Origin of the sequence: Sphingopyxis sp. Root154 (assembly GCF_001427105.1) — a bacterium.
GTDB lineage: Bacteria > Pseudomonadota > Alphaproteobacteria > Sphingomonadales > Sphingomonadaceae > Sphingopyxis.
The window spans coordinates 913405-968651 of sequence record NZ_LMGI01000001.1 but is presented as its reverse complement, the minus strand read 5'-3'; the positions used below and the strand labels follow the sequence as shown (position 1 = coordinate 968651).

Below are 55247 nucleotides of genomic sequence, written 5' to 3'. Positions count from 1 at the left end.
GTACAAGCATGCGAGCACGACCACCGGCACCGACATGACCTTCGCGGTGTTCGTCCCCAACCATGAACCGGGCGCGAAGCTGCCGGTGCTCTGGTATCTTTCGGGGCTGACCTGCACCCATGCCAATGTGATGGAAAAGGGCGAATATCGCGCCGCATGCGCCGAACATGGCGTGATCTTCATCGCCCCCGACACCAGCCCGCGCGGCGAGGGGGTGCCCGACGATCCCGATGCGGCATGGGATTTCGGGCTGGGCGCCGGTTTCTATGTCGATGCGACCGAGGAGCCGTGGGCGAAGAACTACCGCATGCGCTCGTACATCGAGGATGAGCTGCCCTCGCTGGTGCTGCGCAATTTCGCTTCGGCCGACCTGACGCGGCAGGCGATCACAGGCCATTCGATGGGCGGGCATGGCGCATTGACCATTGGCCTCCGCAATCAGGATCGCTTTCGCTCGGTCTCGGCCTTCTCGCCGATCGTCGCGCCGCTGCAGTGCCCGTGGGGTGAAAAGGCGCTCGGCAATTATCTCGGCAACAACCGCGAAGACTGGCACGCCTATGACGCGTGCGCATTGCTCGATCAGGGGCTGCGCGTGCCCGACCTGCTCGTCGATCAGGGTGACGCCGATAATTTCCTGACTGAACAGCTGAAGACCGAATTGCTGGTCGCTGCGTGCGAACGCGCCGGGCAGAAGGCCGAAATCCGGATGCAGCCGGGTTACGACCACAGCTATTATTTCATCTCGACCTTTTTGGCCGAGCATGTCGCGTGGCATGCGGAGCGGTTGAAGGCGTAAGTGATTCCCTTCCCTGAAAGGGAGGGGCGTGGAGACTTGGCAGCTTGCTGCCTAGTCGTAGCGGGGTGGGTTTGCGGCCAAGCAAGAACGCCTGCGGCTACCCACCCCCGACCCCTCCCTATGAGGGAGGGGAGTCAGGAATGCTCCGGAATCAACAGCGTCGACCCCGTCGTGCGCCCGGCCTGCAAATCGGCGTGCGCGCGCGCGGCGTCCTGCAACCCATAGCGCTGGCCGACGGTGATCTGCACCGCGCCGCTTTCGATCATCTCGAACACACGCGCGGCGCCCGCGGCGCGCTCGCCGGGCAGGTGATAATAATCGAATAGCGTCGGGCGCGTGACGAACTGCGATCCGTGCTGTGCGAGGACGCCGAGATTGACGCCGGTCACCGGACCACCGGCATTGCCATAGCTGACGATCAACCCGCGCCGCGCCGTGGCCTTCAAGGACACCTCCCACGTCGCCAAGCCGATGCCGTCGAAGGTCACGGGGACGCCCTGACCGTCGGTGATCTCGCGAACATGCGCGGCGACATCGTCGCTCTTGTACATCAGCACATGGTCGGCGCCGGCTTCGCGCGCGGTGTGCGCTTTGGCTTCGGTGCTGACGGTGCCGATCACGGTCGCGCCGATCGCCTTCAGCCACTGGACGAGGATCAGCCCGACGCCGCCCGCGGCGGCGTGGACGAGCACGGTCGATCCCGCCTCGACCTTCGCGCAGCGCTCGACGAGCATCTCGACCGTACACGCCTTCAGCAGCGCGGCGGCGGCGGTTTCATCGTCGATGTCGGCGGGGAGCTTGAACAGCGACGCCGCGCCGACGATCCGCGCGCTGGCATAGGCGGTGCGTTCAGGGCCGAAGGTCGCGACGCGGTCGCCGGGCTGGAGGCCGTGGACGTCGGCGCCGACGGCAATGACTTCACCGGCGGATTCGACGCCGAGCCCGCTCGGCAGCGGAACGGGATAAGTGCCGTCGCGATGATAGGTGTCGAGATAGTTGAGCCCGACCGCGGTCTGGCGGAGCAGCACCTGGCCGGGGCCGGGGTCGCCGAGCGTCACCTCGCGCCAGTCGATGACCTCGGGTCCGCCCTGGCTTTCGATAAAGGCTTCGATCGCTTGCATGCGCCGCTCTCCTGCTGTCCGGCCCATCTGGTGGACCGGACGGGAGAGCGCAAGGGCGGTGCGACAAAAGCCCCTCCCCGTCGGGGGAGGGGTTTAGGGCTTATTTCGACGGGCGGCGCGGGCTGCGCTGGCCGAAGGGCTTGGGCTTGTAGCGTTCGGTGTTGCCGCCCGGGCCACGCGGCCCACGCGGACCGGCACGGTCGCCGAATCCACGATCGCCGCCCGGCGCGCGGCCGAGCGTGCTGCGCGGGGCGCCGTCGCGCGGGCCACCATGGCCGCCCTTGTCGCGGCGCGGCGGATAGGTCGGGCCGTCGGGCGCGGGGGTGATCGACACGCCGCTGTCGTCCTCGCCATCGGCGTTGGCGCTGCGCACCACCGCTTCGGCAAAGCGATCGGCGATCGCGCGCGGGATGTTGAACATCGTTTCCTTGGGACCGATGCGGATCGCGCCGATCTCGTTCTTGCTCACATGGCCGCGGCGGCAAAGCAGGGGCAAGATCCAGCGCGGATCGGCATTCTGGTGGCGGCCGATGTTGAGGCGGAACCAGACGCTGTCCTCGAAGCCTTCGCGCTGATCGCCACCGGGGCCGCGCTCGGGGCGCTCGAAGCGTTCGCCGCGCTCGGGACGGCCTGCACCGTCGCGCCCGCGCGCGCTGTTGTCGATGAGGTCTTCGGGCGGCGGCATCAGCGCGCGGTGCGCCTGAACGAGCGATGCCGCGATATCCTCGGGGGTGCGCTCGGCCATCAGGCGCTGCGCGAGTTCGAGATCCTCGGGCTCATGCTCGACCGGGGTGAGCAATTTCTCCATCAACCGTTCCTGATCGCGCTTGCGCACGTCGGCGGCGGTCGGCGCGTCCATCCATTCGGCGTTGATGCGGGCGCCGCGGAGCATGCCGTCGACGCGGCGGCGGCGCGGATAGGGGACGATGATGACCGCAGTGCCCTTCTTGCCCGCGCGGCCGGTGCGGCCCGAACGGTGCTGGAGCGCCTCGGCGTCGCGCGGGATTTCGACGTGGATGACGAGGCTGAGCGTCGGCAGATCGATACCGCGCGCGGCGACGTCGGTCGCGACGCAGACCTTGGCGCGGCGATCGCGGAGAGCCTGCAGCGCGGCGTTGCGCTCATTTTGGCTATGCTCGCCCGACAGAGCGACCGCGGCGAAACCGCGCTCGACAAGGCTGGCGTGCAGGCGGCGGACATTGTCGCGCGTCGCGCAGAACAGCATCGCGGTTTCGGCGTCGTGCAGGCGGAGCAGATTGACGACCGCGCCCTCGATGTCGGCGGGGGCGACGGTGACGGCCTGATAGGCAATGTCGCCATGGCCGCGATCCTGGCCGACGGTCGAGATGCGCAGCGCATCCTTCTGGTAGCGCTTGGCGAGCTGAACGATCGGGTTTGGGATCGTCGCCGAGAAGAGCAAGGTGCGGCGCGTCGCGGGGGTGCCGTCGAGGATTTCCTCAAGGTCATCGCGAAAGCCCATGTCGAGCATTTCGTCGGCTTCGTCGAGCACCGCGACGCGTAGCGCGGACAGGTCGAGCGCACCGCGCTCGAGATGATCGCGCAGACGTCCGGGGGTGCCGACGACGATCTGCACGCCCTGGCCCAATGCGCGGCGTTCCTTGCTGGCGTCCATGCCGCCGACGCAGGTTGCGATGCGCGCGCCGGCCTTGGCGTAGAGCCAGCTCAGTTCGCGGCTGACCTGCAGCGCGAGTTCGCGCGTCGGCGCGACGATCAGCGCGAGCGGCGAGGTCGCGTAGGGCATACGACCGTCTTCGAGCAGTTCGTCACCCATTGCGAGGCCGAACGCGACGGTCTTGCCCGAGCCGGTCTGCGCGGAGACGAGCAGATCGCGGCCCTTGGCCTGATCCTCGCTGACCTGCGTCTGGACGGGAGTGAGCGCTTCATAGCCGCGCGCGACAAGGGCGTCCGAAAGGACGGGAGAAAGATTTTCGAAAGGCATTTTTATCTCAATAATATGGGCGGTCACCGGTGCGGTGACGGGCCGACGGAAAAGGGGCTCAATGGGCTTAAATCACCTGTCCGGCAGCGTGTCCGCTGGCCCAGGCCCATTGAAAATTATAGCCGCCTAACCACCCTGTGACATCTACGGCTTCGCCGACCGCATAGAGGTTCGGGACGGTTTTGGCCATCATTGTTTGTGAGGATAGGTTTGCAGTCGAGATTCCGCCGACGGTGACCTCGGCTTTGGCGAAGCCTTCGGTGCCGTTCGGGCGGAAAATCCAGCCCGCGAGCTGCGCCTCTGCATCGGCGAGTTTGCGGTCGGTCTGGGCGCCGAGTTCGCCGGGGAGCGCGAGGCGTTCGGCGAGGGTTTCGGCGAGTCGGTCGGGGAGCAGCGCTCCCAGGGCGGCGCGCAGGGTGGTGCGCGGACGGGTGCGTTTGACTTCGAGCAGCCAGCCTTGCGGGGCATCGGGCAGGAGGTCGATTGTTACGGGTTCGCCGTGGCGCCAATAGCTGCTGACCTGCAGGATCGCCGGACCCGAGAGACCGCGGTGGGTGAACAGTGCGGCTTCGCGGAACGCCGCCTTGCCCGCGCGCGCCTCGACCGGTGCGGCGATTCCCGACAGCTCGCGGAACAGTACATCGCCGCCGCCGAGCGTCAGTGGGACGAGCGCAGGGCGCGGCTCGACCACTTTCAATCCGAACTGACGCGCAAGGTAATAAGCGAAGCCCGTCGCACCCATCTTGGGGATCGACGGGCCGCCGGTCGCGATGACCAGCGCCGGGGCGGTGAAATATTGGTCGCCGAAGCGGACGGTGAATTTGCCGTCGGCGTGCGTCACGTCGCTCACCGGTTGGCCGGTGCGAACATCGACGCCGGCTTTCGCGGCCTCTTCGAGCAGCATCGCGACGATCTGTTTCGCCGAGCCGTCGCAGAAGAGCTGGCCAAGCGTTTTCTCATGATAGGCGATGCCGTGGCGCTCGACGAGCGCGATGAAATCGGCGGGGGTGTAGCGCGCGAGCGCCGACTTGGCGAAATGCGGGTTCGTCGAGATAAAGCGGTCGGGCACGGTGTTCACATTGGTGAAGTTGCAGCGCCCGCCTCCCGAGATCAGGATCTTTTTGCCGGCCGCATCGGCATGGTCGAGCAGCAGCACGCGGCGGCCGCGCGCGCCCGCGACCGCGGCGCACATCAGTCCGGCCGCGCCGGCACCCAGCACGATGGCGTCAAATTCGATTGCGGACATGGTGGCTCAGTGCAACTTTGCGATCGGCAGGCTGTCGGCCTTGGCGCGTGCTTTCACCGATTCCTCGCTGCGCGTCAGCGCCTTGGCGATCGACTTCAGCGGCATGCCTTTTTTGGCGAGCGTATGAAGCTTGTCGATTTCGGCCGGGGTCCACGGCTGTTTGTGGCGTTCGAACTTGTCTTTCATGCCTGGGTCTCCGGGTCGGTCTCGACAGCGAGGATCGCGATCGCATCCTCGCGGTCCTGATATTCGACGCTCTCGCCCGCCTCGGCGCCCATCAGCGCGCGGGCGAGCGGGGCGGAAAAGGCGATGTGGCCACGCGCCGGATCGGCCTCGTCACCGCCGACGATCGTGATCGTCTTTTCGGCCTTGTTCAGCCGGTACGTCACGCGGCTGCCGAACCCCACGCTGCCATCCGCAGGCGGTGCCTGAACATCGGCGGTCGATTGCCGTGTGTGGAAATAGCGCAGGCGGCGTTGCAATTTCTTGCGTGCGTCTTCGTCGGTGGTTTCCGCGATCTCGCCCTCAAGCCGCACGACCTCTTCGCCGAGCAGGCGCAGTCCGCGCGGAGTCACGAGATTCGGGCCGACCGCGATGGGCAGCTCGAATTCGGGTTCCTTATGCTCGTCGTCGCTCTCGCGGCGAAAGGCTACGCTCATGGTCGGGCTTTCGGTTTCGGGGAGAAATTGCCCTCTGAACGCCGAAGGTGGCGACAAGATGGCAGACGGCTGGACAGCGATGATGATCGTGTGTTATGTAAACAATACACAGAGGAGATTGATGATGCGGAACTGGATGATGGCGATTTTGCCGCTGGTGCTTGTGACCGGCTGCAACGGCGCGGCGCCGGGCAATGACAAACAGGCCGACCGCGGCGGCCCGCCGGCCAGCGTCGGGCCGATCACGACCCAAAGCTATGATCTGACCGGCTTTACCGGGGTCGAGGTTGCGGGTCCCGACGACGTCACCATCCGTCAGGGCGACAGTTTTTCGATCAGCGCGCGCGGCCGCAAGGAAGCGCTCGACCGGCTCGAGATCAAGCTCGACGGGACGCAGCTGAAGATCGGCCGCAAGCGCGAGGGTTTTAGCTTTTCGAACAATGACGAGGATGATGTCGATATCGCAATCACGCTGCCGAAGCTGAACGCGGTGCGCCTTACGGGATCGGGAACGATCGACGCCGACAATATCGACGGCGATGCGGTCGAGGCGGTGGTCACCGGTTCGGGCGACCTCAAGGTTGCGAAGCTGACCGGAAAGCGCGCCGAAATCACCGTGTCGGGATCGGGCGATATCGAGATTGCCGGCGGCACGATCGGGTCGGGCGAGCTCAGCGTCACCGGATCGGGCGATATCGATGCCGACGGGCTCGTCGCGACGACGCTCGAGGTGTCGGTTACCGGATCGGGCAATGTCGACGCGCAGGCGACCGGCAAGGCCGATATCCGCATCCTCGGATCGGGCGATGTAACGCTGGCGGGCGGGGCGACCTGTTCGACGCGGCAGATGGGTTCGGGCACCGCAACCTGCAAATGATGCCGTGCTGGTGCCGCCTGCCCGAACGGGGTAAGGCGGCACCATGACGCTTGCCACACGATGCGCCGCGATGGCGGCCGCCGCCCTGCTCACCGCCGGCCCCGCGTGGGGCGCCGAAAAGCGGTATGGCCTCACCAGCTTCGAGACGATCGACGTCAGCGCCGATGTGACGGTCGAGGTCGTGACGCGGGCGCCGGTCAGCGCCGTGGCGACCGGGCCGCAGGACGCGCTCGACCGGCTGAGCGTCGAAGCGCGCGACGGCAAGCTGGTGATCAGCGAACGCCAGTTCGCGGGCGACGAAAAGCGCCGCGGGCCGCGCGGTCCCGTGACGGTTCGCATCAACGCCGCCAACCTGCGCGCGGCGACGCTTTCGGGCGCGGGGTCGCTGCAGATCGACAAGCTGAAGGGACAGCGCGCGATGGTCGGCCTGCGCGGACCCGGACGGCTGACCGTTGGCCAGATCAGTACGGACCGGTTGCAGGTCGCGATGATCGGAACCGGCACGATGACCCTCGGCGGCGCGGCAAAGAATGCGCAGATGACGCTGTCGGGTGCGGGCGCGGTCGACGCGGGCGCGCTGTCGGTCGACGAACTGATCAGCGACAGCGAGGGTGCGGGCGATCACGTCCTGCGCGCGGTCAAGAGCGCCGCGATCACCTCGCGCGGGATTGGCAAGACCGTCGTGCTCGGCAAGCCGGTCTGTACGGTACGCAATGTCGGCAGCGGCTCGGTGACCTGCGGGCCGGGGAAATAGTCTAGTGCGTCGACGCGGCGCCCAGCCCGTCGATCTTCTTCGACTGGCGCACGATCAGCCCCGGGAACCAGCGTGCGAGGCGCGACAGGCGCTTCGCCATCTTGCCGACCGTGGTGTGGACGCGCGTTCCGTGCACCGCTTCCCACGCCGCTTCCGCAACGCGTTCGACGGGGACGATTTCGAAGCCGCTGTCAGACAGGCGGGTGCGCGCGGGTTCGTTGCTGTCGGCGCTGACCTGGTCGAGCAGGGGCGTGTCGATGAAGCCCGGCATCAGCGAGCGGACCTTGATGCCATGTTTGGCGAATTCGATTTCGAGCGCCTCGGTGAGCCCGCGCACCGCGAACTTGGTCGCCGAATAGATGGCAAGGCCCGCCACGCCGTAGAATCCCGACGCCGATCCGGTGTTGAGGATCGTCGATCCGGGTGTCGCGCGCAGAAGCGGCAGCGCCATATAGATGCCGTTGACGACACCGCCGAAATTGATCGCGATCAACCGGTCGGCCTCGGCTGGCGGCATATCGGCGAACTGCCCGCCGGTGCCGATGCCAGCGTTGTTGAAGAGGACGTCGAGGCGGCCGCCGCTGTCTTTCGCAAATTCGTCGAGCGCGGCTTTCCACTGGTCGCGATCGCGGACGTCCATCATGTGGCGCGACGACGCCCCTTCGGGCAGCAACGCGGCGGTTTCATCGATCCCGGCGCGGTTGACGTCGGCGATGCCGACGAACCAGCCCTGCCCGGCGAAATGGCGCGCGACCGCACGGCCGATCCCCGATCCGCCGCCGGTGATGAAAATCGCCTTTCGAGCCATGGACCCCTCCTTACATTGATGTCAGCGCGACAAGATGCGAAGTTGACGTTTCCGTCAAGCGGCAATCGCGGCTTGGCAAGGCGAAGCGCGGCTCGCTAAGAGGGCGCTGATGATGACCCGCGGCCTTCGTTCCATTCTCCTGTCGTTTCTGATGCTGTGCGCGGGCCTCACCGCCCCGGCGCACGCCGAGGTCGTCGTGAGTTTCTACAGCCATGATTTCGGCGACCGTTTCCCGCACGCCTTCATCGTGATGAAGGGAAAGCTCGACGCGACGGGCGAGGTCGTGGATGCCAATTATGGTTTCACGGCCGTCTCGGTCAGCCCGGCGATCCTTTTGGGATCGGTGAAGGGCAAGGTGGAGTCGTCCAAGCCCGATTATATCGCCAAGAGCGACCGCCAGTTCGATGTGACGGTCGATGACGCGACCTACGCGCTGGTCATGGCGAAGGTCGCCGAATGGCGCGATCGCGCGCAGCCGAGTTACAGCCTGAACAAGTTCAATTGCGTTCATTTCGTGATGGAATTGGCGGAGGTGGTTGGACTTAAGGTCGATCGAAAGAGCAAATTGTTCAAGAAACCGAAGAGTTTCCTGATCGAGGTGCGCGGGTTGAACCCCGAACTGGCCGATCCCGCCGCGACGCCAGCCCCCTAGACGAGCCGCCGCTTTCACCCTATGTTCAGGGAACGGGGCGCAATAATCTGGGCTCCGGATGTAGTTAGGGGCGATTCTTGCGGCTGTTGCTGACCCTTTTGGCATTGTTGACCGGCCTGGCGACCGCCGACCGGGCCGTTGCCGCGCCTGCCGTTCCGGCGGCGATGGGGTCGCTGGTCATGTTCGCCGAAACCGCGGGCAAGGCCGAAACGAGCGACGTCGAGCGCCGCCCGACCACCACCGCGCCGACCCGGCGCGTCTCCAGCGGGAGCGGCAAGCCGCGCAAGGCGGCGCCGCCGCATCTTCCCGGCCTGCTCACCGGCAGCGACCGCGCGCTCGAATAGAGTAGCGTTTTAGCGCCTTTTCTTGAGGCGCCGCCCCGCAAAGGGGCCTTTTTCGTATATTCGCGCGGTCGAAGCGCCGCCAATTCATTCTAATTCCAAGGAAAATCGATGTTTTCTGGCCTTGCCAAGAGCCTGTTCGGCTCGTCCAACGACCGTTATGTCGCCTCGATCCGCAAGATCGTCGACAAGATCAACGCGTTCGAACCCGCGATGCAGGCGCTCGATGACGCCGGGTTGCAGGCGCAGACGCAGGCATTTCGCGACCGTCTGGCCGCCGGCGAGACGCTCGACGACATTCTTCCCGAAGCCTTTGCCACGGTGCGCGAGGCCGCGGTCCGCACGCTTGGCATGCGCCATTTCGACGTGCAGATGGTCGGCGGCGTCGTCCTCCACCGCGGCGAGATCGCCGAAATGGCGACGGGCGAAGGCAAGACGCTGATGGCGACGCTGCCCTGCTACCTCAACGCGCTTGAGGGCAAGGGCGTCCATGTCGTCACCGTCAACGACTATCTTGCGACGCGCGACGCCGAATGGATGGGCACCGTCTATGGCTTCCTTGGCCTGACAACCGGCATCATCGTCCCGAACCTCAACGAAACGCAGCGCCGCGATGCCTATAACAGCGACATCACCTATGCGACGAACAACGAACTGGGGTTCGATTACCTCCGCGACAATATGAAGTTCGACCGCCAGCAGATGGTCCACCGCACCTTCAATTTCGGCATCGTCGACGAGGTCGATTCGATCCTGATCGACGAAGCGCGTACGCCGCTGATCATCTCGGGCCCGACCGACGACAAGTCGGAGCTTTATATCCGCGTCAACGAGGTCGTGCTCAACCTGACCGAGGATGATTATGAAAAGGACGAAAAGTCCAAGTCGATCAACCTGACCGAGGACGGCACCGAGCATGTCGAGCGGTTGCTCGAGGACGCGGGGCTCCTGCAGGGCAACAACCTCTACGACATCGAGAACACGCAGGTCGTCCATCACGTCAATCAGGCGTTGAAGGCGATCCAGATGTTCCGGATCGACACCGACTATATCGTCAAGGACGGCAAGGTCGTGATCATCGACGAATTCACCGGCCGCATGATGGACGGGCGGCGCTGGTCCGACGGCCTGCATCAGGCGGTCGAGGCGAAAGAAGGCGTGCAGATCGAGCCCGAGAACCAGACGCTCGCATCGATCACCTTCCAGAATTATTTCCGCATGTACCCCAAGCTTTCGGGCATGACGGGCACCGCGGCGACCGAAGCCGCGGAATTCTTCGACATCTACAAGATGAATGTCGTCAACATCCCGACCAACCGCCCGATCGCCCGCGTCGACGACGAGGATGAATTCTACAAGAATATCACCGACAAGTTCGGCGCGATCGCCAAGACGATCCGCGAGGCGAACGAGCGCGGCCAGCCGGTGCTCGTCGGCACGGTATCGATCGAAAAGTCCGAGCTGCTGTCGTCCTTCCTCGAAAAGGACGGCGTGCCGCACAGCGTGCTCAACGCGCGTTTCCACGAAAGCGAAGCGCATATCGTCGCGCAGGCGGGCCGTACCGGCGCGGTGACGATCGCGACGAACATGGCGGGCCGCGGCACCGACATCAAACTCGGCGGCAACGAAGAATTCCGCATCGGCGATGAATTGAAGGATCTGCCCGAGGGCGCCGAGCGCGACGCCGGCATCGCGCGCATCCACGCTGAAGTCGCGGCCGAGCGTGAGGCGGTGCTCGCCGCGGGCGGGCTGTTCGTGCTCGCGACCGAGCGTCACGAAAGCCGCCGCATCGACAACCAGCTGCGCGGCCGTTCGGGGCGCCAGGGCGATCCGGGCCTTAGCAAATTCTACCTCTGCCTCGATGATGACCTGCTGCGCATCTTCGGTCCAGACACGCTCTTTTCCAAGATGATGAACAAGAATCTGGAAGATGGCGAGGCGATCGGGTCGAAATGGCTGTCGAAGGCGATCGAGACCGCGCAGAAGAAGGTCGAGGCGCGCAACTACGACATCCGCAAGCAGGTCGTCGAATATGACAATGTCATGAACGACCAGCGCAAGGTCATCTATGAACAGCGCGGCGAGATCATCGACAGCGAGACCGTCGACGAGGTGATGACGGCGATGCGCGCCGAGACGGTCAATTCGATCGTTGCCGACGCGTGCCCGCCGGGCAGCTATCCCGAACAGTGGAACGTCGAGCAGATGAAGGAGCGGGTGGAGAATATCCTCGACCTTTCGCCGCCGATCGATGCGTGGATGCAGGAAGACGCGGTCGACGCCGAAATGTTCGAACAGCGCATTCAGGCGCAGGCCGACGCCGTCGCCGCCGAAAAGGCGGCGCTCGTCGATCAGGAAACATGGAAGGGCATCGAGAAATCGGTGCTGCTCCAGACGCTCGACCATCACTGGAAAGAGCATCTTTCGACGCTCGACGCGCTGCGGCAGGTCGTGTTCCTGCGCGCCTATGCGCAAAAGCAGCCGATCAACGAATATAAGCAGGAAGCCTTCGCGTTGTTCGAACGCATGCTGCAGAACATCCGCGAGGATGTGACGCGCACCGTCGCGCGGATCGACCTGCGCTTCGAAGAGCCCGAGCCGATGCCGCTGCCCGACCTGCCCGATTTCCTGACCACGCACATCGATCCGTTCACGGGCGAGGACAACAGCGCCGATCTGGACGACGGTCAGCTGGGCGTGATCGCGAACACGCTGCCGCCGATGCAGATCCCGCGCCCGGACATGCCCGAGGGAGACAATCCCTATGCGACGCTCGACATCAGCCGCAACGCGCCGTGTCCTTGCGGTTCGGGCCGCAAGTACAAGCACTGCCATGGCGCGATTTGATCGCTTCGCCGCGCGTCGTCGGGCGCGCGGCAAGTGTTTGATGTTACGGTAACACCACAGCTCACGCGCCCGCTTGCCAAGGCCCGCGGGCGCGATTAGCATCGCTCTCGCAAGCTTGTTGGCCATGCAGCCTTCAGGCAACGCAGCAGCAGGAACAGGATGCCGCGCGCAGGCCGAAGACATCGGCGCGCGGATGATGGCATGTTGCGTGGAAAGGGCAGGCGCATTTCCTTTTTCGACGAAATGACGAGCCAGGAGGGCGAGACCCGGTCGCCCTATCGAGACTATTGCGGGTGGTTCGAGGCCGAGGATGCGACGCGCATCCAGCGCAAGGCGCAGCAGGCCGAGGCGCTGTTCCGCACCACCGGGATCACCTTCAACGTCTATGGCGCCGCCGACGGCGACGAGCGGCTGATCCCGTTCGATGTCGTGCCGCGGATCATTTCGGCCAGCGAATGGCGCCGCCTGTCGCGCGGCATCGAACAGCGCGTGCGCGCCTTGAACGCCTTCCTTTACGACATCTATCACCGGCAGGAGATTTTGCGCGCCGGGCGCGTCCCGGTCGAGCTGATCGCGGGCAACGAAGCCTTTCTGCCGATGATGATGGGGCTCGATCCGCCGGGCGGCATCTATACGCATATCAGCGGCACCGACATCGTGCGCACCGGCGCGAATGAATTTTATGTGCTCGAGGATAATGCGCGCACGCCCTCGGGCGTATCCTACATGCTCGAAAACCGCGAAACGATGCTCCAGATGTTTCCCGAGCTGTTCGCGAAAGTGCCGGTGCGCGAGGTCAGCGACTATCCGATCAACCTGTTGAAGTCGCTCGCGGCCTGCGCGCCGCCCGCGTGCGGCGGGACGCCGACGGTCGCGGTGCTGACCCCGGGCATCCACAACAGCGCCTATTATGAGCACAGCTTCCTCGCCGATCATATGGGCGCCGAACTGGTCGAGGGGCACGACCTGCGCGTCGTCGATGGCCGCGTCGCGATGCGTACCACCCAGGGGTATAAGGCGATCGACGTCGTCTATCGCCGCGTCGACGATGATTTCCTCGACCCGCTGAATTTCCGTCCCGATTCGATGCTGGGCGTGCCGGGGATATGGGACGTCTATCGCGCGGGCGGCATCACGATCGCCAACGCGCCGGGCACCGGCATCGCCGACGACAAGGCGCTGTACAGCTATATGCCCGACATCATCGAATTTTATACGGGCGAAAAGGCGCTGCTGCCCAATGTGCCCACGTGGCGCTGCTCCGACCCCGAGCACCTCCGCGAAGTGCTCGACCGCCTGCCCGAACTCGTCGTCAAGGAAGTCCATGGATCGGGCGGCTACGGGATGCTCGTCGGCCCCGCGGCGAGCAAGAAGGAGCTCGCGGCGTTCCGGGCCAAGCTTGAGGCGAACCCCGGCAACTATATCGCGCAGCCGACGCTGTCGCTCTCGACCGTGCCGATCTTCACGAAGAAGGGTCTTGCGCCGCGCCACGTCGATCTGCGCCCCTTTGTGCTGATGTCGCCGCAGGGGATCACGATCACGCCGGGCGGGCTGACGCGTGTCGCGATGACCAAGGGGTCGCTTGTGGTAAACAGCAGCCAGGGCGGCGGCACAAAAGACACCTGGGTATTGGAAGACTGATGCTGGGCAAGACCGCAGGCTCGCTCTTCTGGATGGCGCGCTACCTCGAGCGTAGCGAGAATAATGCGCGCCTGATCGACGCGGGCTTCCGCATCGCGCTGACGCGGTCGAGCACGGCGGCGGCCGAATGGAAGTCGGTGCTGGTGACCGCGGGCGTGAACCAGGCGTTCCAGGCGGCGCACGGCGATTACAGCTCGGCGCGCGTGATCGACTTCCTGCTCCGCGATCCCGCCAACCCTTCGAGCATCCTTTCGGTGATCAAACTGGCGCGCGACAACGCCCGCACCGCGCGCACGGCGCTGACCCGCGAGACGTGGGAGGCGGTCAACACGAGCTGGATGACGCTGGTCGCGCTCCTGAAGCGGCCGGTCCGCGAGGACGATCTGCCCGATGTGCTGACGACGATCCGCCAGCAGAGCGCGCATGTCCGCGGGGCATTGAATGGCACTATGCTGCGCAACGACGGCTACCATTTCGCGCTGCTCGGCACGTTCCTGGAGCGCGCCGACAACACCGCGCGCATCCTCGACGTTAAATATTATCTGCTGCTGCCGTCGGTCGCGCATATCGGCACGTCGATCGACAATGTGCAGTGGGAAACGATCCTGCGGTCGGTGTCGGCGCACCGCGCCTATCGCTGGCTTTACGGCGCCGAGATCAGCGCGCTCAAGATCGCGGAATTCCTGATCCTCTATCGCCAGATGCCGCGCAGCCTCGCTTTCTGCTGCGAGCGGATGGAAGCTCATCTGGCGCAGCTCCAGCGGCATTATGGCGACGAGACCGAGGCCTGGCGCCTGGCGCATGCCCTCAGCCACGAGAAACTCGCCGGGCCGATCCAGTCGATCTTCGACGGCGGCCTGCATCAATATGTGACCAGCTTCTTGCGCGACACCGCCGCCCTCGCCCGGCAGGTCGAGCGCGATTATAGATTCGTGGAATGACGATGAAACTGCGCGTCGAACATACCACCCGTTATCAATATGATGCGCCGGTAAGCTATGCGCTGCAGCAGCTGAAACTCACGCCAAAGGACCGGCCGGGCCAGCAGCGCGTTCTCGACTGGACGATCGAGGTCGAGGGCGGCGCGCAGCAGCTGCACTACACCGACCATCACGGTAACGGCGTCGACCTGATCGCGGTGCACGGCGGGGCGACCGAACTGGTCATTCGCTGTCACGGTGCGATCGAGCTCGAAACATGGGACGGCGTGATCGGCGTGCATCGCGGCGCGATGCCGCTGTGGACCTTTCTGCGACCCACGCCGCTGACGCGTGCGGGGCGGCACGTCCGCGCGCTCACCGCACAGCTCGGCCGTGACCACAGCAATGATATCGAGCGCGCGCATGCGCTGTCGGCGCTGATCATCGACCGGCTGGCGTACCGGATCGGCTTTACCGATGCCGAAACGACCGCCGAACAGGCGCTCGGCAGCGAGGGCGGGGTGTGTCAGGATCATGCGCATATCTTCATCGCCGCGATGCGCCACCTCGGCCATCCGGCGCGTTACGTTTCGGGCTATCTGATGATGAACGACCGCACACATCAGGATGCGACGCACGCGTGGGCCGAGGCGCATTTCGACCATATCGGCTGGATCGGTTTCGACGTCAGCAACGGCCATTCGCCCGACCAGCGCTATATCCGCGTCGCGACCGGGCTCGATTATCGCGACGCGGCCCCGGTTCGCGGCATGCGCTATGGTGCGGCGCAGGAAAATCTGGTTGTTCAATTGCAGGTCCAGCAATAAGCGGGCTGGACGATCAGGACTTTCCGGGCGGGAAAACGGGATTCGATGACTTATTGCGTTGGCATGCGTTTGAACAAGGGACTGGTGTTCATGTCGGACACCCGCACCAACGCGGGCGTCGACGACATTTCGCAGGTCCGCAAGATGCGCAGCTGGCACCTGCCGGGCGAGCGCGTCATCACGCTGATGTCGGCGGGCAATCTCGCGACGACGCAGGCCGTGGTGAGCCTGCTCGACGAGCGCACCAAGGCCCCCGAAGAACGCCATCCGTCGATCCTCGCCGCGCCATCGATGTTCGCGGTCGCGACGATCGTCGGCGAGACATTGCGCAACATCGTGATGCGCCACAGCGACGAGGGTCCGGCGGCGGAATCGCTCTTCCGCGCCTCGCTGATCGTCGGCGGACAGATCAAGGGGTCCGAACCGCGGCTGTTCCTCATCTATCCCGAAGGCAATTTCATCGAGGCGGGCGAGGATAATCCCTTCTTCCAGATCGGCGAGACCAAATATGGGCGGCCGATCATCGTGCGCTCGTACGACCCGACGATGTCGTTCGAGGATGCGGTGAAGCTGCTCTGCGTCTCGTTCGATTCGACGATCCGCGCCAATGCCGGCGTCGACCTGCCGATCGACCTCCGTGTCCACGAGCGCGACGATTATGCGACGGTGCGTGAGCGGCGGTTCGAGCGCAACGACCCCTATTTCGAAAGCGTCGCCGACGGGTGGGCCGAGGCACTGGGCATCGCGCTGGCAGAGCTTCCCGACTTTCATTTCTGACCGCCTTCGGCCACCGTCCCTTTTCGTGGTTGAACAGGAGGGATCGTGATGTCGCGCTGGATTGCTGCCGCACTTGTTCTGATGGCCAGTCCGGCTGCGGGCAAGGAGACGGGCTTCGACAAGGCACTTGGCGATTTTCGTGAGCTGCACCGCGCCGAAATGCGCCGGGCGAATATTGCGGGAAGCAGCTTCTACCTCGTGCGCGACGGGCGGACCATTGCCGCCGATCATCTGGGCGAGCAGGACGCCGACGCGCATGTCCCCGTCGACGCTGCGACGATCTATCATTGGGCGTCGATCACCAAGACGATGACCGGAATCGCGATCATGCAACTGCGCGATCGCGGACTGCTATCGCTCGACGATCCAATCGTGCGGTATGTGCCCGAACTCGCCGCCGTGCATAATCCCTATGGCGACACGGGCGCGATCACGCTGCGCCAGTTGATAAGCCACAGCGCGGGATTTCGGAGCGGAACCTGGCCGTGGCGCGACCATGACTGGCAGCCGTTCGAGCCCAAGGGCTGGGCGCAACTCGCGGCGATGCTGCCTTATACGCAGGTCGAATTCAAACCGGGCAGCCGCTTCAGCTATTCGAACCCCGGCATCGTCTATCTCGGGCAGGTCATCGAGCGTTTGTCGGGCGAGGATTATGAAGTCTATGTCGACAAAAATATCCTGAAGCCGCTGGGCATGCACGCCAGCTATTTCGACCGCACCCCGCCGTACCTGCTGTCGCATCGGTCGCACAGCTATTATATCAAGGGCGGCAGGCGGGTCGCTGCGCCGTTCGATGTCGATACCGGGGTGACGGTGTCGAACGGCGGGCTCAATGCGCCGATGCCCGACATGGCGAAATATGCGGCGTTCCTGCTCGGCGATCCGGCGCGCCAATCCGAGTTCGACCTAGTGCTCAAACGGTCTTCGATCGAGGAAATGTGGACGCCGCAAATCGTGGCGGGTGAGGATTTCACGCAGGGCCGCATGGCGAAGACGACGCAGGCCGGCCTGTCCTTCTTCATCGACCGCAGCGCGGCGGTGCGTTTCGTCGGACATAATGGCGACCAGAACGGCTTTCGCGCCTATCTCAGCCTCTGCCCCGACCAGCGCCTCGGCAGCCTGCTGGCGTTCAACACCGAAACGCGCGGTGTCGAGAACAGCGCCGCCAATCGCAAAACGGCGGAATCGCGCATTGCGCTTGCGACCGACAGCCTGTGCGAGGCGCTGGCGAAATAGTCACTTTCTCGTCACCCCGGACTTGATCCGGGGTCCACGGACGCGCGGTCGCAATGGATCCCGGATCAAGTCCGGGATGACGATTGGGGTTATTTGTTCTTCCGCCCTTCGATCAGCCCGTCGACCAGGCTCGGGTCGGCCAAGGTCGAGGTATCGCCCAGCGATCCAAAATCATTCTCGGCGATCTTGCGCAGGATGCGGCGCATGATCTTGCCCGAGCGCGTCTTGGGAAGCCCCGGGGTCAAATGGATATGGTCGGGGGTCGCGATCGGGCCGATTTCCTTGCGGACCTGCTGCTTGAGCGCCGCGGCGACCTCTTCGGTCGGCTCGACCCCGGCGTTGAGCGTCACATAGGCGTAAATGCCCTGACCCTTGATGTCGTGCGGGAAGCCGACAACCGCGGCCTCGGCAACGAGGTCGTGGAGGACGAGCGCGCTTTCGACCTCGGCGGTGCCCATGCGGTGGCCCGAGACGTTGATCACATCGTCGACGCGGCCGGTGATCCGCCAATAGCCCTCGGCGTCGCGGCGGCAGCCGTCGCCGGTGAAATATTTGCCTTTGTAGGTCGAGAAATAGGTTTCGGCGAAGCGCTGATGGTCGCCGTAGATCGTCCGCGCCTGCCCGGGCCAGCTGTGCGTGATGCAGAGGTTGCCCTCCGATGCGCCGCCCGTCTGCTCGTCGACGAGCACGCCGCCCTCGGCATCGACGAGCTGCGGGCGGATGCCGAAGAAGGGCTTGCCCGCGCTGCCGGGCTGCATCGGATGCGCGCCGGGCAGGGTGGTGATCATGATGCCGCCGGTTTCGGTCTGCCACCATGTGTCGACGACGGGGACGCGGCCCTTGCCGACGATCTGGTGATACCAGCGCCACGCCTCGGGATTGATCGGCTCGCCGACGCTGCCGAGCAGCCGGAGGGAGCTCAAATTGTGGCGCGTCACATAGTCATCACCCTCGCGCATCAGCGCGCGGATCGCGGTCGGCGCGGTGTAGAGGATGTTGACCTTGTGCTTGTCGACGACCTGCCAGAAGCGGTCGTGGCCGGGGTAATTTGGCACGCCCTCGAACATCAGCGTCGTCGCGCCATTCTGAAGCGGGCCGTAGACGACGTAGCTGTGGCCGGTGACCCAGCCGATGTCGGCGCTGCACCAGAAGATTTCGCCGGGACGATAGTCGAAGCCATAATAGAAAGTGCTCGCGGTCCACACACTGTAGCCGCCGACGGTGTGGAGCACGCCCTTCGGCTTCCCCGTCGAGCCCGAGGTGTAGAGGATGAATAGCGGATCCTCGGCACCCATCGGCTCGCACGGGCATTCGGCATCGACGTCGGCCGACAGCGCGTCGTACCAATGGTCGCGGCCCTCTTTCATCGCGACGTGGCCGCCGGTGTGTGCGATGACCAGCACAGCCTTCACATCGACGCGCTCAAGTGCCTTGTCGACATTGGCTTTCAGGGGAACGACCTTGCCGCCGCGCAGCCCTTCGTCGGCGCAGATCACCCAGTCGCTCGCGCAATCCTCGATGCGGCCGTGGATCGCCTCGGGCGAAAAGCCGCCGAAAACCACGCTGTGCACGGCGCCGATCCGCGCGCAGGCGAGCATCGCCACCGCACCCTCGGGGATCATCGGCATATAGATGGTGACGCGGTCGCCCTTTTGGACGCCCATCTTCTTCAGCGTGCTCCCGAAGCGGATGACGTCGGCGAGCAGCGTGGCATAGCTGATATGGCGCGTTTCGCCATCGGGGGCGTCGGGTTCGAAGATGATGGCGGTGCGGTCGCCGTGCCCCGCCGCGACATGACGGTCGACGGCGTTGTGGCATAGGTTGATGACGCCATCCTCATACCATTTGATCTCGACGGGATCGTAGGACCAGTCGCCGATCGTGGTCGGCGGCGTGATCCAGTCGATCCGCTTCGCCTGTTCGGCCCAAAAGGCATCGGGATCGGTTATGCTCTGCGCGTAGAGCCGGTCGTAGTCGGCGGCGCTGCAGTGCGTCTTGGCCGCGGCATCGGCGGGGACGGGAACGAAGGGTTCGGAGGGGGGCAGTTCGGACGACACGGGCGACTCTCCCTATTGGGTTTGCTTTGTTCGCGCGAAGCGATAACCCGCGAGCCGCAAGTTGCAAGGCGCTCGCGCGCTGATGAAGGGACTATATATGCTTCAACTGGGCCAGGAGACAGGGGAACTCCTCGACAGGCTGGGCGTCGACCGTGCGCTATGGACCGACGGATCGATGCCGTCGGTCACGCCGCTGACCGGCGAGCGGCTCGGGATGGTGCAGGTGGCCGATGCGGCGGCGATCGACGAAAAGCTCGACGCGGCGGCCGCAGCGTTCCGTTCGTGGCGCAATGTCCCCGCACCGCGCCGCGGCGAACTCGTTCGTTTGTGGGGCGAGGAATTGCGCGCCGCGAAGGACGATCTGGCAAAGCTGGTGACGATCGAGGCGGGCAAGATCGCGTCCGAAGGCGCGGGCGAGGTGCAGGAGATGATCGACATCTGCGACTTTGCGGTCGGGCTGTCGCGCCAGCTCTATGGCCTCACGATCGCGACCGAGCGGCCGGGGCACCGGATGATGGAGGTATGGCATCCGCTGGGTGTCGTCGGGGTGATCTCTGCGTTCAATTTCCCGGTCGCGGTGTGGGCGTGGAACGCGGCGATCGCGCTGGTGTGCGGCAACAGCGTCGTGTGGAAGCCGTCGGAAAAGACACCGCTTACGGCCTTGGCGACGCAGGCGATTTTCGAGCGCGCGGTCGCGCGGTTCGGCAATGCGCCCGCGGAGCTGGCGCAGCTCTTGATCGGCGGGCGCGAGGCGGGCGAGTCGCTGGTCGACGACAAGCGCGTGGCGCTGGTGTCGGCGACGGGTTCGACACGCATGGGCCGTGCGGTTGCGCCGCGGCTGGCGCAGCGTTTTGCGCGCGCGATCCTCGAACTGGGTGGGAATAATGGCGCGATCGTCGCGCCGTCGGCCGACCTTGACCTCGCGCTGCGCGGGGTGGCGTTCGGGGCGATGGGGACCGCGGGGCAACGCTGCACGACGACGCGGCGGCTGTTCTTGCACGACAGCATCTACGACGGTTTCGTCGCTAAGCTTAGGGGCGCCTACAACAGTGTTGGCGTCGGCAATCCGTTGACAAGCGATGTGCTCGTCGGGCCGCTGATCGACCGCGCGGCCTATGAGAAGATGCAGGATGCGCTGAGTGCCGCGCGCGCTGCGGGCGGGGCCGTCCATGGCGGCGAGCGGATCGGCGAGGGCGCGAGTTTTTACGTGAAGCCGGCGCTCGTCGAGATGCCGGGGCAGGTCGGGCCGGTGCTCGAAGAGACCTTTGCGCCGATCCTTTATGTCATGCGCTATTATGATCTGGACGGGGTGATCGAGCTGCACAACGATGTCGCGGCGGGGCTGTCGTCGGCGATCTTCACCACCGACATCCGCGAGGCCGAGCGCTTCCTCGTCGCGAGCGACTGCGGGATCGCGAACGTCAATCTCGGCACCTCGGGTGCCGAGATCGGCGGCGCGTTTGGTGGCGAGAAGGAAACCGGCGGCGGGCGTGAAAGCGGTTCGGACAGCTGGAAGGCCTATATGCGGCGCGCGACGAATACGCTGAATTATTCGGATGTGCTGCCGCTGGCGCAGGGGGTGAGCTTCGAGTTGTAGTTCCTCCCATAAATGGGAGGGGAGATCAGGTCGCGCGCCAGCCGAAGCCTTCTGCGAGGGCGACGACCTGACCCGCGGCGCCAACCGGCTCCCGCGTGCCGTCGGTCAGGAATGCCAGCATCGCCGCGTCGCTGACATCGACATGCGCGAGTGTGCGCTTCCCGTTGGGCGTGCGTGCGACGACAACGCCTGCTTTCGGCTCCCCGTCGCGAGCATAAAACACCGTATAGCTCTCGATCGTCGCCGGGCCGGCATATTCCTCGACCAGTTCCGGCACCGGCCCGCGCTTCGCCTCGGCTTCGGTCTGATAGTCGAAATCCTGCGGAAAGCTCGCGGCGGTGATCGGCTGGCTTCCGAGCACGATACAATGATTGTCGGTCGCGAAGCCGCCGTTGGCGAAGAGGAAGCCATAGCGGCCTTCGGTGCGGAGCTTGTCGACCATCGAGACGATCGCGTGGCTCATATAGTTCGCGATCGGCCCGCCGCCGAAAGTGAGGCCGCCGAACACCGTTGCGGGGCGGTCCCACGGCCAGCCGAGGATCCGCCGCGCCATCTTGGGGACGCACGGGAAGCAGCTGTAGAGCTCGACGAAATCGAAATCCGCGGCGGTCATCGCGTTCAGTTCGAGCGTACGCGCGATCGAGGTCTCCATGCTGACGCTGCCGTCGTAACGGTCGCGGTGGAGGATGCTTGGCGGCTCCTTTGCCGCCGCGCCCATGCCGATATGGATCAGGCGGTCCTCGGGGATGCCGCGGCGCCACGCCTCGGCGAGGCTCGCGACGATGAAGCCCGCGCCCTGGTTCACCGAAGAGTTGGCGACCATCAGTTTAGAATAGGGGAAGGCGATCGGGCGGTTGCGTTCGTTGACCTCCAGAATATCCTCGGGCGAAGCCGGGTTGCGGATCCACGCGCCGTCGTTTCCGGCCGCGACCTCGGAAAAGCGCGACCAGATTTCGGCGCTTTCGAATTGGGCTTCGGCGAGGCTTTGGCCCCACGCCGCGCGCGTCGCGTTTTCATAGAGCGGATAGACGTCAACCGGCGCCGCCAGCCCGTGAAGCTGGGCGTAGTTCGGTTCGCGCCGCGTCGCAACCTTGCGGATCGCGTTATAGCTCTTGTCCTCGCCGCTCGCGGCCTTGGCCGCGCGGCCTGCGGCGGTGCGCAGCGCCTCCGCGCCGACAATGGCAGCGAGCCTGACCTCGCCCGCGCCGATGCGGTTCGCGGCTTCGTTGAGCAGGCGGACGGGCGTGTCGCCGTGCGGGGCGGCGGATTGGTAGTTGACCGCGGGATTGGCGCCGATCGCGGCGGCGAGGGGATCGCACAGCTTGCCGAGGCTGTGGAAGCTGATCTGGTCGACGATCGCGAGGCTGTCGAGTTCTGCAAGCAGCCCGCCCCCGGCATCGGCATCGGCGATCTTGAGCGCCGCGACCATCAGCCCGAGCGAGTCGAGCCCTTGGTCGGGGTCCTCGGGCCGGTCGTTGACCTGTCCGACCCCTATGATGACGGGAATGCGCTCGGGGTCGGTCATCACCATGTTCAGCGTGCCTTCCACACCGGCTTGCGCTTCTCGGCGAAGGCAAGCGGGCCTTCGCGTGCGTCTTCGCTGCGCATCAGCACGCCGCGTTCGCGGGTGTTGTGCTCCCAATAGGGCGCGTCGGCGGCGATGCGGCCCTCGTCGATGCCGAGCGCGACGCGCTTCGACGCCTGCACCGAAAGCGGCGCGTTGGCGGCGATCTTTTCGGCGAGCGCGAGTGCGGTGGGGAGCAGGTCGGCGAGCGGGACGACATGATTGACCAGCCCGAATTCGGCGGCGCGTGCGGCGGGGATCGGATCGCCCGTGAGCATATATTCCATCGCGAGCTTCTTCGGCAGCTGCTGGGCGAGGCGGAAGGCGCCGCCCGCCGCGGCGAACAGCCCGACCTTGACCTCGGGCAGGCCGAATTGCGCATGGTCGGCGGCGACGATGATGTCGCTCATCAGCGCGATTTCGCAGCCGCCGCCGAAAGCGAAGCCGTTGACTGCGGCGATGATCGGTTTCGAGATCGGGTGCGAGACCATGCCGGCAAAACCCCATGCCTGCTGCGCCGGATCGTCGGGGTAAAGGCTTTCGCCGCGCGACAGCGCGACAAGGTCGGCGCCCGCGCAGAAGCTCTTGTCGCCCGCCCCGGTGACGACGACGACGCGGATTTCGGGGTCGTTTTCGGCTTCGTCCAGCGCAGTGCCGATGCCTCCATGGACCGCGGCGTTGACCGCGTTGCGCGCTTCGGGCCGGTTGATCGTGACGATCAGCACATGTCCGCGGCGTTCGGTGAGGATGGTGGTGTCGGTCATCGCGAATCTCTCCCTTTCGGGCGAGTATCGCGATGACTTAACGTTTACGTCAACTGCTAAGAGCGTCAGGCGTGTCTCAGATCGACTGTCCGGTCTTCGCCCAGTCGACGAGGAAGCCTTCGATGCCCTTTTCGGTCAGGATATGCTTGAACAGCCCCTTGATCACCGACGGCGGCGCGGTCATCACGTCGGCGCCGATCTTCGCGGCTTCGAGCACATGGATGCCGTGACGCACGCTTGCGACAAGGATCTCGGTCTCATAGCCGTAATTGTCGTAGATCAGGCGGATGTCGGAGATGAGCTGCATCCCGTCGAAGCCATTGTCGTCGTGACGGCCGACGAAGGGCGAAACGAAGGTGGCGCCGGCCTTGGCGGCGAGCAAAGCCTGCGCGGCCGAGAAGCAGAGCGTGACATTGACCATCGTGCCGTCGCCGGTCAGCGCCTTGCACGTCTTGAGCCCGTCGATTGTCAGCGGCACCTTGATGCAGACGTTCGGCGCGATCTTGCGGAGGATTTCCGCCTCTTTCATCATCGTCGCATGGTCGAGCGCGACGACCTCGGCCGACACGGGGCCGGTGGTCAGCGCGCAGATTTCGCGGGTCACTTCCTTGAAATCGCGGCCCGACTTGGCGATCAGCGACGGGTTGGTGGTGACGCCGTCGAGCAGGCCGGTCGCGGCGAGTTCCTGGATGTCGGCGATTTCGGCGGTGTCGGCGAAGAATTTCATGGCGCGGGGCGTTCCTTGTGCGAGCGATTCGTCGTTCCGCCTATAGCCCTCCCGCCGCCGAGACCAAACAGGCCGATGGGCGGCCACGCACAATTGACGAGCGGGCCGTCGCTGTGCATGGAACTGACGTGCGCTCGTCACTGGCGGGCACACAGACGCGCCGATTAGGGCACCGGATCGGCGTTGGAAGGACAACAGGCGGGCGCTGCCGACACACGGTGGTATTGCTATGCCCTTTCTCGAACGACGCCAAATTCTCGCCGGAAGCCTGACCTTGCCGCTCGCCGGTCTTTTGCCATCTCATCGGGCGGAGGCTTCTGAAACGCGCGACATTTTTGAATTGCTGCTTCGGCCGACGGTTCATACCGGGACCGAGCGCTGGTCGCTCGCCGAACGAATGGCGCACGGTCGCGTTCCGGGGGTCGCTATCGCCATTCTGCGCAAGGGCGAAATCGCCAGCGTGACGGGCTATGGCATCCGAAGCGCCGGACGGACTTCACCGGTTGGGCGCGATACGCTCTTTTCGGTCGGATCGGTCAGCAAGATTGCCGCCGCCGCGCTCTGCCTGAAGCTCGTGTCGCTGGGGCTTCTGGACCTCGATCGCAACGTCGACCACTGGCTGAAGCGCTGGCGGATTCCCCCGGGTCCTGCCGGGGATAGCGTGGCGATCAGCTTGCGGATGCTGCTTTCGCACACCGCAGGTTTCAGCGTGCATGGTTTCGAGGACCTTGTTCCGGGAGCACCTCTGCCGACGCTCGTCCAGACGCTCGATGGCGCCGCACCTGCAATCAATAAGGCGGTGACGCGGATCGACCCGGCGGGGACGCGGTCGCGCTATTCGGGCGGCGGCTATATGGTCGTGCAGGCGGTCATCGAGGATGCGCTGGGCCTGTCGTTCAACGCAGCGGCGTCGCGTTACTTGTTCGCTCCTCTTGGCATGATGCGCAGCCGGTTCGATGCCGCCCCGGCAGACGATACGACCGATATTGCGCATGCCCATGACGGCAACGGCAAAGCGGTGGCGCTTCCGCGCGGCTGGCAGAGTTTCCCCGAGCTGGCGCCGTCGGGCCTCTGGACATCCGCCGGCGACCTCGCCCGTCTCGTCCTTGCGCTGGGCGCGAGCTACCGGGCGCCGGGCGGCTTTCTGCCGCAGGATCTGGCGCTCGATATGATGACGGCGGTTTCACCGGGGCCTTTCGGTCTGGGGCCGCGCCTGGCCGGCGAAGGCGCCGCGCGTATTTTCCATCATGCGGGGGCGAACGACAGCTACAAGGCTTATATCGAAGGCAATCTTGCCTCGGGCGACGGTCTGGTGATTTTGACGAACGGTGCCAACGGCGACGTGCTGGGCGATGAAATCCGCAACGCGGTTTCCGATGCGCTGTCATGGCCGGGCGACTGGTCGGTGCAGACCGGGCCGATCGCGGCGACCAGTCTGACCGAAAGCTTCACCGGCACCTATGAACGGCGGCTGGATCATAGCCGGACGCTGGCCGGCATTCTCGATACGAGCTTTAGTGCAGAAAGCCTCGAGATCGGTCTGGCTGCGCAAGGTCTGCAAATGACGGCGAAAGGAAAATCGCGTACCTTGGTCGCTGTAACGAGCACCCGTTTCGTGGTGCCCGATGCCTATATTCCGGCGGGGACGTTGCAGCTGTCGTTCGATCGCGGCGCCGATCGCTTGGTGCGGGGCCTGACGGTTATCGGCGGCGGCGGGGTTCTGCTTTTCGACCGAGCCTAAACCCGAAACCTCTGGCGTTCCGTCTTTGTTCCGATTATGCGCGAACGCATGGCTAAAGCGAAACGTCAATATGTCTGCCAGAATTGCGGTTCCGCAACCTATCGCTGGCAGGGCCAGTGCGCCGATTGCGGCGAGTGGAACACGCTCGTTGAGGAAGCGGGTGAAACCGTGTTTTCCGCCAAGCACGACCTCAGCCGCGGCGGGCGTACAATCGCGCTCGAAACGCTCGACGCCGACAGCAAGATGCCCGACCGCATGCTGTGCGGGATCGCCGAATTCGATCGCGCGCTCGGCGGCGGTTTCGTCGCGGGGTCGGCGACGCTGATCGGCGGCGATCCGGGGATCGGCAAGTCGACCTTGCTGCTGCAGGCGGCCGGAAGGCTCGCAAAGGCGGGCAAGTCGGTGGTGTATATCAGCGGCGAGGAAGCGGCGGCGCAGGTGCGGCTGCGCGCGCAGCGGCTGGGGCTCGGCGATGCACCCGTGGCGCTCGCCAGCGCGACATCGGTGCGCGACATATTGGCGACGCTCGACAAGCAGACGGCCGATTTCGTTGTGATCGATTCGATCCAGACGATGCATAGCGACCTGATCGACAGCGCGCCGGGGACGGTGAGTCAGGTGCGCGCGAGCGCGCAGGAACTGATCCGTTATGCCAAGGACAGCGATGCCGCGATCGTGCTCGTCGGGCACGTCACCAAGGACGGGACGATCGCGGGGCCGCGCGTGCTCGAGCATATGGTCGATACCGTGCTGGCGTTCGAGGGCGAGCGCAGCCACCAATATCGCATCCTGCGCGCGGTGAAGAACCGCTTTGGCGGCACCGACGAAATCGGGGTGTTCGCGATGGGCGAGGAAGGGCTGGGCGAAGTCAGCAACCCGTCGAGCCTGTTCCTGACCGACCGCAGCCTTGATGTGCCGGGATCGGTGGTGTTTCCGGCATTGGAGGGCACGCGGCCAGTGTTGGTAGAGGTGCAGGCGCTCACCGTGCGGCTGGCGAGCGGCGCGACACCGCGCCGGGCTGTGGTCGGCTGGGACAGCGGACGGCTGGCGATGGTGCTCGCAGTCTTGGAAGCGCGCTGCGGGCTGCAGATGGGCGCGGCCGAGGTCTATCTCAACATCGCGGGGGGCTATCGGCTCACCGATCCCGCCGCCGACCTTGCGGTCGCCGCGGCGCTGATTTCGGCGTTCAGCGAGCGCCCGGTGCCCGCCGACGCAATCGTATTCGGCGAGCTGTCGCTGTCGGGCGAAGTGCGGCAGGTTTCGCACGACGGGCTGCGACTGCGCGAAGCGGCGAAGCTCGGTTTTTCGCGCGGCTGGGGTCCCAAGGGCATGAAAGCGGTCGGCGGGATTTCGGTCACGGGTTTTGAACGCCTCGGCGAACTCGTTGACCTGATGCTCGGGCGCGACTAGCGACCGGCGAATGGGAAGTCTGACGGCTCTGGATATCGTCGTGCTGGTGCTGGTTGGCGGCGGCGCGGTGCTCGGTTTTTCGCGCGGCCTCGTGCAGGAGGTGACGACGCTGCTCGCGTGGATCCTCGCGATCGCGGCGGTGCGTTTCTTTCACCCGCTTATGACCGAGCTGCTCGCGGGCTGGGTCGGGACCGAGGGGGGCGCCGCGGCGCTCGCCTTCGTGCTGCTCTTCGGCGGGGTGTTCGCGCTCGCCAAATGGGGATCGCGCGCGATGGGGCAGCGCAGCCGCGCGTCGCTGGTCGGCGGGTTCGATCGCGGGCTGGGCGCGGGTTTCGGTGCGGTGAAGGGCCTGCTGATCGCCTCGATCGGCTTCATGCTCGTCACGTTGCTCTATGATATAGGGTATGGCGTTATGCAGCGCCCCGCATGGATGACCGACAGCCGCACCTATCCGGCGCTCAATGCAACGAGCAGCGCGATGAGCAAGGTCATTGCCGAGCGCCGCGCACAAGCGCGCGAGGCCGAAGCCAAGGCCGAAAAGCCATGAGTGCGCCGCTCTATAATCGCGACATTTTGGCGCTGGCGGTTGCGACCGCGGAATATCTGCCGATCGCCGATGCGCGCCACCGCGTGAGCAAGCGCGCGCCGCTGTGCGGCAGCGCGATCATTCTCGATCTCGATACCGACGATGCGGGCCGCGTGACGCGCGTCGGCATGCATGTCGAGGCGTGCGCGCTGGGGCAGGCATCGGCGGCATTGCTTGCGCGCCACGCGCCGGGGCTCGGCCTAACCGAACTGCGCGCCGCGCGCGACGGGATCGCCAGCTGGTTCGCGGGCGCGGACGCACAGCCCGACTGGCCGGGTTTCGACCTGCTCGCGCCGGCGCAGGGCTATCCGGCGCGCCACGGCGCGATCCTGCTGCCCTTCGACGCCGCCATCGCGGCGCTTGAGGATCAGGCGGCAGCGGCATGACGCTGCTCGCGCTCACGGCGGCTGCCGCAGAAGCCGCCGGGAAAGTCGCGGAGACCGCAACCGATACCGCGCTGGTCGAAGGCGCGATCCTGCTCGGCGTTGCGACTTTGTTCGTACTGATTTTCCGCCGGCTCGGGCTCGGCGCCGTGCTTGGTTACCTGATCGCGGGCGCAGTCGTTGGCCCGCACGGGCTCGGGCTGGTCGGCGGCGGCGAATCGAAGCTCGCCTTTGCTGAACTCGGGATCGCCTTCCTGCTTTTCCTCGTCGGGCTCGAATTGTCGCCGCGGCGGCTCTGGGACATGCGCCGCGCGATCTTCGGGCTTGGCCTGGCGCAGGTGGTCGTGACCGGGCTCGTGCTCACCGGGCTCATCCATCTGACTTTGGGATTCAGCCCCGCGGCCTCGCTCGCGCTCGGTCTGCCGCTTGCGCTGTCGTCGACCGCGCAGGTGCTTCCGGGGCTCAAAAGCTCGGGACGGATCAATTCGCCCTTTGGCGAGAAAGCCTTCTCGATCCTGCTGTTCCAGGATCTGGCGCTCGTACCGATGATCACGATCGTCGCCGTGTTGTCGCGCGCGCCCGCCGATCCGTCGGCGCCGCCGGGGTGGCAAATGGCCTTCTTCACCTTGTGGGCGATCGTCGTGCTCGTTCTCGCGGGCCGCTTCGTGGTCAATCCGCTGCTCCGGATCATCGGACGCTATGGCGAACGCGAGCTGTTCGTCGTCGTCGGGCTGCTCACCATCCTAGCGAGCGCGGCGCTGATGCACAGCCTGCACCTGTCGACCGCGCTCGGCGCGTTCATCGCCGGGGTGATGCTCGCCGACTCGCCTTATCGGCACGAGATCGAATCGGATGTCGAGCCCTTCCGCCTGATCCTGCTCGGCCTCTTCTTCCTGGCCGTCGGCATGGTGCTCGACGTCGGGGCGGTGATCGAGCGGCCGTTGCTCGTCCTCGGGCTCGCGCTCGGGCTCGTTGCCGTGAAGGTCGTTGTCCTCACATTGATCGTGAAATTGTTCGGCAAGCCGTGGCCGGTGGCGCTCGGGCTCGGCCTGTTGCTGAGCCAGGGCGGCGAGTTCGGTTTCCTGCTGTTCGCGCAGGCGGCCGACGCGCTGCTGATCCAGCCCGAAGCGGCGAGCCTGTTCAGCGCGGTGGTGACGCTGTCGATGGTGACGACGCCGTTCCTGATGCTGTTCGCGCGCAACCTCGAATTTTCGCCCGCCGCCGAGCCGTTCGACCTCGACGATCCGGCGGGTGCGCCGCGCGGGTCGGCGATCGTCGTCGGCTATGGACGGTTCGGCCAGATCGTGTCGCAGATGCTGCATGGCGTTGCCTGTTCAGTCACGCTGATCGACAAGAAGCCGAGCCAGATCGAGCTGTCGAGCCGCTTCGATACCAAGGTTTATTTCGGCGACGGGCTGCGCGTCGACCTGCTGCGCCGCGCGGGCGCCGATGAGGCGCGGCTGATCATCTTTTGCATCGACGATGCCTCGGTCGATGCCGCGGCGTTGAAACCGGTCGTCGATGCGTTTCCGAATGCGAAAGTCCTGATGCGCGTATTCGATCGCCGCCAGTTGCTCGCGATCGAGGGGGCCGGGGTCGACGGGGTCATTCGCGAGGTCTTTGAAAGTTCGGTCGCGATGGGCCTCACGGCGCTGCGCTATCTCGACGTCGATCCGCGCGAGATGGAAGATGTCGAGGCGACCTTGCGCCATCTCGACGAGACGCGGCTGCAGGCACAGATCGACGAGGGCGATATTTCGGCGGGCATGGACCATCGCTTCAAACCGGGCGGCGGTCGCGAGGCCGAAAGCGTGCTTGAGAAATTCCGTTTGCGGCGTCTGGCGGCGAAGGCGCTGAAAGACGATCCGAAGGACGAGGAAAGCGAGCAGGCGTCAGCGATGAACTGACGCCTGGCCGTCGAGGAACGCCGCGACGGCATCGAGTCCATAGTCTTCGGTGACGAAGCTCTGTCCGATACCGCGGGTCAGGATCAGCGGCAGCTTGCCGCCGCGCACCTTCTTGTCGTGCGCCATGTGCCCCGCGAGGGTCGCGCCATCACTGTTGACGCCCGCACTCGCGAGGCTGTGCGGCAGGTCGACGCTGGCGAGATGCGAGCGCACGCGTTCGGCATCGGCCGCGGGGCAAAGGCCGTTCGCGGCCGAAAACTGGTGTGCGAGGACCATGCCCGCCGCGACCGCTTCGCCATGGAGCAGCCGGTCCGAATAGCCCGTTTCGGCCTCGAGCGCATGGCCGAAGCTGTGGCCGAGGTTGAGCAGCGCGCGGATATCCTGCGTCTCGCGCTCGTCGGCGGCGACGATGCGCGCCTTGGCGGCGACGCTGTGCGCGATCGCCTTGTGGCGTGCTTCGCTGTCGCCCGCGAGCAGCGCCGCGCCATGCTCCTCGCACCAGGCGAAGAAACCGGCGTCGTCGATCAGGCCATATTTGACGACTTCGGCATAGCCGGCGCCGAGTTCACGGCGCGGCAGCGTTTCGAGCGTCGTCGGGTCGATCACGACGAGCGCGGGCTGGTGGAAGGCGCCGATCAGATTCTTGCCCGCCGCCACGTTGATCGCGGTCTTGCCGCCGACGCTGCTGTCGACCTGCGCCAGCAAGGTGGTCGGCACCTGGATGAAGTTGCAGCCACGCTTGACGATGCTGCACGCGAAGCCGACGAGGTCGCCGATCACGCCGCCACCGAGCGCGATGACATGGTCGCCGCGCTCGACGCCTTCGCCGATCAGCCATTCGGTCAGGCGCGCGAGCCCGGCCCAGCTCTTCGTGCCTTCACCCGGGTCGAGCACGAAGGAGGAGAAGGAGATATTCTCCATCGCGAGCGAGGTGCCGAGCGGGGTCAGATAATGTCCGGCGACATGCGTGTCGGTGACGATCATCGTGCGCGGGCGTTTCAGAAGCGGCGCGACATGCGCGCCGATGTCACGGATCAGCCCGTCGCCGATCAATATCGGATAGCTGCGGCTGCCCAGCTCGACGGTCAGGCTTTCCATTTCGGATCTTCCCACTTTGACAGGGCCTCGAAGATCGCTCGCACCGTATGGTCGTGCGGCGTGCTCGCCGAACTGACGCGAAGATGCGCCTCGGCATAGATGGGATTGCGGACCGCCGCCAGTTCGCGCAGCACCTCGGCGGGGTCGCGATTCTTGAGCAGCGGACGGTGGCTGCGGCGGCCGACGCGTTCGACGAGCGTCGGGATGTCGGCGTCGAGCCAGATGCAGAGGCTGCCCTGAAGGATCAGGGCGCGCGTCTCTTCATTGACGAAGGCGCCGCCCCCCGTCGCGAGCACCATCGGCCTTTCGCCCAGCAGGCGCGAAATCACGCGGCGTTCGCCGTCGCGAAAATGCGCCTCGCCGAAACGCGCGAAAATATCGGAGATCGTCATGCCTGCCGCGCGTTCGATTTCGTCGTCGGCGTCGGCGAAGCGCATGCCGAGGCGTTGCGCGAGGCGGCGGCCGATCGTTGATTTTCCCGACCCCATCAGCCCGACGAGCACGATCGACCGGTCGCGGATCGACGCGGGGACTGCTGGAGCCGGGCTTTTCGGGTTTCGCGACATGGTGCGCGCGGCTATACCGAAGGGGCCGCGCGGAACAATGGTTTTGCTGCGGTTCAAATGAGACGAACGGCAGGCATTGGATATTGCGCGCACGGGGCAGATCGGGAAAAGGCCGCTGGATCGCACGATTGATCGTGCTGGCGCTGGTGCTGGTGGCGTTCTTTCTGTTGCTGCTGTTCCTTGGCCGGCCGATCGAGCCGCGAATGATTGAGGTGGACGTGACCGACAAGATTGCCGAAAGCGCTCCACGATGAAGATGAAAACGCTTTCGCTGACGCTGGGCCTTTCGGGCACCGCACTTGCCGCCGCGCTGGTCCTGCCCGCGCTCGCACAGGAATCGCTGCTGCCCGAAGGCTTTGGCAACCCCGCCGAGACGCCCGCGCCGCGGCCGACCCCCACGCCGTCGCCGACCGCGACGCCGACGCCGGGATCGGCGCCGGTTAACGGAACTGCCCCGCCGCCCGTCGCGCCGACGGTCGGGACCACGAGCGCGAGCGCATCCGCCGAAAACGGCGAAGAGGGCGAGGACGGTGGAGAGGTCGAATCGGGCGGGCTGAAATACGACTTGCCGCCGGGCGCGCGCCGCCTGCTCACGCGTATCGGGCCGCTAACGCCCGAAACGGGCGGGCTTGCACCCGATGCGTTCGGCGTACGCGGCCAATACGCCGCCGCGATCATGCGCAAGACGAACGGCCAGTTCGCATCGCGCTGGGGCCAGATATTGCTTCGCCGTTCGCTCGCCTCGGCGATCGACACCCCCGACACGATCAATGGCGCCGACCTTGCGGCCGATCGTGCCTCGCTGCTCCTTCGCATGGGTGAATCGATCGCGGCGCGCTGGATCGTCCAGTCGGTTGATTATGACCGTGCCAGCCCGCGCCTCGTCGCCGCGGCGCAGCAAACCTATCTCGCCACCGCCGATCCGGCGGGCATGTGTCCCTATGTCCCTGCGGGTCTCGCGCATGGCGACGAGCAGGCGTGGCGCCTGTCGTCCGCCATCTGTTCGGGGCTGTCGGGCGAAGCCGGACCGGCGGGCTGGGCGATCGGCCGCGTGCGGTCGAGCGGCAAAATCTCGAACTTCGACATCTTGCTGACCGAACGCGTGCTTGGCGCAACGGGCGCCGGGCGCCGCTCGACGACGATCGAGTGGGACAATGTCGACCGGCTGACGAGCTGGCGTTTCGGCATGGCGACCGCGACCGCGATCCCGGTGCCCGAGCCGCTGCGCACCGCGGCACCCTCCAATATCAAAAGCTGGACGGTGCTTGCGCCGATGACCGACATGGCCAGCCGCGTCGCAGCCGCGCCCGAAGCCGCCGCGCGCGGCGTGCTGTCGAGCGAGGCCTATGTGTCGCTCCTGAGCGCCGCGGCGAGCGAAGAAGAGCCCGCCGAGGCGATCGTGACCCAGACCGATCGGCTGCGCGGCGCGTTTCGCCTTGCGGCCGGCGCCGACCGCTATGCTGCGATGCAGCAGCTGTGGGGCGCGGGCGGCACGCCGACGCAAAGCTATGCCGCGATGGTCGCTACCGCACGCGCCGCCGCAGCCTTGCCGGTCAATACCGACGTGGGCGGCGATCCCTGGCAGCTGCTGGGGTCGATGCTCGCGGGCGGATATGACGAAAATGCGATTGCGTGGGTTCCGACCGTTTCAGTCGGCAGCCGCGCATGGGCCGTGCTCGCGGTGGGGTCGCCGCGGCCGCTTACGGGCATGACCGCGGGCGCTGTCGGTCAGTTTGCGGGCGACGACGACAGCGCCGATACGCTGCGATCGAAATTCCTGCTGGCGGGGCTCGCGGGCCTCGGGCGGCTCGATGCGAGCGCGGCAGCGTCGGCGGCGAGCGATCTCGAGGTCGATCTGGGCAAGCAGACACGCTGGTCGCGCGCGATCATGGCCGCAGCCGAGCGCCGCGAGCCGGGCATGGTGGCGCTTCTCGCTGCGGCGGGGATGCAGGGCGAGTGGTCGAAAGTGCCGCCCTATCATCTCTATTATATCGTCCGCGCACTGCGCGACGTGGGCCTCGCGTCCGAAGCGCGCATGATCGCGGCCGAAGCGCTGGTGCGTGTCTGAGCCCATAATGCTGCCGGACATCGGCGATGTCTGACGCGGCGCTGATCGACCGCTTCCTCGAAATGATGGCGGCCGAGCGGGGCGCCTCGCGCAACACGCTTGCCGCTTATCGGCGCGATCTGGAACAGGCGGCCGAGTGGGTGAAGGGCCGGCTGGCCGACGCCGACGCGACGGCTTTGCGCAAATTGATGGCGGATTATCAGTCGCTTGCGGCAAGCAGCGCGGCGCGCAAGCTGTCGGCATTGCGCCAGTTCTTCGCCTTCCTGCTCGATGAAGGCGAGCGGGCGGACAATCCGGCGCTCGATATTGCCCGCCCCGCGACGCGCCGCCCGCTGCCGCGCATCCTGACCCACGACCATGTCGAACGGCTGTTCGCGCAGGCCGAAGAGGAAGCGGCGGGAGAAGCGCCGCCCGCCGCCGCGGTGCGGATGTTGCTTCTGCTCGAACTTCTCTATGGATCGGGGCTCCGTGCCAGCGAACTGGTGTCGCTGCCGCGCCGCGCGCTCACTGGCGAGCGCGAATATCTGATCATTCGCGGCAAGGGCGACAAGGAGCGGCTGGTCCCGCTGTCCGAACGCGCGCGCGCCGTGCTTGATCGCTGGGTGCCGCTGCTCATCGATGGCTCACCTTGGCTATTCCCATCGGGCAAGGCGCATATCTCGCGCGTGCGACTGTTCCAGATGCTGCGCGAATTGGCGGGTCGTGCCGGGGTCGATCCGACCGCGATCAGCCCGCATGTGCTGCGCCACGCGTTCGCCACGCATCTGCTCGAGGGCGGGGCCGATCTGCGCGCGCTGCAATTGATGCTCGGCCATGCCGACATCGCCACGACCGAAATTTACACGCATGTCGACAGCCGCCGCCTCGTCGAGCTGGTCAACAAACGGCATCCGCTGGCACGGATAGATGGCGCCCACCCCGAAGTTGACGTTGCGCCGCCTTCGTCCTAGCGCTCCCCTATGACAGCCTTTCTGGATTTCGAAAAACAGGTCGCCGCGCTTGATCGACAGATTGCCGAATTGCGCGAAATGGGGGACGACCCCACGCTCAACATCGACAATGATATCGCGCAGCTCGAGGACAAGTCCTCGAAATTGCTCCGGGATATTTATTCGAAACTGACGCCCTGGCAAAAGACGCAGGTCGCGCGCCATCCCGACCGCCCGCATTTCAAACATTATGTCGCCGGCCTGTTCGACGACTGGATGCCGCTGGCCGGCGACCGCAATTTCGGCGACGATCAGGCGATTTTGGGCGGAATGGCGCGGTTCCGCGGCCGCCGCGTGATGGTCATCGGCCACGAAAAGGGCGACGATATTCCGTCGCGGATGAAACATAATTTCGGGATGGCAAAGCCCGAGGGCTATCGCAAGGCGATCCGCCTGATGCAGCTCGCCGACCGTTTTGGCCTGCCGGTGGTGACGCTGGTCGACACCTCGGGCGCCTTTCCGGGGATTCAGGCCGAAGAGCGCGGCCAGGCCGAAGCGATCGCGCGCTCGACCGAACAATGCCTTGCGCTCGGCGTTCCGATGGTCGCCGCGGTGGTCGGCGAGGGCGGCTCGGGCGGCGCGATCGCGCTTGCCGCGGCGAACCGCGTGCTGATGTTCGAACATGCCGTCTATTCGGTGATTTCGCCCGAGGGCTGCGCGTCGATCCTGTGGCGCACGTCGGACAAGGCGGCCGACGCCGCCGCCGCGATGAAGATGTCGGCGCAGGACCTGCTGGGGCTGAAGGTCATCGACCGCATCGTCACCGAACCCGTCGGCGGCGCGCATCGCGCCCCCGAAGTCGCGATTGCCGCGCTCGGCGATGCGATCGAGCAGGAGCTGGGCGCGCTCGCAGGATTGCCGCGCGAAACCTTGCTCGCGGCGCGCGAGGAAAAATTCCTCTCCATGGGTCGCGCCTGAACCGGAACCCGATCGCGCGCATTTGCGTTCCCGATCAAGGCAATGACAAGTCCGGGCTATGGCGCGGCTTGCCTTGTCGTGAATCGGGGATATTCCCTGAGGACCAGAAGCATAAGGGAGGCGCGGCAATGACCGGGAAGACGAAAAACGGGCTGGCGATCAAGCTGGCGGCATCGGCGGCGCTCGGCAGCCTGGCCTTAACCGGCGCCGCAGACGCGCAGCTGAAGGCGGTCAAGACCGCAACGAGCATTTCGCCCGCCGAACGCAAACAGGGCACCGACGCGCATCCGCAGCTGATGGCCGAATTCGGCGGAGCCTATAATGGCCCGCAGGCCACCTATGTGAACCGCGTCGGGCAGAATATCGCCGTCCAGTCGGGCCTGTCGCGGTCGCCCAGCGATTTTACCGTCACGCTACTGAATTCGCCGGTGAACAACGCCTTTGCGATCCCGGGGGGCTATGTCTATGTCACGCGCCAGCTCATGGCGCTGATGAACGACGAGGCCGAACTCGCCGGCGTGCTCGGGCACGAGGTCGGCCATGTCGCGGCGCAGCACAGCAAGAAGCGCCAGTCGGCGGCGACGCGCAACCAGATCCTCGGCGTGCTCGGCGCGGTGCTGGGCGGGGCGATCGGCGATAATGGCGGGCTACTCGGCGGCCTCGGGGGGTTGCTCCAGAATAACTCTCTGCGCGTGGCGCAGCTCGCGACGCTGGGCTTTTCGCGCAGTCAGGAATTGCAGGCCGACCAGCTCGGCGTCCAGTATCTGCGCAGCGCGGGTTATGACCCGCTGGCGCTGTCGACGATGCTGACGAGCCTCGCCAACCAGACGACGCTCGATGCGCGCCTGTCGGGCGGCGATGCGCGCTCATTGCCCGAATGGGCGAGCACCCACCCCGATCCCGCGTCGCGCGTCCGCAACGCGCAAACGCTGGCGAGCCGGGCGGGCGGCAGCGGCGGCACCCGCAACGCCGACGCGTTCCTCGCTTCGCTCGATAATGTGCTTTACGGCGACGATCCCGCGCAGGGTGTGGTCGAGGGGCGCGATTTCCTGCATCCCGACCTCAAGCTGCGGTTCACGGTGCCGAACGGTTATGGCATGCAAAATGGTGCCGACGCGGTGTCGGTCAGCGGCAATGGCGGGCAGGCGCAATTTACGACCGGCGCGTACAGTGGCGACATGAACGCCTATATCGCCGCCGCGTTCAGGGCGGTGGCGGGCAACGCGTCGATCAGCCCGGGCACGATCCAGCGCACGACGGTCAACGGCATCCCGGCATCCTATTCGACCGCGCGGGTGAATACCCAGTCGGGGCAGGTCGATGTCACCGTCTTCGCTTATGAATTTTCGCGCAACAGCACGTTTCACTTCGTCACGCTGACGCAGGCGGGGGGCGGCAGCGTGTTCAATTCGATGTTCAATAGCGTCCGGCGGCTGAGCACGGCGGAAGCGGCGGCGATCAGGCCGCGCCGGATCGACGTCGTGACCGTTGGGCGCGGCGATACGGTCGCCAGCCTCGCGCGGCGAATGGCCTATAGCAATTATCAGACCGAGCGGTTCCAGGTGCTCAACCGCCTGACGGCATCGAGCCGCCTGACCCCGGGACAGCGGGTGAAGATTGTCGTGTACGCCAGCAGGTAATTGCTTTCTGCGAGAGCAAGAAAAAGGGCGGTGGATTGCTCCACCGCCCTTTCCGGATTTCCACCGCAATTAGCGGCGCAAGCCGACCCGATTACGGGGTGGCGGTCGTCTTATTGTTGAGCTCGGTCGAAACCTTGTTGAAGGTGTTGCCGACGCTGTTGCCGACTGCGCCCATCGCGGCGATACCGGCGACGGCGATGAGGGCCGCGATCAGGCCATATTCGATGGCGGTGGCGGCTTTGGTATCGCGAACGAACTTCTTGATGAACTTCATGACTGGTCTCCTGATTTCACTTACCCTGTTGACGGTCTGGTCTGGGTCAACATCCGGGGGTTTAGGGCGAATAGGTTTTGAAAATCTTAATGGCACCCGCCCGAAACCGGTGAGCTTCCGCCCCGAAAAGGGACGGCGGCCGCGGTCCTACATATTGTTTTCGGCAGCTTTGGAGACGCTTCCCCACATGTTGTTTGTGGAGTTGGCGACATTGCCTACCGCAACGACGGCCGCCAAAAAGACAAGGGCCAGGATCAGCCCATATTCGACGGCTGTCGCGGCCCTGGTCGACCGCATCAGCCTGTAAAAGTTTCGCATTGTTCCACCCCTGACTGAAATTATAGTTCCCGAGGGTGCCCATATTCACACAGGAAGGTTAACAATTTGTCCGTGCCAGACCCCGGAAAGCCGCAGGAAACCTCGCTCATCGTCGTGGCGGCCGCGCTCGTCGACCGCGACGGAAGGCTACTTGTCCAGCAGCGTCCCGAGGGCCTGTCGATGGCGGGCTTGTGGGAATTCCCCGGCGGCAAGCTGGAACCCGGCGAAACGCCCGAGCAGGCGTTGATCCGTGAAGTGGGTGAGGAACTTGCGATCGATGTCGATCATGCGTGCCTTGCGCCCGCCTGTTTTGCGAGCGACATGCTCGGCGACCGGCATCTGCTGCTGTTACTGTTCGTCTGCCGCAAATGGCGCGGGACGCCGGTGGCGCAGCACGCCAGCGCGCTGCGCTGGGTACGCCCCGTCGAACTGCACGGCCTCGACATGCCGCCTGCCGATAAGCCGCTGATCGGGCTTCTGGAGGCGCTGATCTAATCTTTCGGCTTGAGCGCTTCGGCGAGCGAGGCGGTGCCACTGCCGCGCCGTGCGGGTTGCGGCTGATCGGGATGCGGCGCCCAGCCGCTGAAATGGACGATGCGGAAGCTTTCGGCGATTCGGCCGTCGGGATCGCCCTGTCCCGCGAACGCGGCGGCAATCCGCGCGGCTTCCTCGCGCGTCAGGGGCGGCGGCGCGGGCGTGAGCCGGCTCGACAGGCCGGCGGCGCGCAGGTCGCGAACGAGTGCGAACCAGTCGCCATAACGCACCGTCAGCGCGTCGACATCGACGACGGGCAGGGTGAAGCCGACGCGCTGGAGCAAATTGCCCATCGCGGCGAGGTCGATCTGCGGATGCAGCCGCGCGATCGAACGCACCCCGTCGGTCATCACCGCACGGCGCAGCCGGGGCAGGCTGCCGTCGCCGACGAAGGCGCCGAGCAGCAGGCCATCGGGGGCGAGCAGCGCGCGGAGGCGGAGGAGCGCGCCGGGTACGTCGTTGACGCTATCGAGCCCCCCGGGCCAGACGATGAGATCGAAACTGGCAAAGGGCAGGTCGATGGAGTCGGCCTCGACCGCGATGGCTCCGGTTCCCGCGGCAAGGCGCGGCCCCGCCTCGGCGATGGTGAGGTCGGTGCCGGTCGCGCGCAGATGATCGGCGAGCGCGGCATCATGCGCGCCGATCAGCAGCGTGCGGGAAAATTCGCGCGTCACCATCGCGAGCCGGTCGAGCAAGGTTTCGGCGATAAGCGGCGCGAGGAAATTGGCCGATGCGGGCAGGCGCGCCATGCGGTCGCGCTGGGCGCCGTGGCGGGCCGGGGAGAATAGCGGGCGGGGAGGCTGCGACATCCGCCGCTTGTGCCGTCCCCGGCGATGCTTCACAAGCCGGTGATGGCGACGACGACGGGGGATGTCGAAAAAGACGGCGCGCCGGCCGGGGCATGGCCGGGCGGTTTGCGCGCCGCGGTGCGCGCGGTCGTCGATTATGCGCTGCCTCCGCGCTGTCCGGGATGCGGCATCATCGTCGGCGAAGACCGCCAATTCTGCCTGACCTGCTGGTCGTCGCTCGATTTTCTCGACGGACCTTGCTGTTCGCGCTGCTCGATTCCGTTGCCCGCCGCCTTGCCCGGCGGGCCGACCCAGTGCGGCGCGTGCATGGCGAGCGCGCCGCCGTTCGAGGGCGCGCCCGCGGCGGTCGCCTATGGCCCCGTCGCGCGCACGGTGGCGCTGCGCCTCAAATATGGGCGGCGGACAGGGCATGCCCGGTTGATGGCGCGACTAATGGCACGGCACCTTGCGATGCTGGGAGACGTGGAGGCGATGCTGTTGGTTCCGGTGCCGTTGCACCGCTGGCGGCTCTGGTCTCGCGGGTTCAATCAGGCGGCGCTGATCGCGGACGAACTGTCGCGGCTGACGGGGGCGCCACGCGATCATCATCTGCTTTTGCGGATCAAGGCGACCGCATCGCTGCGCGGCAAGGGGCGGCGCGAGCGCGATCGGATCGTCGCCGGTGCCTTTGCGCTGGCGGGCGATGGCAAGGCGCGCGCGGCGGGGCGGCATCTGGTGTTGCTCGACGATGTCCATGCCAGCGGCGCGACGCTGCGCGCGGCCGCGCGGGTGCTCGGGCGCAGCGGCGCCGCGCAGGTGTCGGCGCTCACCTGGGCGCGCGTCGTTCCTGAAGCCCTGATGACAAGCAACATATTTGACTTTGCTTCGTTGGATTCCGATATGGCGCGTGAAGGATGACAGGATAGCCGCATGGCCAAGATTGAAGTTTTTACGAAGTTCTTCTGCCCCTATTGCTCGCGCGCAAAGGCGCTGCTCGAACGCAAGGGCGTCGAATATCAGGAGATCGACCTGACGATGGACCGCGCCGGGTTCGACGCCATGGTCGCACGCGCGGGCGGCGCCCGTACCGTTCCGCAGATTTTCATCGACGGCAAGCATGTCGGCGGCAGCGACGATCTGGCCGCGCTCGATGCACGCGGCGGGCTCGATCCGCTGTTGGGGCTGGTCTGACCTTGATCGTTTTCGACCTTTGCTGCGCCGCGGGCGATCATCGCTTCGAAGCCTGGTTCGCGAGCAGCGAGAGCTTCTCCGACCAGCAGGGGCGCGGGTTGATCAACTGTCCCGTGTGCGGCGATGACGATGTAAAAAAGGCGGTGATGGCGCCACGAGTAAGTGCCAAGTCCAACCGTCAGGCACTGGCCCCGCCGCCCGCGAAACCCGGCCCGGGCGAGCCGTCACCCGACCTGGTGCGCAAATTGCTCGCCGACATTGCCGCGAAGCAGGCCGAAATGCTGCCGCAGTCGCGCTGGGTAGGGCGCGAGTTCGCCGATGCGGCGCGCGCGATGCACGAAGGACGCGCGGCCGAAGACCTGATCCACGGCCAGGCCTCGCCCGAAGAGGCGCGATCGCTGCACGACGACGGGATCGCGGCGATGCCCCTGCTCGTGCCGATCGTCCCGCCCGAGGCGACCAATTGATCCATCGCGATTGACGCTTTGCGCGCTCCGCCGCTACACGAGCGACGGCGCACCCGTAGCTCAGCAGGATAGAGCATCAGATTCCTAATCTGGGGGCCGTGGGTTCGAATCCCGCCGGGTGCACCATTTCTCAAGGACTTAGAACAATATGACCACAAGCCCTTTACAACTGAGGGCTCGCGGCTCGGGTAATTCGGTAGAGCCTTTAATCTCTTGAGGATTATTGGCGGGATCGGCATATGTGGCTTTCAACAGCAACCACGTAGCGCGCACTGGATTTGGGGATGCGTTTCTGCGTCTGCTTTGCGCCCGATGGCAGCCCTCCAGGGGACCGTGTGGCGACTAAAATGTGCCATTCGTTCAGTCGAGCGTCGCTCTGGAGATAAGTTGCAAACTGTTATGGCGCGTTTGTCCGGAAATCAGAAGGGCACCAAATCGAGGCGGTGACCGACTCCGTAAAATGGCCGCCAAAGGAGGCACGCATGCCGACGCGTTCCTATGCTATTATCGAAGCCCCTTCCACACTGGGCCTGGCGACTGACGGAGTGGAGCGCTTGCCCGGGCAGCTCCTGGATTTCGGCCTTGCGGAGCGCATCCATGCGCGCAGCGCAGCCCGGCTGGCGGTACCTCCGAGGAACCCTGTGCCCGATCCCGAGACCGGCATCCTGAATAGCAGTGCAATTGCGGCGTGGTCGCCGAAGCTCGCCGACATAGTAGAATCGGTGCTGGACGCGGGTGAATTTCCGATCGTGCTGGGCGGCGATTGCACGATCGTGCTGGGCTCGATGCTCGCGCTGCGGCGGCGCGGCCGCTACGGCCTGTTCTTCATCGATGGCAACGCCGATTTTTTCCAGCCCGAGGCGGATCCCAATGGCGAGGGCGCCTCGATGGACCTTGCCCTTGTCACGGGCTTTGGTCCGTCGCGCCTGACCGATATCGAAGGTCTTTGTCCCCTGGTCCGTCCCGAAGACGCTGTCGCGTTCGCGTATCGTGATCACGAGGACCAGGCCGAGTACGGAAGCCAACCGCTCCCGAAAGAGCTTAAGGCAATTGACCTTCCCGCCGTGCGTGCGATGGGTATCGAAGCCGCGGCGCGCGAAGCGGTTGGCCATCTGACGCGAGAGGATCTGGACGGCTTCTTCATCCATCTCGATGCCGATTGCCTCGACGATGCCGTCATGCCGGCTGTCGATTTCCGCGTGCCGGGCGGGTTGTCGTGGGACGAGCTGGGGGCGACGCTTCGAATGGCCTTGGCGAGCGGCAAGGCGGTCGGCCTGGAGATCACCATCTACAATCCCAGGCTTGATGAAGATGGCTACGCCGGGCGCGGCCTGGCCGACCTGCTAGCTGCAGCGCTCGCACAGACATAGCGAGCGGCCACAACCAGCCGCCCTAGCGCGCCTTCACCCGGAACGCCGCCGCGGCGCGGGCGATCGTCTCCGCAGCGAACGGCTCGCGCAGCCGGTTCTCGGGATCGTCGCCGACCGCCTCGTCGCGCGTGACGCCCCGTTCCGCCAGATCTTCCGCGTGGATCAGCATCAGCTCGCGGCGGCCATAGCCCGTGCCCTTCGGGTCGTCGAGCAGACGGACAAGGCGCGCGCTCGCCAGATAGGGCGGGAGGGTGTAGCCGGCGCGTGCGATCATTGTGCGGACACGTTCGGTGTCCGATCCGGCGCGGCGCGGCGGCCGGGTGGTGTCCATCAGCGAGCCGCGCACCCAGGTGACGGCGCCGAGCAGGTTCATTCGCCGGTCGATATCCCCATAGGTGAAACGCGAGTCGGGTCGGCTCGGCAAATAGGATTCGAAATGCACCCAATAAAGGCGGCGGACGCGCCGGTCGGGACCCGCCTCGACGAACAGATGGATCTCGCAATCGGCCACGCCGTAAAGCGCGAAGCGTTCGGCGCCTAGATAGACGGCATTCGCCGGCACCCGCACCGTCAACCCTTCGCGTGGATGGAGGACCGATCGTCCCCTGACCTGCGCCTCCGGCGCTGCGACCGTGGGTGCCTCCTGCGCTGCAACCGATGTTTCCTGCGCCTTAACGGGCACGCAGCCGGTCGCCAGAAGGGCGGCCGTCGTCATATTCCCGATCATCGTAGCGGCGAGACGCGGGGTGGGGCGAGCGGGGAAGGTCATGATGTCGAGGCTCCTATGGCTGGCTCAAGCGGAATTATTGCGCACCGCGCGAAGCGCAACGGGTTTGCCAACGAACGGCTCAATTGCGGTGCCGGCTTCCACGCGCCGCCTCCGCGATGTCGTGCGATGCCGTCTCCTGTGGCTCCGCGGCGAATCCTAACCCCGATATCTCGGGGCCGCTGGTCGGGCGCCGACGGAATGAATGCGCTCGAGCAGACTAACATCCACAACATCACCAACTCCCTTGTTCAGCGCTTTGAGAAGTTCTGCCTTTACCGGCAGCTTATGTCTCCCACCGCCAATGGCCATAAACGCGCTCGCGATGGGCGAACCGTCGATCGTGGCCTTTATCTTCACCATGCCTTTGGTGCCAAAGAAGCTGGCCGATTCCGGCCAGACAACGTAGGTCCAGCCACCCTTGTTGGGGCTCTTCTCGATGGTGGCTTGGAAACTTGCGAGCGGTGACGTTGTCATGATCGGAAACTCCCGAGTTGAAATGTCATGAAAGGCGGTGTGGCGCTACGTCGCCTGCTTCCTGAGGTTGGCCCTGAGGCAGATTGTCATGACGGCCACCGTCATGAGCGCATCAAAGGCATGGACGCAGTAGAGGATGACCGGATAGCCCTCGTGGATGACCGACCCAATAATTGCCATGGCCTGAAAGCCAAGCCAGAGCCGGAACGATATCTGCAGCGACGCCAACACCCCGACAGCCGATGTGCGCAGCAGAATGTAGTCCAGGGCATATGCGACGACCAGGTTTCGGATGATCTGGGCAATAGGTTGCCACGGCGCAAAAGCGTCGGCTGAAGCCCCCGAAAGCTCATGCCAGACGGTCCCCACAACCACGCCATAATAGGTGGCGCTGAGCACGAACGCGGCCAGAGCGGCAACAACAATACGGGTTGTCGAGGATGCGGGCAAATTGGCTCTCCTTCGATGCTGCGATGCCATTTGAGTTTGCGAAGGCCCAACAGGATTGCTCCGGGAAAGTATCGAGATCAGCTGCTCGATGGGCTTCGGCGACAGCGTTACTGCTTTGCGACCCGTCGCCGGGCCGAGCGAGGCGCGTGCGAGATTTTTTGCCCGGTCATCCAGCTCACCAGTGTCGAGAAATACTCAGGCGCTTCAGGCCGTACTTGCTCCGTCCGGGCGGGGTCCATCTGCGCTTTAGGATCCATCGAGGTTGCCATATGATGGTCCGCGCCCGCGATCACGCGTACGGTGATGCCCGGGCGCGACCGGGCGTTGATCCGCGCGACTGACGTCGCCACCGGCACCACCGGATCGTTGGCGCCAAACAGAATCAACGCGGGCACCCGGACCTTGTCGAGCGTTGGCAGCGGGTCGTACTCGATCTCCTTGCGCCAGCGCGATGTTGTCCGATCAGCCACGGTCTTGCTCATATAAAGCTGATCGAACCACGGCTTCGTCTTGGCCGCGTCAACAAGCGACTGCGCCCCCACGCGGTCGCCGCTTCCCCGCATATAATCGTCGACCGCTTTGCGCATCGCGCGCATCTGGTCGATCTCGGCCTCCGAATAGCCGTTAATGCGCATGTAGCTTTCGGATCGGAACATCATCTGAACGTCTGGCGCGACCACCGGCGCGGCGATCGAGACAACGAAGCTTATGTCGGAGCTGCGCGTCGCCGCCAGCAGCGACAGCCAGCCGCCCTGGCTCAGCCCCCATATCCCAATCCGCCTGGGATTTATCCGCGGATCGGTCTTGAGCATCTGCACCGCGGCGATCGCGTCATCAGCAAGCATCGCATAGTCGCTGTCCTTCAAGCTTCCGCCCGATTGTCCGCTGCCACGCCGGTCGTAGGTTAGCACCGCGATTCCGATTGGCGGCAGCATTTGCGTCAGGTGTCGGTAGAGCAACGCGTCTGCGAGCGGCTTCGAGGCGGTGTGCGTGACCACAATGGCGCCCAATGCCTGCCCGCCCTCGGGCAAATACAGCGTTCCACCCAGCGTCGCATCGCCGTTACGGAACGTTTTGCTTTCGGTTACAATTTTCGTCGTCGGTGCGGCGCTCCATGGCAGCGATCCTGCCTCTTGCGCGGCGGCCGGGGCATCGGCGGTATATATGAGCAACATCGCCATGGTCCAAAGGGTCACGCCGACCTTGCCCAATGGGCGCTTGCCGGGCCGATACGTGTCGCTCGCTTCGACCAGCTGCCGCGCCCACTTATAAATACTGTCGATCGGCAGCGTCTGGATACCGTTCATATTCCCTCCTCGTTGCCTTGCGCTGCAAATCGCCTGATAGTCGCGCAGCTGGCCCGGTGATGACCTCCTCGCGAGCGCTGCTTCTCTCCGTGCATCGCGCCGAGCAAGATCGCAGTTCTCCCGTCTTTCCAGCATGGCGGAGAGACTGTTCTTCCTCGCAAACGAGAGCGCCCGGTTGCCTGTATTCATGTCTTCGAGCGTTCCAGCCGAGCGGCGTCGCACACTTCGTTCGCTATGGTCTCGCTGCCGACCAAGGTGCCGCCTTCGCGCTGAGCGGCCCGCCCATTGCTATCGCGTGACGTGCCACTATGCGGCGACGCGGCGGGTAATTGCACCGTGACGCGAAGCCCGCCGCCGGCGCGGGGCGTCAGGGTGAGAGTCCCGTCATGCGCTTGGGTGATGCTTTGGACGATGGCCAGGCCGAGGCCGACACCTGCGTGGTCGGAGCGTATTCGTTCGGCGCCGCGCTGAAATGGTTCGGTAAGCCTGGGAGCCGATTGCCGGGTCAGCGTCTCGCCCGTGTTTTCGATGGTGAGCGTCACTCTACCGGGATGAACGCTTGTTGTGACCCAAATGGTGCCGTGTTCAGGCAGGTTGTGGACGATCGCGTTGTGCAGGAGATTCGTAGCCAATTGCTGCAAGAGCGCCTGCGAGCCCATGGTTGGCGCGATGTCGCCAGAGGTTTCGATGGAGACGCCATGCTTTTCAGCGAGAAGGAGGAGCGTTTCGATAGCCTCTTCCGCCATGAGGGACAGGTCGACCTGCTCTCGGGCGAAGGACCGTTGGTCGGCGCGGCTTAGAAGGAGCAATGCTTCCGTGAGATCGATTGCTCGGACGTTGACGGCGTGGAGGCGCTCGATGAGTTCGCCGGCGTCGCGGTTCGGATCGTTGCGAGCGACCTCGAGAAGGGTCTGCGAGATCGCGAGCGGGGTGCGCAGCTCGTGTGAGGCGTTGGCCGCGAACCTCTGCTGTTCGGCGGCCTGCGCCTCGAGCCGCGCGAGCATGGCATCAAAGCTGTCGGCGAGTTCGCGGAACTCGTCTTGACGGCCTTCCAGCCCGATCCGGTGGGAGAGCGACCCGGTTGCGGCCACGCGTGTTGCATCGCTGATGCGGGTCAGGGGCGCGAGCATGCGTCCCGCGAGAATCCATCCTCCCACAAGGCCGAACATCAGCATGAACCCCAGCACGATGACTGCCGCGGGGGCGAAGATGATCGGACCGAAATTGCTTGGGTCGAACACGCGTGGAAAGTCGGAGAGGTTCGGAACGAGCGCTCTGAAAGGACGATCTCGCAGCAGGAATACCCACACAGCAGCGAGCAGCAGGGCGCCCGCCAGCATAAGGAACCCGACATAGCTGATGGCAAGTTTGAGCCGAACGCTCAATCCCGGCTTTCTAAGCACCAGCACTTCCCTCATTTTCGGCCGCCGGAGCGGTGTGGATTCGATAGCCGACGCCGGGCACCGTGGCGACGAGCCAAGGTTCGCCGAGCCGTTTGCGCAGGGCCGACACGGTGATGCGAACGGCGTTGGTGAACGGGTCGGCATTCTCGTCCCAAGCCTGCTCCAGCAGCGCCTCGGCGCTGACGACACCGCCTTCGGCCGCGACGAGGATTTCGAGCACCGCGAACTGTTTCCGGGTGAGCGCGACATATCGTCCCTCGCGGTAGACCTCACGGCGGAACGGATCGAGGCGCAGGCCCGCGATCTCCCGCACGGGCGGCCTGTTATGCGCGCGCCTGCGGTCGAGCGCTCTGAGCCTGAGCACGAGTTCTCGAAGCTCGAAGGGCTTAGTGAGGTAGTCGTCGGCGCCCAGTTCAAAGCCGGAGGCCTTGTCATCCAGCCGGTCGGCGGCGGTGAGCATCAGGATCGGCATGCCGCTCCCGGACGCGATAATGCCTTTTGCGATCTCGTCGCCCGAAGGGCCGGGAATATCGCGGTCGAGGACGGCAATGTCGTAGGTGTTGATGCTCAGCAGCTCCTGAGCGGAGTCGCCGTCATAGGCGATGTCGCCGGCGATCGCTTCATGGCGCAGGCCGTCGCGGATGGCTTCGGCCAGATAGGGTTCGTCCTCGACGATCAACACGCGCATAACGCCGTTATACTACGCGCTGGCACATATCGTCAGCATATCGAAAAACACCTACGGGCTGACAACAACAACGCTGCCTTATTGGCGGCATGACCTACGAACGAACCCGGACAGCAACCCGCCCACAACGGCGGAAAATCCCCATCCCCGTCGCCGTGGGGATCGCTGCGGGCGCCGTGGCGCTCGGATACCATCTGTCCTCAGCGTCCTTTGCTTCGGCGACCCGCAATATCCGGCCGCGAGCAATTGCAGCGATGGCGGCCGAGCAAATCGGCGACCTTCGGGCGCATCGGCCTCGTCGTCCCGGCCCGCCGCCCCCTCTCCGCGGCGGTCATCGTGACGCAGATGGCCGGGTTCAAGGTTCCGCCGCTCGCGGCATAACAGTCGTCGATCGCGGCGTGCCGGCCGTAGCCAACCTTGATCCCGATATGCGCCGGGCCCTTGGCCGGGCCGCAAGGGATGCCGCGAGGAGCGGGGTCACCATCTACATCAACAGCGGCTGGCGTTCGCAGAAGCGCCAGCAACAGCTGCTCGACCGGGCGGTCCTGAAATACGGCTCGCAAGAGGCAGCCGTCCGCTGGGTCGCCACGGTAAAAACCTCTTCTCATGTTTCGGGGGACGCGGTCGACATTGGTCCTCCCAGCGCAATTGCCTGGCTGTCGAGGAACGGCGCTGAATACGGGCTGTGCCAGATCTATCGCAACGAGCCGTGGCACTACGAGCTGCGTCCAGGAGCTGCTCATGCAGGATGCCCGCCCCAATATCCCGACCCAACGCATGATCCAAGGATGCAACAATGATCAGCCGAATGACTCCGGGCCCGCCAGCGCTACCGCGCTCTGCCATGTCGGCCGCCACACAGAACGCCATCCACACAACGACGGCCGCAAGCGCGCGGAACCTGACCAAGACCTTCGGCCGGGGTGAAGCCGAGGTCCATGCCTTGCGCGGGATCGACCTCGACCTCCCGCGAGGCCGGTTCACGGCCATCATGGGGCCGAGCGGATCGGGCAAGTCGACGCTGATGCATTGCCTTGCCGGACTCGATCAGGGCAGCGGCGGCGCCGTCACCGTCGCCGGAACCGACCTCGGATCGCTCGACGACGACGCGCTAACGATCTTCCGCCGCGAACACATCGGCTTCGTTTTTCAGTCCTTCAATCTGCTGCCGATGCTTACCGCAAGCCAGAACATCCTTCTCCCGCTTGAGCTCGCTGGTCGCGGAATCGACGATGCGGCGCGGGAGCGCGCGCGGTCGCTCGCCGAAGCGCTCGGCGTGTCAGACAGGCTCGCTCATCTGCCCGCCGAACTGTCGGGCGGCCAGCAGCAACGTGTTGCGATTGCTCGGGCCCTGTTGACGCAACCCGATCTGCTATTTGCCGACGAGCCTGCCGGGAACCTGGATAGCGCTACGGCGGTGGAGGTGCTGGACCACCTGCGCCGGGCAGTGCGCGAGCTCGGCCAGACGGTCGTAATGGTCACGCATGATCAGGACGCCGCGAAATACGCCGACGATGTGATCTCCATGCAGGACGGGAGGATCGTCTGATGCGAACCGTCTTCTTCGCATCGCTGCGCGCCTCAAGCCGCAGGTACGTGGCCGCGGCGATCGCGGTGATCGTCTCGGTCGCCTTCGTCGTTGTGATCGGCGTGCTCATATCCGGCGCGCGCGCCGGACTCATGCAAAGCGACGGAGCGCCCTACCGCGGTGCCGACTATGTGATCGACGCGCCCGAGGGCCGCCCATCGCCGGGCCCGTCATGCTGCCCCGGAACGCTGAACACATCTGCCGCGATCGAGCTCATCGAGCGGCTCGGCGAGAACGCATCCGGGCTTGGCCGCGTCGCGTTGCCCGCGCACGACGAAGGCGGGGCGCCGCTAGGTTCCGGCGACATGCGGGGCGAGACGACCGTGGGCCCGATTGCCACCGCGACCGAGATGCGCTGGCAGAAGCTCGTTTCGGGCCGTTTCCCCGCACGCATGGGCGAAGCGGTGATGCATGTGTGGGACGCGAAAGCCCAGGACATCGCGATAGGAGACCGCATTCGCGTCGGCGAACGGGCGACCGCGACCGACCTGGAAATTGTCGGCTTCGTCGAGTCCCCCACAACCTGGACTCAGGCATCCATGTACGTCAGCTGGCCGCAATATTTGCAGTGGCGAGACCACGCCACTTTCCATATCGGCAGCGTGGCGGTGCGAGGGGACGTCGGTCGGCTCCCGGAAGGCATGGCGGTGCATCCGGCGGCGGAATATGTCACCGAGAGCCTGGCGCGCCTCAATAACGGCACGGACGCCTTCGCATTGATGCTGCTGCTTTTCGCCAGCGTTGCGCTCTTCGTTTCGGTGCTGGTTGTCGCCAACACCTTCTCCATCCTGTTCGCGCAACGCCTGCGTGACTTTGCCCTGCTCCGTTGCGTGGGCGCGACCCGGCGGCAGGTCATGGGTTCGGTGCGCCGCGAGGCGGCCGCCGTCGGGCTACTCGCGTCGCTGGCCGGGACACTGGTCGGCGTCGGACTCGGCTACGGCCTGATCCCGCTGATCAACGCCCTCGCGCCTCGTACCCCGATGGGGCCTCCTACGATGCCTACGCTCTGGTTGCTGGGCGGGTTGGCTGTCGGATTGATGGTCACGATGGCCGCATCCTGGTTGCCGACCCGGCGCGTGGTCCGGGTGAGCCCGCTGGCGGCGCTGCGCCCGGAGACCACGGTTGACGTGCACCAAACCGCCGGCCGGGTGCAGCTGGCGCTGAGCGCTTTCCTCCTGGTCACCGGGCCAGTCCAGCTCGGGATGGCGATGATCCAGGGCAGCACGGTGCTCATGGTGAGCGGCGGCGCAGCGATGTTCGCCGGGGTTCTGCTGCTTGGGCCGGCGTTCGTTCCCGCCCTTGTCCGCGCCCTCGGCGCGCCGCTGGGTCGATATGGCCGCATGGCAGCCGAAAATGCGGCGCGCAATCCGCGCCGGACCGCGGCCACTATGGCCGCGCTGCTGGTCGGCGTCACCCTGGCGACCGCGATGCTCACCGGGATGGCCACATGGCGCATGGCGATGGACAAACACCGGGACACGCGAATCCCCATCGATGCCTCGCTTACCCTCCTCAACAAGCCGGTCACCGCCGACCTTCTAGACGATGTACGTCGCACGCCCGGTGTGGAAAGGGCCATCGCCGTGGATGGCACCTTGGCCCGGATCACGGGTTGGGACGCACCAATCCCCGTCCTGACAACGCGGGAGGCGGCGCAGGTGGCCCGCGATGGCGGGGCGTTCGCCCACCAGATAGAGCCGGGGACGATCAGACTAGACCATGATGCTTTTCGCTCCCCTCACAAGGAACTGAATATCAAACCCGGAGACAGGGTGACGGTGCGTGTCGGCGATCGTCAAGTCAGACTGCGGGCCATCCTCCTGGGCGGTTGGGGCAAGGCCGCCATGGTCGCGCCCGAGACCTTCGCGCAGCTCACCGACACGTCCCAACCGCATGTTATCTGGGTCCGCGCAGCTCCGGGCGCCAATTGGCTCGAACTCGTCGATGACCTGGACGGGCTGGCGGATGCTTCCGGCGCCGTGTTCGAAGATCGTTTGCAAGCCCGCGCCGTGGGGAACCGGCAGCTGGACATCCTCACCTGGTCGGCGCTCGGCCTGCTCGGCATCTCCGTGGTGATCGCCCTGATCGGAATTGCGAACACCCTCGGGCTCTCCGTTCTCGAACGCGCCCGCGAACACGCGCTGCTGCGCGCGCTCGGACTCACTCGCAGGCAATTGCGGCGAATGCTGGCTTTCGAGGCGCTGCTGTTATCTATCATGGCGACCTTGCTCGGCACCGCCATCGGCGTCGGGTTCGCCTGGGTTGGCTATGAGACGTTCGTGAAGCGGGCTCTCGGCGAGGCGACCATGCAAGTCCCCTGGCCAGCGCTTGGCGTCGTTTTCCTCATCGCCGCCCTGACCGGACTCCTCGCCAGCATCCTCCCTGCGCGCCGGGCCGCCAGGGTGACCCCAGCAGGGGGGCTATCCCTCGACTGATTTTTTGGCTGCGTGTTGTGATGCGATTTGTTCAGAGCGCCCGAAAATGAATGTATCGATCGCCTCCTATCATTCGGCCGGCTCACCGACGCCAACGACGGTCAGCAGCGCGCCCGCAAGGGGCTCGTGGAGGAGCGCCTCAACGTCGAGGCCAAGTCGCGCCGTGGTGACAAAGAGAGTTCCCTCGGGTCCAAGCGCGCAGCTGGTGGGTCGTGAGACAGGTAGATCGATCCGGTGTGAAAAGCGGCCGTCGGCTTCGACTTTCTGGATCGCGCCGCAGTTAAACAGCGTGCTCCACATACTGCCGTCTGATGTGACAAGCAGGCCGTCAGGGAAACCGTCATCACCGCCGAAGCTCGCAAAGGATCGGCGAGTCCCGACCGTGCCGTTCGTCGCATCGAAGTCATAGGCATAAATGACCGGTACGCGGCTGTCGGTAACGTAGAGCGTCCGGCGATCCGGGCTCCAGTCCAAGCCATTAATCAGCGTGAAGCCACGATCCATCACATGCCAGCTTCCGTCGGGATCATAGCGATAGAGAAGCCCGGTGTCCTTGCCGATCGCCTTGTGCATCAGGCCGACCCAGAGACGTCCTTGCTCGTCGAAGCGACCGTCATTCAGCCGGAAATTGTCCCCATCATGTGGCGCCGTCGCGAAAGGTTCGACTTTACCATCGTCGTCGATCGTCGCGAGATCGCAGCCCAAAGCTATTATCAGCACCCCGTCGGCGCGCTCGGCAACCATACCGATCAGGTCTGGCACCCCGATCGCGCGGTTACGGCCCGTTGTCGGATCGAAGTGGTTGAGCGTCCGCCCCTCTGTGTCGACCCACAACAGGCGTTGGCGCCGTTCGCTCCACAATGGGCACTCGCCGAGGACCGCCATCGCCTCGAATGCCGCGCTCACGCGTTTCGGACTCCGCGTGCGCAATTCGGGCTGATCGACAGCTATCCGTGACCACGTATTGGCGACCGCTTCGGGAGTGGCGGCATTCACTGCGGCTAGGTCGTGAGGATAGGAAACATCCGTCGCCTCGCGCGCTTTGGTTGCCACGAACTGGCCACCCGCCGCCCGGAGCACCCAGCCGCTTTTGTTGCAGTCGGGCGAGACGAGATAAAGCGCTCCGGGGGCCACCGCGTTGGGCATCAGATCGTCAGGTTCGTCCTCGATGCCCCACATCCTTGTCTTGGCGACCGGTGAAATCGCGTTGACCAAGATGCCGTGCTTTTCACCTTCGAGCGCTAGCGTATTGACGATGCCGATCGTCGCCATCTTCGCGGCGGCATAGGCGGCCAGACCCTCCTGCGCATATTCAGGATAGATGGCGCGGTCCGACGTCGTCAGCAGAATACGCCCGAAACGGGCCTTGCGCATCGCGGGCCACGCCGCCTGCGCCAGCCACAACGACGTGTCGACGCTCAATCGCATCATGCGGTCGAGGTAGTCGGGCTTCAGTTCCTCGATTGGCTGGTATCCGACCCAGCCAGCGTTGTGGATCAGGATATCGAGCCGTCCATGATCGGCGAGGATCCGCCCAATTAAGGCCGCGCACTCCTCGCGCGTCGCGATAGGGTCCGATGACGCAATGGCGCGCGCGTCGTCCGCCCCAATCCGTCTCGCGGCACCTTCTGCTACCAGGCGATCATCGCCCGTTCCATCGTCCTTTGTGCCGCTGTCTTGCACGATGACAATGGCACCTCGCGCCGCAAGCGCTTGGGCATAAGCGAAACCCAAACCTCGCCCCGCTCCGGTTATCAAAGCAACCCGGCCGGTGAAATCTATCATGGCACATCTCCTTGCTGCGGAAGATGCGAACGCCGTTGAAAATGTTCCAATACCGATGACAGGACGCCGTGATAGGCGGCAGCTATCGACGCAAAACCCCGGCAAGGAGCGCGGCTGCGGAATTATCAATATTCGCGCGATGACATAGCAATATCTCGAATGTCGCTGCTTCGCCATCGAGCACGCGATAGCTTATTTCTCCGGGTCGAACCGAAGCCATACTCGCCGGCACGATGGCGAGCCCCATTTCTATCGCTACGAGTGACAGCACCGCATGCATGCCGTGCGCCTCTTGTACAATGCATGGAGCAAATCCGGCTTCGCCACAAAGTCGCATCACCTGATCGTAAAAGCCCGGTCCCTGCGAACGGGGCCAAATAATCATCTGCTCTCCGGCGATATCTGATAGTTTCAGGTCAGGTGAAGCGGCGAGGCGATGCGATAGAGGCAGCGCAATCGCCAGGCGGTCGGCATCATAAGGTTCGATCCGCAACCCGTCCGCGGCGCTCAGCGGCGGAATAACGATCGCCAGGTCGATCTCGTCGGCTCGCAGAGCCGCTATCTGCATCGCGGTGGTCATCTCGCGCAGATCGATCCGAACGCCCGAGTTCATTTGCCGAAAAAGGCGCAAATCTTGAGGCAGGCGACCATACATGGCACTGCCCACATAGCTCAACCGCACATGGCCTCTCCGGCCCTCGGCAGCATCGCGTGTAGCAGCTAGTGCATCTCCCGCGGCAATGAGCAACCGCCGCGCCTCGGTAAGCAAGACCTTGCCTGCGGCGGTCAGTCTGACGGTTTTGCGACCACGCTCGATCAGGGTCGCGCCAACCTCTTCTTCCAGCCGTCGGATTGCAGCCGTCAGCGGCGGCTGCGACATTGCCAAACGCTCCGCCGCGCGCCGAAAATGCAGCTCTTCTGCTACTGCAACGAATTGCCGCAAAATGCGAAGATCGATGCGAGGAATATCGTCGGGTCTCATACTCTGAATATACGCGCTGGGCAGGCTAAGTGGTAGAGGATGTCTTTTTTGCTCCGGCACGGATACGCACCAATCTGTGGTGAACGAACCCACACATATGTCGTTTTCGATACACCGACGATATGCGCCGCCTCGTAAGTTCGACAGCCTGTTGCCATCAACTGTGGGCGATACGCCCGAAGTGCGGTTTCAGCCTGCGTTCGTGCTCGATGCACATCTAACCATATCTCATCGTGCTACCGGAGGAGGTTCCATGCCCGACCCCCAATGCGCTTGTGGCGCTCTTAGGCTGGCGCTTAGCGGGCCACCCCGATTGACGGCGGTGTGTCACTGTTTCGCCTGCCAGCGAAGAACGGGTGCGCCGTTCAGCGCAAACGCATTCTATCCCATAGATGGTGTCCAAATTACCGGAGCGTCTACAGAATTCATCCGTACCGCCGAGAGCGGTCGAAAAGTCCGGATGCATTTCTGCCCAACTTGCGGCTCGACCGTTTACTGGAAACCCGATGCTTCGCCATTCATGATTGGGGTGGCGGTAGGTTCGCTTGCCGAGCCGTCCTTTGCACCACCTGACATGTCACTATTCGAGCAATCGAAACATAAGTGGGTCCAGCTTGAGGGGACGGCAAAACATTTCCAGCGTATGCCGCCCGATGAACATTCTCATGAATCCACGCGCGCCTAGCTTGCGTCGCCCCGCCGCAAGCCTCTGCGACCCGGTGCTTAAGATCGCGCGCGCTTCGCCCAATTCCGTCTTGGCTGTGGTTTGGCAACCGTGGGATCCCAATGGTCAACGCGCTGAAGATGCCGCCAGTTTGAGTCCGAATGTCACAAGAACAAGCCCTGTCAGCCGATCCAGCGTCTTAATCGCCTTTGGTGAGCGCAAGACCTTACCTAGCGGCACTGTGGCAGTGATCAGAGCCGTAAACCATACGAGCGTCAGAGCG

General features: G+C 65.1%; 55 protein-coding genes and 1 tRNA gene (2 of these 56 only partly in view). 33 read left to right on the top strand and 23 right to left on the bottom strand.

Annotated elements, in window-relative coordinates; all coding sequences use genetic code 11:
- A protein-coding gene (gene fghA / locus ASD73_RS04265; RefSeq protein ID WP_056368859.1) for an S-formylglutathione hydrolase crosses the window boundary here: on the top strand, positions 1-796 show its 3' portion. 53 nt of this gene lie to the left of the window's left edge; 796 of the gene's 849 nt are visible here — the last part of the coding sequence; its start codon lies beyond the left edge, outside the window; the stop codon is at positions 794-796.
- 134 nt (positions 797-930) lie between these two features.
- Here fghA and ASD73_RS04260 read toward each other — a convergent pair whose 3' ends face one another.
- The 5 genes from ASD73_RS04260 to ASD73_RS04240 form a co-directional block, all read right to left on the bottom strand.
- Positions 931-1917 (bottom strand): quinone oxidoreductase family protein, encoded by a 987-nt coding sequence (locus ASD73_RS04260; RefSeq protein WP_056368862.1) that lies wholly within the window; start codon positions 1915-1917, stop codon positions 931-933.
- 100 nt (positions 1918-2017) lie between these two features.
- A complete protein-coding gene (locus ASD73_RS04255; protein WP_056368864.1) occupies positions 2018-3877 on the bottom strand; it encodes a DEAD/DEAH box helicase in 1860 nt (619 codons plus the stop codon).
- Positions 3878-3944: 67 nt separating this feature from the next.
- Positions 3945-5123, bottom strand: a complete 1179-nt coding sequence (locus ASD73_RS04250) for an NAD(P)/FAD-dependent oxidoreductase (protein WP_056368866.1) — start codon at positions 5121-5123, stop codon at positions 3945-3947.
- Between the two features lie 6 nt (positions 5124-5129).
- Complete coding sequence (locus ASD73_RS04245; protein ID WP_056368868.1) at positions 5130-5309, bottom strand: hypothetical protein; 180 nt, start codon at positions 5307-5309, stop codon at positions 5130-5132.
- The gene (locus ASD73_RS04240; RefSeq protein ID WP_056368869.1) at positions 5306-5782 is read right to left on the bottom strand and encodes a GreA/GreB family elongation factor; all 477 of its coding nucleotides are present in this window, start codon (positions 5780-5782) and stop codon (positions 5306-5308) included. Before ASD73_RS04240 ends, ASD73_RS04245 begins: the two co-directional genes overlap by 4 nt.
- 124 nt (positions 5783-5906) lie before the next feature.
- Between ASD73_RS04240 and ASD73_RS04235 the strand changes: the two genes are divergently transcribed.
- Positions 5907-6659 (top strand): head GIN domain-containing protein, encoded by a 753-nt coding sequence (locus ASD73_RS04235; RefSeq protein ID WP_235534128.1) that lies wholly within the window; start codon positions 5907-5909, stop codon positions 6657-6659.
- Between the two features lie 43 nt (positions 6660-6702).
- Complete coding sequence (locus ASD73_RS04230) at positions 6703-7413, top strand: head GIN domain-containing protein (RefSeq protein ID WP_056368873.1); 711 nt, start codon at positions 6703-6705, stop codon at positions 7411-7413.
- Position 7414: 1 nt separating this feature from the next.
- Here ASD73_RS04230 and ASD73_RS04225 read toward each other — a convergent pair whose 3' ends face one another.
- Positions 7415-8221, bottom strand: coding sequence for an SDR family oxidoreductase (locus ASD73_RS04225; RefSeq protein ID WP_056368875.1), 807 nt, complete (start codon positions 8219-8221; stop codon positions 7415-7417).
- Positions 8222-8333: 112 nt separating this feature from the next.
- On the opposite strand from ASD73_RS04225, the gene ASD73_RS04220 reads away from it, so the two are divergent.
- The 8 genes from ASD73_RS04220 to ASD73_RS04185 all read left to right on the top strand — a co-directional run bounded on the left by ASD73_RS04220 (position 8334) and on the right by ASD73_RS04185 (position 17462).
- The gene (locus ASD73_RS04220) at positions 8334-8873 is read left to right on the top strand and encodes a hypothetical protein (RefSeq protein WP_056370305.1); all 540 of its coding nucleotides are present in this window, start codon (positions 8334-8336) and stop codon (positions 8871-8873) included.
- Between the two features lie 77 nt (positions 8874-8950).
- Positions 8951-9217 carry a hypothetical protein gene (locus ASD73_RS04215; RefSeq protein WP_056368877.1) on the top strand — a complete coding sequence of 89 codons (267 nt, stop codon included), beginning with the start codon at positions 8951-8953 and terminating at the stop codon, positions 9215-9217.
- A 108-nt stretch (positions 9218-9325) separates the two neighbouring features.
- Entirely contained in the window at positions 9326-12061 is a 2736-nt protein-coding gene (gene secA / locus ASD73_RS04210) for a preprotein translocase subunit SecA (RefSeq protein ID WP_056368879.1), read from the top strand.
- Between the two features lie 243 nt (positions 12062-12304).
- A complete protein-coding gene (locus ASD73_RS04205) occupies positions 12305-13702 on the top strand; it encodes a circularly permuted type 2 ATP-grasp protein (protein ID WP_235534127.1) in 1398 nt (465 codons plus the stop codon).
- Complete coding sequence (locus ASD73_RS04200) at positions 13702-14643, top strand: alpha-E domain-containing protein (protein WP_056368883.1); 942 nt, start codon at positions 13702-13704, stop codon at positions 14641-14643. The genes ASD73_RS04205 and ASD73_RS04200 overlap by 1 nt, the downstream gene beginning before the upstream one ends.
- 2 nt (positions 14644-14645) lie before the next feature.
- A complete protein-coding gene (locus ASD73_RS04195; RefSeq protein WP_056370306.1) occupies positions 14646-15449 on the top strand; it encodes a transglutaminase family protein in 804 nt (267 codons plus the stop codon).
- A 45-nt stretch (positions 15450-15494) separates the two neighbouring features.
- A complete protein-coding gene (locus ASD73_RS04190) occupies positions 15495-16226 on the top strand; it encodes a peptidase (RefSeq protein ID WP_056368885.1) in 732 nt (243 codons plus the stop codon).
- Positions 16227-16274: 48 nt separating this feature from the next.
- Positions 16275-17462, top strand: a complete 1188-nt coding sequence (locus ASD73_RS04185) for a serine hydrolase domain-containing protein (RefSeq protein WP_056368887.1) — start codon at positions 16275-16277, stop codon at positions 17460-17462.
- An 89-nt stretch (positions 17463-17551) separates the two neighbouring features.
- On the opposite strand, the gene acs is transcribed toward ASD73_RS04185, so the two are convergent.
- Complete coding sequence (acs, locus tag ASD73_RS04180; protein WP_235534126.1) at positions 17552-19519, bottom strand: acetate--CoA ligase; 1968 nt, start codon at positions 19517-19519, stop codon at positions 17552-17554.
- Between the two features lie 97 nt (positions 19520-19616).
- On the opposite strand from acs, the gene amaB reads away from it, so the two are divergent.
- Positions 19617-21116 carry an L-piperidine-6-carboxylate dehydrogenase gene (gene amaB, locus ASD73_RS04175; protein WP_200934872.1) on the top strand — a complete coding sequence of 500 codons (1500 nt, stop codon included), beginning with the start codon at positions 19617-19619 and terminating at the stop codon, positions 21114-21116.
- Positions 21117-21141: 25 nt separating this feature from the next.
- Here amaB and ASD73_RS04170 read toward each other — a convergent pair whose 3' ends face one another.
- The 3 genes from ASD73_RS04170 to fsa form a co-directional block, all read right to left on the bottom strand.
- The gene (locus tag ASD73_RS04170; protein WP_056370308.1) at positions 21142-22647 is read right to left on the bottom strand and encodes an acetyl-CoA acetyltransferase; all 1506 of its coding nucleotides are present in this window, start codon (positions 22645-22647) and stop codon (positions 21142-21144) included.
- A 2-nt stretch (positions 22648-22649) separates the two neighbouring features.
- Positions 22650-23444, bottom strand: coding sequence for a crotonase/enoyl-CoA hydratase family protein (locus tag ASD73_RS04165; RefSeq protein ID WP_056368890.1), 795 nt, complete (start codon positions 23442-23444; stop codon positions 22650-22652).
- 76 nt (positions 23445-23520) lie between these two features.
- Positions 23521-24171 carry a fructose-6-phosphate aldolase gene (gene fsa, locus ASD73_RS04160; RefSeq protein WP_056368892.1) on the bottom strand — a complete coding sequence of 217 codons (651 nt, stop codon included), beginning with the start codon at positions 24169-24171 and terminating at the stop codon, positions 23521-23523.
- Between the two features lie 397 nt (positions 24172-24568).
- On the opposite strand from fsa, the gene ASD73_RS04155 reads away from it, so the two are divergent.
- The 5 genes from ASD73_RS04155 to ASD73_RS04135 are packed head-to-tail and all read left to right on the top strand — an operon-like array spanning position 24569 to position 30198.
- The gene (locus tag ASD73_RS04155; protein WP_162248131.1) at positions 24569-25912 is read left to right on the top strand and encodes a serine hydrolase domain-containing protein; all 1344 of its coding nucleotides are present in this window, start codon (positions 24569-24571) and stop codon (positions 25910-25912) included.
- 48 nt (positions 25913-25960) lie between these two features.
- Positions 25961-27322: a DNA repair protein RadA gene (radA, locus tag ASD73_RS04150; RefSeq protein WP_056370310.1), complete on the top strand. Its 1362-nt coding sequence runs from the start codon at positions 25961-25963 to the stop codon at positions 27320-27322.
- Positions 27323-27332: 10 nt separating this feature from the next.
- Positions 27333-27869, top strand: a complete 537-nt coding sequence (locus tag ASD73_RS04145) for a CvpA family protein (protein ID WP_082521349.1) — start codon at positions 27333-27335, stop codon at positions 27867-27869.
- Positions 27866-28294: an iron-sulfur cluster assembly scaffold protein gene (locus ASD73_RS04140; protein WP_056368897.1), complete on the top strand. Its 429-nt coding sequence runs from the start codon at positions 27866-27868 to the stop codon at positions 28292-28294. The genes ASD73_RS04145 and ASD73_RS04140 overlap by 4 nt, the downstream gene beginning before the upstream one ends.
- A complete protein-coding gene (locus ASD73_RS04135; RefSeq protein ID WP_056368899.1) occupies positions 28291-30198 on the top strand; it encodes a cation:proton antiporter domain-containing protein in 1908 nt (635 codons plus the stop codon). The genes ASD73_RS04140 and ASD73_RS04135 overlap by 4 nt, the downstream gene beginning before the upstream one ends.
- Here ASD73_RS04135 and aroB read toward each other — a convergent pair.
- Positions 30184-31296 (bottom strand): 3-dehydroquinate synthase, encoded by a 1113-nt coding sequence (gene aroB, locus ASD73_RS04130; protein WP_056368901.1) that lies wholly within the window; start codon positions 31294-31296, stop codon positions 30184-30186. The genes ASD73_RS04135 and aroB overlap by 15 nt on opposite strands.
- A complete protein-coding gene (locus ASD73_RS04125) occupies positions 31284-31862 on the bottom strand; it encodes a shikimate kinase (RefSeq protein WP_056370312.1) in 579 nt (192 codons plus the stop codon). Before ASD73_RS04125 ends, aroB begins: the two co-directional genes overlap by 13 nt.
- Positions 31863-31990: 128 nt before the next feature.
- Between ASD73_RS04125 and ASD73_RS23410 the strand changes: the two genes are divergently transcribed.
- From ASD73_RS23410 to ASD73_RS04105, 5 genes are all read left to right on the top strand, one after another.
- Positions 31991-32116 carry a hypothetical protein gene (locus ASD73_RS23410; RefSeq protein WP_268800058.1) on the top strand — a complete coding sequence of 42 codons (126 nt, stop codon included), beginning with the start codon at positions 31991-31993 and terminating at the stop codon, positions 32114-32116.
- Positions 32113-33930: a hypothetical protein gene (locus tag ASD73_RS04120; protein WP_056368903.1), complete on the top strand. Its 1818-nt coding sequence runs from the start codon at positions 32113-32115 to the stop codon at positions 33928-33930. The genes ASD73_RS23410 and ASD73_RS04120 overlap by 4 nt, the downstream gene beginning before the upstream one ends.
- Before the next feature lie 26 nt (positions 33931-33956).
- A complete protein-coding gene (locus ASD73_RS04115; protein WP_056368905.1) occupies positions 33957-34880 on the top strand; it encodes a tyrosine recombinase in 924 nt (307 codons plus the stop codon).
- Positions 34881-34889: 9 nt separating this feature from the next.
- Positions 34890-35837, top strand: coding sequence for an acetyl-CoA carboxylase carboxyltransferase subunit alpha (locus tag ASD73_RS04110; protein WP_056368907.1), 948 nt, complete (start codon positions 34890-34892; stop codon positions 35835-35837).
- 128 nt (positions 35838-35965) lie between these two features.
- Positions 35966-37477 carry a M48 family metalloprotease gene (locus tag ASD73_RS04105; protein WP_056368909.1) on the top strand — a complete coding sequence of 504 codons (1512 nt, stop codon included), beginning with the start codon at positions 35966-35968 and terminating at the stop codon, positions 37475-37477.
- 91 nt (positions 37478-37568) lie between these two features.
- Here ASD73_RS04105 and ASD73_RS04100 read toward each other — a convergent pair whose 3' ends face one another.
- Positions 37569-37751 carry a Flp family type IVb pilin gene (locus ASD73_RS04100; protein ID WP_056368911.1) on the bottom strand — a complete coding sequence of 61 codons (183 nt, stop codon included), beginning with the start codon at positions 37749-37751 and terminating at the stop codon, positions 37569-37571.
- Between the two features lie 384 nt (positions 37752-38135).
- On the opposite strand from ASD73_RS04100, the gene ASD73_RS04095 reads away from it, so the two are divergent.
- Positions 38136-38564 carry a (deoxy)nucleoside triphosphate pyrophosphohydrolase gene (locus ASD73_RS04095; RefSeq protein WP_056368913.1) on the top strand — a complete coding sequence of 143 codons (429 nt, stop codon included), beginning with the start codon at positions 38136-38138 and terminating at the stop codon, positions 38562-38564.
- On the opposite strand, the gene ASD73_RS04090 is transcribed toward ASD73_RS04095, so the two are convergent.
- Positions 38561-39445, bottom strand: a complete 885-nt coding sequence (locus ASD73_RS04090) for a methyltransferase domain-containing protein (protein ID WP_235534125.1) — start codon at positions 39443-39445, stop codon at positions 38561-38563. The two genes, ASD73_RS04095 and ASD73_RS04090, sit on opposite strands and share 4 nt — an antisense overlap.
- Between ASD73_RS04090 and ASD73_RS04085 the strand changes: the two genes are divergently transcribed.
- The 5 genes from ASD73_RS04085 (at position 39437) to ASD73_RS04065 (ending at position 42419) form a co-directional block, all read left to right on the top strand.
- Complete coding sequence (locus ASD73_RS04085; RefSeq protein ID WP_235534123.1) at positions 39437-40309, top strand: ComF family protein; 873 nt, start codon at positions 39437-39439, stop codon at positions 40307-40309. The genes ASD73_RS04090 and ASD73_RS04085 overlap by 9 nt on opposite strands.
- A gap of 12 nt (positions 40310-40321) precedes the next feature.
- Positions 40322-40582, top strand: a complete 261-nt coding sequence (gene grxC, locus ASD73_RS04080) for a glutaredoxin 3 (RefSeq protein ID WP_056368916.1) — start codon at positions 40322-40324, stop codon at positions 40580-40582.
- Positions 40583-40584: 2 nt separating this feature from the next.
- The gene (locus ASD73_RS04075; protein WP_056368918.1) at positions 40585-41049 is read left to right on the top strand and encodes a DUF1178 family protein; all 465 of its coding nucleotides are present in this window, start codon (positions 40585-40587) and stop codon (positions 41047-41049) included.
- Between the two features lie 49 nt (positions 41050-41098).
- A tRNA-Arg gene (locus ASD73_RS04070) sits at positions 41099-41175 on the top strand.
- Positions 41176-41531: 356 nt separating this feature from the next.
- Entirely contained in the window at positions 41532-42419 is an 888-nt protein-coding gene (locus ASD73_RS04065) for an arginase family protein (protein WP_056368921.1), read from the top strand.
- 22 nt (positions 42420-42441) lie between these two features.
- On the opposite strand, the gene ASD73_RS04060 is transcribed toward ASD73_RS04065, so the two are convergent.
- The 6 genes from ASD73_RS04060 to ASD73_RS04035 form a co-directional block, all read right to left on the bottom strand.
- Complete coding sequence (locus tag ASD73_RS04060) at positions 42442-43188, bottom strand: hypothetical protein (protein WP_056375941.1); 747 nt, start codon at positions 43186-43188, stop codon at positions 42442-42444.
- A 156-nt stretch (positions 43189-43344) separates the two neighbouring features.
- Entirely contained in the window at positions 43345-43662 is a 318-nt protein-coding gene (locus ASD73_RS04055) for a DUF1905 domain-containing protein (protein WP_056375939.1), read from the bottom strand.
- Positions 43663-43707: 45 nt separating this feature from the next.
- Positions 43708-44142 (bottom strand): DUF1761 domain-containing protein, encoded by a 435-nt coding sequence (locus ASD73_RS04050; RefSeq protein ID WP_056368924.1) that lies wholly within the window; start codon positions 44140-44142, stop codon positions 43708-43710.
- Positions 44143-44219: 77 nt separating this feature from the next.
- Positions 44220-45419 carry an alpha/beta hydrolase family protein gene (locus ASD73_RS04045; RefSeq protein WP_056368926.1) on the bottom strand — a complete coding sequence of 400 codons (1200 nt, stop codon included), beginning with the start codon at positions 45417-45419 and terminating at the stop codon, positions 44220-44222.
- 185 nt (positions 45420-45604) lie between these two features.
- A complete protein-coding gene (locus tag ASD73_RS04040; RefSeq protein ID WP_327196899.1) occupies positions 45605-46837 on the bottom strand; it encodes a sensor histidine kinase in 1233 nt (410 codons plus the stop codon).
- Positions 46815-47510 (bottom strand): response regulator transcription factor, encoded by a 696-nt coding sequence (locus ASD73_RS04035; protein WP_056368928.1) that lies wholly within the window; start codon positions 47508-47510, stop codon positions 46815-46817. The genes ASD73_RS04040 and ASD73_RS04035 overlap by 23 nt, the downstream gene beginning before the upstream one ends.
- A 246-nt stretch (positions 47511-47756) precedes the next feature.
- Here ASD73_RS04035 and ASD73_RS23405 point away from each other — a divergent pair, with 246 nt between their 5' ends.
- Genes ASD73_RS23405 through ASD73_RS04025 form a run of 4 tightly spaced genes read left to right on the top strand, consistent with a single transcriptional unit; the run spans position 47757 to position 51533 of the window.
- Positions 47757-47891 (top strand): hypothetical protein, encoded by a 135-nt coding sequence (locus ASD73_RS23405; RefSeq protein ID WP_268800050.1) that lies wholly within the window; start codon positions 47757-47759, stop codon positions 47889-47891.
- Positions 47892-47908: 17 nt separating this feature from the next.
- Positions 47909-48310, top strand: a complete 402-nt coding sequence (locus ASD73_RS22985; RefSeq protein ID WP_200934871.1) for a M15 family metallopeptidase — start codon at positions 47909-47911, stop codon at positions 48308-48310.
- Between the two features lie 44 nt (positions 48311-48354).
- Positions 48355-49059: an ABC transporter ATP-binding protein gene (locus tag ASD73_RS04030; RefSeq protein ID WP_056368930.1), complete on the top strand. Its 705-nt coding sequence runs from the start codon at positions 48355-48357 to the stop codon at positions 49057-49059.
- A complete protein-coding gene (locus ASD73_RS04025; protein ID WP_056368932.1) occupies positions 49059-51533 on the top strand; it encodes an ABC transporter permease in 2475 nt (824 codons plus the stop codon). The genes ASD73_RS04030 and ASD73_RS04025 overlap by 1 nt, the downstream gene beginning before the upstream one ends.
- A gap of 69 nt (positions 51534-51602) precedes the next feature.
- Here the strand turns inward: ASD73_RS04025 and ASD73_RS22175 are convergent, their stop codons facing one another.
- The gene (locus ASD73_RS22175) at positions 51603-53318 is read right to left on the bottom strand and encodes an SDR family NAD(P)-dependent oxidoreductase (RefSeq protein WP_082521344.1); all 1716 of its coding nucleotides are present in this window, start codon (positions 53316-53318) and stop codon (positions 51603-51605) included.
- 82 nt (positions 53319-53400) lie between these two features.
- A complete protein-coding gene (locus ASD73_RS04015) occupies positions 53401-54300 on the bottom strand; it encodes a LysR substrate-binding domain-containing protein (RefSeq protein WP_056368934.1) in 900 nt (299 codons plus the stop codon).
- Positions 54301-54397: 97 nt separating this feature from the next.
- On the opposite strand from ASD73_RS04015, the gene ASD73_RS23520 reads away from it, so the two are divergent.
- Positions 54398-54985, top strand: a complete 588-nt coding sequence (locus ASD73_RS23520; protein WP_443027956.1) for a GFA family protein — start codon at positions 54398-54400, stop codon at positions 54983-54985.
- Positions 54986-55090: 105 nt separating this feature from the next.
- Here ASD73_RS23520 and ASD73_RS04010 read toward each other — a convergent pair whose 3' ends face one another.
- On the bottom strand, positions 55091-55247 hold the 3' end of the coding sequence (locus ASD73_RS04010; RefSeq protein ID WP_056368936.1) for a LysE family translocator. It continues 473 nt past the right edge of the window; only the last 157 of its 630 coding nucleotides appear in the window; its start codon lies beyond the right edge, outside the window — the gene reads right to left on this strand; the stop codon is at positions 55091-55093.

What these genes read in the sequence shown, in the direction of transcription:
- ASD73_RS04125 (WP_056370312.1), bottom strand. Translation starts at nt 31,862, where the DNA reads ATGTCGCGAAACCCGAAAAGCCCGGCTCCAGCAGTCCCCGCGTCGATC.
- ASD73_RS04045 (WP_056368926.1), bottom strand. Translation starts at nt 45,419, where the DNA reads ATGAACGGTATCCAGACGCTGCCGATCGACAGTATTTATAAGTGGGCG.
- secA (WP_056368879.1), top strand. Translation starts at nt 9,326, where the DNA reads ATGTTTTCTGGCCTTGCCAAGAGCCTGTTCGGCTCGTCCAACGACCGT.
- ASD73_RS04140 (WP_056368897.1), top strand. Translation starts at nt 27,866, where the DNA reads ATGAGTGCGCCGCTCTATAATCGCGACATTTTGGCGCTGGCGGTTGCG.
- ASD73_RS04240 (WP_056368869.1), bottom strand. Translation starts at nt 5,782, where the DNA reads ATGAGCGTAGCCTTTCGCCGCGAGAGCGACGACGAGCATAAGGAACCC.
- ASD73_RS04225 (WP_056368875.1), bottom strand. Translation starts at nt 8,221, where the DNA reads ATGGCTCGAAAGGCGATTTTCATCACCGGCGGCGGATCGGGGATCGGC.
- ASD73_RS04235 (WP_235534128.1), top strand. Translation starts at nt 5,907, where the DNA reads ATGCGGAACTGGATGATGGCGATTTTGCCGCTGGTGCTTGTGACCGGC.
- ASD73_RS04260 (WP_056368862.1), bottom strand. Translation starts at nt 1,917, where the DNA reads ATGCAAGCGATCGAAGCCTTTATCGAAAGCCAGGGCGGACCCGAGGTC.
- ASD73_RS04195 (WP_056370306.1), top strand. Translation starts at nt 14,646, where the DNA reads ATGAAACTGCGCGTCGAACATACCACCCGTTATCAATATGATGCGCCG.
- ASD73_RS04155 (WP_162248131.1), top strand. Translation starts at nt 24,569, where the DNA reads ATGGCGCACGGTCGCGTTCCGGGGGTCGCTATCGCCATTCTGCGCAAG.
- amaB (WP_200934872.1), top strand. Translation starts at nt 19,617, where the DNA reads ATGCTTCAACTGGGCCAGGAGACAGGGGAACTCCTCGACAGGCTGGGC.
- ASD73_RS04255 (WP_056368864.1), bottom strand. Translation starts at nt 3,877, where the DNA reads ATGCCTTTCGAAAATCTTTCTCCCGTCCTTTCGGACGCCCTTGTCGCG.
- ASD73_RS04170 (WP_056370308.1), bottom strand. Translation starts at nt 22,647, where the DNA reads ATGGTGATGACCGACCCCGAGCGCATTCCCGTCATCATAGGGGTCGGA.
- ASD73_RS04055 (WP_056375939.1), bottom strand. Translation starts at nt 43,662, where the DNA reads ATGACAACGTCACCGCTCGCAAGTTTCCAAGCCACCATCGAGAAGAGC.
- ASD73_RS04165 (WP_056368890.1), bottom strand. Translation starts at nt 23,444, where the DNA reads ATGACCGACACCACCATCCTCACCGAACGCCGCGGACATGTGCTGATC.
- ASD73_RS04040 (WP_327196899.1), bottom strand. Translation starts at nt 46,837, where the DNA reads ATGAGGGAAGTGCTGGTGCTTAGAAAGCCGGGATTGAGCGTTCGGCTC.
- ASD73_RS04085 (WP_235534123.1), top strand. Translation starts at nt 39,437, where the DNA reads ATGCTTCACAAGCCGGTGATGGCGACGACGACGGGGGATGTCGAAAAA.
- ASD73_RS04105 (WP_056368909.1), top strand. Translation starts at nt 35,966, where the DNA reads ATGACCGGGAAGACGAAAAACGGGCTGGCGATCAAGCTGGCGGCATCG.
- ASD73_RS22175 (WP_082521344.1), bottom strand. Translation starts at nt 53,318, where the DNA reads ATGATAGATTTCACCGGCCGGGTTGCTTTGATAACCGGAGCGGGGCGA.
- radA (WP_056370310.1), top strand. Translation starts at nt 25,961, where the DNA reads ATGGCTAAAGCGAAACGTCAATATGTCTGCCAGAATTGCGGTTCCGCA.
- aroB (WP_056368901.1), bottom strand. Translation starts at nt 31,296, where the DNA reads ATGGAAAGCCTGACCGTCGAGCTGGGCAGCCGCAGCTATCCGATATTG.
- ASD73_RS04030 (WP_056368930.1), top strand. Translation starts at nt 48,355, where the DNA reads ATGTCGGCCGCCACACAGAACGCCATCCACACAACGACGGCCGCAAGC.
- ASD73_RS04035 (WP_056368928.1), bottom strand. Translation starts at nt 47,510, where the DNA reads ATGCGCGTGTTGATCGTCGAGGACGAACCCTATCTGGCCGAAGCCATC.
- ASD73_RS04065 (WP_056368921.1), top strand. Translation starts at nt 41,532, where the DNA reads ATGCCGACGCGTTCCTATGCTATTATCGAAGCCCCTTCCACACTGGGC.
- ASD73_RS04050 (WP_056368924.1), bottom strand. Translation starts at nt 44,142, where the DNA reads ATGGCATCGCAGCATCGAAGGAGAGCCAATTTGCCCGCATCCTCGACA.
- ASD73_RS04220 (WP_056370305.1), top strand. Translation starts at nt 8,334, where the DNA reads ATGACCCGCGGCCTTCGTTCCATTCTCCTGTCGTTTCTGATGCTGTGC.
- ASD73_RS04190 (WP_056368885.1), top strand. Translation starts at nt 15,495, where the DNA reads ATGACTTATTGCGTTGGCATGCGTTTGAACAAGGGACTGGTGTTCATG.
- ASD73_RS04250 (WP_056368866.1), bottom strand. Translation starts at nt 5,123, where the DNA reads ATGTCCGCAATCGAATTTGACGCCATCGTGCTGGGTGCCGGCGCGGCC.
- ASD73_RS04110 (WP_056368907.1), top strand. Translation starts at nt 34,890, where the DNA reads ATGACAGCCTTTCTGGATTTCGAAAAACAGGTCGCCGCGCTTGATCGA.
- ASD73_RS04100 (WP_056368911.1), bottom strand. Translation starts at nt 37,751, where the DNA reads ATGAAGTTCATCAAGAAGTTCGTTCGCGATACCAAAGCCGCCACCGCC.
- ASD73_RS04120 (WP_056368903.1), top strand. Translation starts at nt 32,113, where the DNA reads ATGAAGATGAAAACGCTTTCGCTGACGCTGGGCCTTTCGGGCACCGCA.
- ASD73_RS04015 (WP_056368934.1), bottom strand. Translation starts at nt 54,300, where the DNA reads ATGAGACCCGACGATATTCCTCGCATCGATCTTCGCATTTTGCGGCAA.
- ASD73_RS04135 (WP_056368899.1), top strand. Translation starts at nt 28,291, where the DNA reads ATGACGCTGCTCGCGCTCACGGCGGCTGCCGCAGAAGCCGCCGGGAAA.
- ASD73_RS04115 (WP_056368905.1), top strand. Translation starts at nt 33,957, where the DNA reads ATGTCTGACGCGGCGCTGATCGACCGCTTCCTCGAAATGATGGCGGCC.
- ASD73_RS04200 (WP_056368883.1), top strand. Translation starts at nt 13,702, where the DNA reads ATGCTGGGCAAGACCGCAGGCTCGCTCTTCTGGATGGCGCGCTACCTC.
- ASD73_RS04145 (WP_082521349.1), top strand. Translation starts at nt 27,333, where the DNA reads ATGGGAAGTCTGACGGCTCTGGATATCGTCGTGCTGGTGCTGGTTGGC.
- grxC (WP_056368916.1), top strand. Translation starts at nt 40,322, where the DNA reads ATGGCCAAGATTGAAGTTTTTACGAAGTTCTTCTGCCCCTATTGCTCG.
- ASD73_RS04245 (WP_056368868.1), bottom strand. Translation starts at nt 5,309, where the DNA reads ATGAAAGACAAGTTCGAACGCCACAAACAGCCGTGGACCCCGGCCGAA.
- ASD73_RS23520 (WP_443027956.1), top strand. Translation starts at nt 54,398, where the DNA reads ATGTCGTTTTCGATACACCGACGATATGCGCCGCCTCGTAAGTTCGAC.
- fsa (WP_056368892.1), bottom strand. Translation starts at nt 24,171, where the DNA reads ATGAAATTCTTCGCCGACACCGCCGAAATCGCCGACATCCAGGAACTC.
- ASD73_RS04185 (WP_056368887.1), top strand. Translation starts at nt 16,275, where the DNA reads ATGTCGCGCTGGATTGCTGCCGCACTTGTTCTGATGGCCAGTCCGGCT.
- ASD73_RS04230 (WP_056368873.1), top strand. Translation starts at nt 6,703, where the DNA reads ATGACGCTTGCCACACGATGCGCCGCGATGGCGGCCGCCGCCCTGCTC.
- ASD73_RS04205 (WP_235534127.1), top strand. Translation starts at nt 12,305, where the DNA reads ATGACGAGCCAGGAGGGCGAGACCCGGTCGCCCTATCGAGACTATTGC.
- ASD73_RS04025 (WP_056368932.1), top strand. Translation starts at nt 49,059, where the DNA reads ATGCGAACCGTCTTCTTCGCATCGCTGCGCGCCTCAAGCCGCAGGTAC.
- ASD73_RS04060 (WP_056375941.1), bottom strand. Translation starts at nt 43,188, where the DNA reads ATGACCTTCCCCGCTCGCCCCACCCCGCGTCTCGCCGCTACGATGATC.